Genomic DNA, 57,671 nt, shown 5'->3' with positions numbered 1-57,671 from the left:
AGTGCGCGATCCCAGGCGCCCGTCACCGCGAGCAACTGAAACAGAAAGACGCGATACGCGGCCTTCGACGGATCCTTGCGAACCTGATTTTGCAATTCGCGCAGACATCCGTCGAGATCGCCTTCGCGCAAATATTCTTCTGCGTTCATACCGGTTCGCTCCGGTCTGGATTGAGTCGTCCCACCCGCCGCCGCACTGCGACGGCAGCGCCGCCGCAGTGCAGTCGCCCTTTGCGCTCAGCCGATCAAGTATCCGCGTTGGCGGGGATGTTCCATTTCACTTCGACCACCCCGCCCTCCTTCGCGCCCTTGGCGTTTTGCGGCTGGTATTCGACATGGAATTTCTCGAAGTTGAGTGTGACGTTCTCGGTGAAACGCTCTTCGCCGCCCGAACCGCCCGTCGAATAGGAACTGATCAGCACACCCTCCAGGGTGATCTTGTAGTACTCGAGCGGATTGTCGCCGCCGGCCTTGCGCACGGTCAGCAAGGCCTTGTCGATGTGGGTGCCCTTGGTGCAGGCCGCCATGATCGGTGGACTCGCTTTATCGCTATATTTGGTGAACGACAGGTCCTGCACCGACACCTTGCCGGCGCCGCCGCCCGTGCCCATGTGCATGGTGCCGCTTTGGCTCAGGCCCCAGCTCCACGCGAGCACTTCGATTTCTTCCTTATGGGTCTTGTCCTGCGCTTCGCCCTTGATATCGCCCAGCTTCATGAACATGTCGATGGCCATCTTCTTCTCCACTCAAGCAATTCGTCACTGAATAGGGATTTCCGTCATGCCGCCTTGGCCGACGGAAGCTTCGAAACCAACCGTAGCGATACGGTCAGACCTTCCAACTGGTAATGCGGACGCAGGAAAAACTTCGACGTGTAATAGCCCGGATTGCCTTCGACTTCCTCGACGACCACCTCGGCGGCCGCGAGCGGCCGTCGCGCCTTGGACTCCTCCGTCGAGTGCGCCGGATCGCCGTCGACATACTGGAGGATCCAGTTCTGCAGCCAGCGCTGCATGTCGTCCCTCTCCTTGAAACTGCCGACCTTGTCGCGCACGATGCATTTCAGGTAATGAGCGAAGCGGCTGCAGGCGAACAGATAAGGCAGACGCGCGGCGAGGTTTGCGTTCGCGGTGGCGTCGGGGTCTTCGAACTCAGCGGGCTTATGCAGCGACTGCGCGCCGATGAAGGCCGCGAAATCGGAGTTCTTCTTGTGCACGAGCGGCATAAAGCCGTTCTTCGCGAGTTCAGCTTCGCGGCGATCGCTGATGGCGATCTCAGTCGGGCATTTCATGTCGATGCCGCCGTCGTCGGTAGGGAACGCGTGCACCGGCAGATTCTCGACGGCTCCCCCCGACTCGATGCCGCGAATCCGCGAACACCAGCCGTACATCTTGAAGGAGCGGTTGATATTGGTCGCCATCGCATAAGCGGCGTTGGCCCACGCGTATTTGCCGCTGTCCGCACCGGCGGTGTCTTCCTCGAAGTCGAATTCCTCGACCGGATTGGTTTTGGCGCCATACGGCGCGCGCGCCAGAAAACGCGGCATCGCGAGACCGACGTAGCGCGAATCCTCCGATTCACGCAGCGAGCGCCACGCGGCGTGCTCAGGCGTCTGAAAGATCTTCGTCAGATCACGCGGATTGGCCAGCTCCTGCCATGAATCCATCAGCATTACCGCGGGATCGGCGCCCGCGATGAACGGCGCATGCGCCGCGGCGGAAACCTTGGCGATCTGCGTCAGCAGATCGACGTCGGGTCCGCTGTTGTCGAAGTAATAATCGGCCACCAGCGCGCCATACGGCTCGCCGCCGAACTGACCGTATTCCTCTTCGTAGAGCTTCTTGAAGATCGGGCTTTGATCCCACGCAGTGCCCTTGTACTTCTTGAGCGTCTTGTACAGATCGGCCTTCGATACATTCATCACGCGGATCTTCAACGACTCGTCCGTCTCGGTGTTGTTGACCAGATAGTGCAAGCCGCGCCACGCGCTCTCGACTTTCTGAAACTCTTCAGAATGGATGATCTGGTTGATCTGGGCGGTCAGCTTCTCGTCGATCTGCGCGATCAGCGATTCGATCGTCGCGAGCACATCGCCCGAAATCACGTTCGTATCGCGCAGCGCCTGTTCGGCGAGCGTGCGCACCGCCGTCTCGACGGCTTCCTTCGCCTTCTCGCTCTTCGGTTTGAATTCCTTTTGCAGCAGATTCGCGAAATCGCTCGTTTCGAGCCCCGCTTCGCCGGGTTGCGCTTGCCCTTCTGTGCTAGGTTCGGCCATGGTCAGACTCCCCTGTAGATCACGCTCATTCCTGCGGCTTCGGTGCGGACGCCAACGACTGCAGCAAGGCAGGATCGTTGAGCAGTTTCGCGATCAGCTCCTCGGCGCCGGTCTTGCCGTCCATATAGGTCAGCAGGTTCTGCAACTGGCCGCGCGCCTCCAGCAGCTTCGACAAAGCGTCCACCTTGCGCGCGACCGCCGCGGGAGAAAAATCGTCCATGCTCTCGAAGGTCATATCGACCGCGAGGTTGCCTTGACCGGTCAATAGGTTCGGCACCTGCACGGCGACGCGCGGCTTCATCGACTTGAGTCGCTCGTCGAAGTTGTCGACGTCGATCTCGAGAAACTTCCGGTCCGCCACGGGCGCGAGCGGGTCCGCCGGTTGACCGGACAGATCGGCCAGCACGCCCATGACAAAGGGCAGATTGACCTTTTTCTCCGAACCGTAGACTTCCACCTCGTACTCGATCTGAACCCGCGGCGCTCGGTTGCGCGCGATGAACTTCTGGCTGCTTTCCTTGGCCACGACCATTCCCCTGGTTGACGCCGCACGGCCGCGAGCAGCGTGGCGCATGACTGGCGTTGCTAGAAGCAAAAAAGCACGTCCCCGCTTGACTGCCTACTCGTTTTCGATACCGCCCACTTGCCGGGCCTGGCTCATGCCTTCGGGCGCTAGGTCCTGCAGAATTTCCATGAAGTTCTTGTCGACCAGACGGCGCGCGCGCTGCAGCAGCAGCGGCACCGGGCTGGATGGTTCGTAACGTTCGTAGTACGCGCAGATCCTGTCGATCATCCGAATCACGTCCTGACGGTCCTTGATATCGCCCGACAGCGGCGCGGCCGCCGGCGCCACGCCGGCGCGCTCGCCTGTGGCCACGTCGCCGCTCGACAATGCGTCCGCGGTCGCCGCCGGGACCTCCAGACGTTCGCCGAGAAAGTCGGCGGCGCGCCGCAGCAACCTCGTGAGCGGCGACAAATCGATCGACCGTGCCGCGCCGACGCGCTCGGTCAATATCGTCTCGATACGCATGGCGCTATGCAGCGCGGCGAGCAAAGCCGCGTGCGCGGCGGCCGCGTCTTCGTGCGCATCGGCGATGACCGCGTCGATCGAGCTCAGCGACGGCGCCTCGACGCCCTTGGCGAGCGGCAGTTCGCCGGTCGCATATTCGATGTCGCGCAAACTGACGACACCGTGCGCGCGCGACGACGCAAGCGCTGCGTCGCGCACATCCGCCAGCATGCCGGACGGTTCGACGAGCGCGGCGAGCGCGTTGACGCGCGCGGTCGGATCGTTGTCGTCGCCGGGATCGAGCTGCGGATAGACGTGGTCCCAGCGTTGTTCGAGCAGCCCTTGCACGAGCGCGAGGCCCTCGGCGAAGCCGTCGAAGCGCCGGCGATTCAGCAGCGCGCGCGCGAGGTGCACCGCGACGCGCAAGTCGCGGCCTTTGGCGAGCAGACCGAGTGACAACGCTTCGGCCAGCTTCCAGTCGGGCAGCGTGGCGGCAACCATGGTTTCGCCGAACTGCACCTCCGGCTTGCCATTGACAACCTGCTCCAGCGCAAGGAAGTCAGGGTCGTACTCGAGGTCGGCCCCGCACGGACTGGCGGATGAGATGTCGGCAAGCATTTCGCCCGCAGCAAGCGTGGCCATGTCTGGTATCGGTCAGGGATGAGTAGTCTCGACGCACGTTAAATGACCAGTACGGGTTACCTTGCCCGCCCGGAATCAGCATTTCCGAAAATACGTGTAAACTCTAACCAGATTGCCAGCGCCAAATATTGCGTTGTTTTTAGCCAGGCTTGTACTTTCTCCTCGGCAATCCGATATGAGAATAGCACCCAGCCCGGCAAATCAAAGCCGCATATCAATGGGAACATTTTCATTAACTAAGCGAATGGTATATGTAATACCATTTAACTCCGTAATCGTTTAAAACGTACAAGGCGCTCGTTCCGGCACCATAATAAACCCGCGCTCGGCAGTCGTTTTAAGGACTTCGGCACTTCGCCCTTTGCGGACGGTCGATTGCGTGTTTCGCCCGACATATAAGTAAACGAATCAGGCGCTCCAGTTTTGCAAAAAATTTAGACTTTCCGGACGTCCGGTAAGCGCCCACATGGCGTTTAAGGGTTAGTCCCAATAGGAGAGAACATCCCGACGCAGCGGTGAATACGGTATTAGTTTTAGCTTGTAATAAATAAAACCGGCCAATAGACTAACTTTTGTTTTCAGATCATTGCGCCTGGTGGCACGGCGCGTTTGCCGGTATTGCATGCGTTTGGCGCGCGCGTCGCGGCGAAATGGGTAGCGTCAGCAGCCGGGCTTTGTCCCCAAGAAGCGGAGCCCACCACCTCGGGGTTAAACGTGGCCGATATCCAAAGCGCAGCAATAGTCCAGCACGCTGGAGAAAGCGCGCTGCCCGACCTGTGGCAACGGCGTACCTGCCTGAGCCGCGACGAAATGGCGTCGATCTATACGATCGTACGCCGCGCGCTGACCGCCTACCATCCGTCAGAACTGCAGGCGCTGGGCGAAGACAAAGAAGAACTCATCTCGCAGTTCCTCTATTTCAAGGTGTTCCGTCTCGATACCGCGCCGACGGCATTGGCCAACTTCCCGCTGCACAGCGCGCCTTCCACCAGTCATGCGGTGTGCGCCTACTTCCGCCGTTATCTGATCGACTGTCTGCGCAGCGCGAGCCATCAGCGCAATGTGTCGCTCGATCAAGACGACGTGATGCTCGAAATCGACCGGCAAACGGCCTTTCACCCGGATCCGATCGGCTCGGTGCTGCTGCAATACGGGCTGCACGAAGCCGAGGTGCGCGAATCCGCGTCGGAGTTCATCGCCTCGCTCGATGACTCGGACCGCATGCTGCTCGCAGGCAGTCTCGGCTGGCTCTCGAACGAAAAAGGGGGGCTGTCACAGGTCGCCGCGCGCTACGGTATCGCGTCGTATCACTACCGGGCGCGCAAGCTCGGCGTCACTCTGAAAAAAGGCTCGATACCCGCCGACTTCGCCCGCACGGAAATCGGCCGATGGATCGAGCAAGGCCTCGGCATCGACATCGCGCCGGGCAATCGCATTGTCATCCTGCTGGTTCTGGGCATTTTGTCCGCGCAATCGCACGAACAGGAATGAGTTCGACAGACCACGAGCATAGGAGAGGCCAACGGTGCAACTCGTCACCGCAAACCTGACCGACCGGGGCGGCCGCCCGCGCAATGAAGATTCGTTCGGCGACTGGTCGAGCGAACGGCTCTACTATTGCGTCGTCGCCGACGGCGCCGGCGGACACGGCGGCGGCGACACCGCCTCGCGCCTGGCCGTCGATTCCGTGCTGGCGGATTTACGCTACCTGACGGTTGCCGAATTGCCGCCGACGGGCGAACGGCTGATCAGCGCGCTGATGCATGCCAACGAGAACATCGTCGAAGAACAGGCGCGCGGCGGCGACACTGAAAAAGACATGCGCTCGACCGCCGTCGTCCTCGCCATCGATCGCGAATGCGCGACGGCCGCGTGGGCCCATTGCGGCGACACCCGCCTCTACTGTTTCCGCCACGGCGAATTCAGCGCGCGCACGCGCGATCACAGCATGGTCCAGGAGATGGTCGACGCGCAGTTGCTCGCCGAGGAAGAAATGCGCCACCACCCGCGCCGCAACGTGCTCTATGCGGCGCTCGGCACCCGGGATCCGCTGCCGATCGCGGGCCTGGACGGCACGTTCGCGCTGCGTGACGGCGACGCTTTCCTGATCTGCACGGACGGTCTTTGGGAGTATGCCGACGACGCCGGTATCGTCGACGCGCTGGCCCACGCCGCGACGCCTGGCGCCTGGCTCGATGCGCTCGCGCAACAGGTGCGCGCGAGCGGCAGCGCCAATCACGACAACTTTACGGCGCTGGCGGTGTGGGTCAGTGGCGATCCGGACGCAACCGAACTGAGGGTGGTGCCGGACCCGGGACAGCCGTAGCGCCGCAGATCAGCATCAGAACGGAATTCCCATCATGCCGATCTCGATCATCATTCCCTGCCTGCAGATGGCGGCCACGCTTGGGCGTGCGCTCGAAAGCTGCCTGATCCAGCCGGAGGCGGCGCAAATCATCGTCGTCGACGATGGTTCGACCGATGCGTCGATCGAGGTCGCGCAGCGTTACGGCCGCTCTGATGCGCGCGTGCAAGTGCTGCGCATGCACGTGAACGGCGGCGTTGCCGCCGCGCGCAACTGGGCCGCGATGCACGCGACTCAGGATCTGCTGGCGTTCATCGACGCCGACGACGAATATCTGCCGGGCGCGCTCGCCGCGGCCAGCGGCTATCTGCAGCGCAGTCCGGGGGAGGCATCGGTGCGGCTCGATGTCGAATACGCCGGCTTTCCGCAGGCGATCGTCGGCCATCCCGATTTCGAAAAATACGCGGCGATCCTCAGCAACACCGTGCCGAGCAGCCTCGTGATCCGGCGTGCGGTGTATCGCGCGCTGGGCGGGTTTCCGCTCGACGCGTTCTTTCGCTGCGTCGGCGGCGAAGACGGCGCGTTCTCATGGGCGTTGAGCAAACTGTTCGGCAACCGGCGGCTGATCGATGCGAAGCGCGTCCGCCAGCATTACCACCCGACCATCCACGCTGAACGATTCTTCAGAATCCATCTGGGCATGGAGCAGCCCATCCCTGAGGAGGTAGTCGAAGCCTTGCGGCTCTCGCTACAGTTCGTCGCGAGCGCCGAGGCCGCCATCGTGCAATTGCGCGCGCTGCATTCGCCGGACGGCACGGCGCGGCCCGCCGCCGCGCCCGCGCCGCTTTGCCCGCGCTAGAAGTCGCCGCAGCCGTGCTGCGCGTTGATCAGCATGCAACTGTTCAGGTTCGGCTGCGAACGTACCCGCTTCCATTCGACCGCGAGGATGGCCTCGTTCTCGCCCGGCGGCGTCGTGCTGAAGAGCGGCTGGTTCGAACCGATGCAGATGTTGGTCCCCTGCAGATTGTTTTCGTAGACGAACGTCTGCTCCTGATTGCTGAACAGCGTCTGCAGACCGCTTTGCGCGACCGGATTGGGGATCGGACTCGGCGGTGAGTTCGGCGGCAGCGGGCTCGGAAACGGGATCACCGACAGCGTCCCGGGCAGTTCGTTGACGATGTAGCCCACGCCAGACGTGAAGTTGGGGTTGATCGGATAGCTGCCCGCCGGTGAAGTCAGACCGGCCGTGGTCGTCTCCGAGCCGCTCAACGCGCCAGCGGCTGTATCGCCATTGATCAAACCGCTCGACGTGTACGTGAACGGCGGGTTCGGCGCGCCGACGTAGCGCGTCGCGCCGTTAGCGGTGACCGTGGCCGTCGGTCGCGCGACATAGACGAAGTGATTGCCGGTGGTGGGCACCGTGCCGCCCCAACTACAGCCCGAGCCAAACAGACAGCCGTAGAAATTGGGCTGCGTGGTGTTCGGCTGCACGCTGCCGCGTGTCTCGCCGTTCCAGGTGCTGGCCCAGATTCGCCAGGCGTTGCCGGCGCTGAGCGTGCCGGCGTTCGCATCGACGAACACGCCGTTCTCCATCACCAGATCGATCGCGCCGCCCGCGCTCAGATCGGCGTTCGGCGCCGTCGCGGAGGGCGTGCTTGCGCCCAGTCCGATATTGCCGGTCGTCGCGGTCGCGATCAGGTTGCCGGTCAGCGTGGAGTTCGTCACGTTGAGCGGACTTACCTGGCTCGCGGTGGAGTCGAACGTCCGGCTCGTCAGCGGACCGATCACGAAGCCATGCGAGTTCGAGAACGTGACGGTCCCCGCATTGGCCATCGCCAGCACGCCGACATCGTTTTGCGGATCGGTGAGCGTGAAGGTGCCGGGGCCGGCGAGCATCAGCCCCGCGGTCTGGATGCCGCCAGGGTCCGTAACAGGACCGGCCGACAACAGCATCAAGGTGTCGCCTGGCGTCGAGATGCCGTACGTCAGCGCGATCCCCTGACTGCCCGCGCCCGGGTTGGACAGCGTGAGGTTGTTCGCGAAGCCCGGACGAGTCGGCACGCACGGCGAGCCGCCCGATGCGCACTGCCCGTCGACCGTGATGAGCCCGGTTTGCGTGGTGGAACCGAGCACGATGTTCGGGATCGACGCGAAGGTCGAGAACGTCGGCGAAGAAATGCTGAGGCCACCGCCCGTGCCGAGCAGCGTGATCGGCGTCGCATTCTGCGCCGTGGTCGCGAAGCTCGACGGATCCACCGACGCCGGCATGATCGACAGCACGCCGCCCGGCGACGACAGCGTCGCTTGCGTGATGGCGAGGCTGCTCGCCGTGCCGTCGTTGAATGCGCCCAACACGATCGAACCGGGATTCGTGGTCGAGATCGTCGCGTTGCTGCCTGTTTCGCTCACGGTCGTGGCGTTGAGCCCGAACTCGCTCTGCTCGGTCGCGGGCACAGCGAGGCCAATCGCGACGCCCGGATCGGAGGTCGTAGTCGAACCGGCGATGCCGATGGTGGTGATGGGCGTTCCTTTCGCGCTGATCGTGCCATTGGCGATCAGCACGCCATAGTCGTTCTGCAGGTTCGGACTGCTGCGGGCCGGTCCGCTCACGGCGCCGCGAATATCGATCGCCCCGCCGTTGGTCGACGTGATCGTCGTTCCGTCGGTGATCAGTACGCCGTCGACGGACGAACCGGTGCCGCTGCCGAAAAGGCTCACCGTGCCGGTTCCGGTCGTCAACGATACGGGCGCGGTCTGTACGCATTCCGCGCATAGCGTGTTCTCGAACATCAGGCCGGCCACCGAGTCGCCGGCGACCGCCGGTCCCACACTCTGCCCAGTGAACTTGATGTTGCCGGTCGTCGACTGGACCGACGAGCCATGCATGTCGAGGCCGATACTGGCGTTCATGTTCGACGACACGCTGCCGGCGGCGGTCATATCGCCGCTGGTGCTGCTCAACGTGGTGCCATAAAAAAAGACGCCATCCACGAAGCTGCCGCCCGAGCCGGTGCCGCTGACGTTCCCCGTCACGCCGATCGAGCCGGTCGTGTTGGAGATCGTGGTGTTCTGAACCTCGACGCCAAAGCCCCCTTGCGCGCTTTGCGACACGCCACCGTTGACCGTAATCGCGCCGCCCGAACTGCTGAGCCCGGGCTGCAGCGCGGGCGCCCCCCCCACAGTGGCGCCGCCGTTCACGAACACGCCGGTCCCGGCGCTGCCCGCGACGCTTCCGTTCACGCTCAGTGCTCCGTTCGTCGTCCTGGCGGAACTGCCGGATAGAAGCACGCCGATGCCCTGGTCCCCGACATTCGAACTGCCGATGCCATTGATGGTGAGCGCGCCGCTGCCGGTTTGAATCAGGTTGTCACGCAGCACGAACACGCCGTCGTTGCCTCCGCCGCCGGCGCTCGCCGTGCCGGTGATGCCAAGAGAGCCACTCGTCGTCGAGAGCGTGCTGTTGTTCTCGATCGCCACTCCGTTGGCGTTCGGCCCCAGCGCGACGCCCGACAGCAAGAACGCGCCGCCCTCCGTGGATAGGGTCGAAGCGTTGATGAAGATGCCCGAAAACGAGGTGGTCTGGTAGCCAATCGCCACGCCATTGATCGGGAACGTGCCGGTGACCGCCAGATTGCCGCCGGCCGTGTCGATGGTCGACGTGTCGATCAGGACCGGGCTCGTGCCGCCGCTGCCCAAGGTGATGCTGCCGCCGTTGGTGTTCAGCGTGACGGACTGGAACGCGACCAGACTGGCCGGGCTCGAGCCGCCGACGTTCGCATCGAATACGAGGCCGAGCGGCCCCGCGCTCGATGTGATGTTGTTGTTGACCCGCACCGATCCCGACGCGCTCAGCTTCAGCGTGGCGGGAAGCGTGCCGGCCGTGAGGGTGAGCGGCGCGTCGACGACGATGTCGCCCGCGCCGTTGACCGAGTCCGTCCCTGTCTCTACCGTCACCGAGGTGCCGAGGCTCAGCGGACCGGTGAGCGTCGAGTTGAGGATGAATGTGGTGCCCGTGATCGGCCCGAACGTCACGGTGTTGGAATCGGCAGCGGTTTGCGTTGGAACCGGCGCGGCGCTGACAGCCGGTGTTTGCGTCACGATGTCGACCTCGAACGGATCGAGCAACCATCTGCCGCCCTGACCCTTCGGCGCCGATGCGTCGATCGTCACGCCGGTCATGTCGAGCGTGTGGCCGGACGTCTCGACCGAGCCGCCGTTGCCACCCTGCGCTCCCCCCTTCGCCGTCAACGTGCCATAGATCCGGCTGGCTGTGTCGCTGTAAGTTACGACGGTGCCGCCATTGCCGTCGACAAGCGCATCCGCGTGGATGGCGGCGCCCGGCGCTATCCAGATCGCATTTGCATTGCGAACGGTGGGGTCCGCGCCGGCCGAGCCACCGCCGAAGTGCACGGTACCGCCGCCCGCGGCGCTGCTCGCATCGACGTAGGCGCCGGGCAGCAGCGCCACGTCGTAGCCGCTTACGTCGATCCTGCCGCCGGTCTGCCCCGCGCCGCCCGTTGTGTCGAGCGTACCGCTCACGAGCGTCGCGCCGTTCGTGCCGCCGTCGAGCAGAATGTGCCCGTCGTGCTCGCTGAGGCTTTGCGCGCGCACGATGCCTTGCTGGTTGACGACCGTGCCGGCCAGCGCGTCGGCCGTCTGTGCGCTCATGACGACGGTGCCGCCGTCGGCGGCGAGCGTGCCGGTGTTGCCGATCAGCGCGTTGGCCGCCCCCTGGTTGATCTTCAAGGTCGTCAGGCCGTCGCCGGCAAAGTCGACGGTGATGTCGCTGCCCGCACCCAGCGCGACGGTGCCGAGCTTCGCGTTGACCGTGCCGCTATTGCTGACCGTGCCGCCGAGCAGCGCGATGGTGCCGCCTGCCGCCGCCGTCAGCGAACCGGCATTGCTGAGCGGCGCCGCGGACTTGCCCACGAAGTGGAAGTTGCCGGCGAGGAAATCGGCATTGGAGATGTTAAGTGTCGAGGCGATCATCGAACCGACGTTCACCGAGGACCCTGGCGCAAAGATCACCCCTGCGGGATTGACGAGAAACACCTTGCCGTTGGCCTGCAAGCGTCCGGCGATCACGCTCGGGTCGTTGCCCATCACGCGGTTGAGCAGCGCCGAGGAAGCCGACGGCTGGGAGATCCTGACCGCTTCGCCGCCGCCGATAGAAAACGTGTTCCAGTTGACGATCGCGTTGGACGAGCTCTGCGTGATGTTCATCCGTCCCACGCCCGGCGAATCGATGCTGACCGTGCCGGCCACCACCTGAGCGCCGGTCGGATTCGCGAGCACGAGCGGCATATACGACGCCGCGAACAACGCGGCGACCGCGCCGGTGATGGTGCTCGCATGCCCGGATCGCACACTGCATGGCTTGTTCATCGCACACCTCGGCACAGATTACTTTGCTGGCTAGAACGTCTTGGTCAGTTGCACATAAAAGCGCGGCAACCTGTCGTTGCCGGTCGTATCGGGTCCGGTCGTGCGCCATGCGACCGTGCCCTGCAGCGAGAAGCCGCCGGGTGCGGCCCAGAACGCGCCGAGACCTACCCCGCTGCGCGTGATCACGTTCGACCCCTGGTTTGGACGCGACGTGGCGTTGTACCAACCCGTACCGAAGTCGAAGAAGGTGAACACGGTCGCGCGCGCATCGATGGCAAAGCGCCCCTCCAGGGTGGCGACGAAACCTTCATCGACCAGTGCCTCGGACGGCGAATAAGCCCGCACCGCATGCGGGCCGCCGAGCAGGAAGCGCGATGAGCTGTCGAGCGTGGTGCCGGCCCACTGGCCGGACACGCCGGCAAAGACACTGAGCCGCTCGGTGACCGCGTTCAGCCGGTTGGCGAAAAAGGTGGCGCGCACTTCGGTGCCTTGCGTGTCGCGCCCCAGCGGCGAGGCATCGAGTGCCGCGGCCTGGGCGTCGCGAAAATGCAGACTGCCGATCAACAGCTCGACATCCGCGCTGTTGAAGCCGCCGCCGAACAGCGCGTCGCGGCTTTCGTAGGTCAGGCCGATGCTGCCCTCGACGAGCGATCTGGGATTGTGTTGATCGACGACGCCGACGTTGTCGATCAGGTCGCGATACTCGAAATTGACGCGGCCCAACAGACTCTGATTGCGGGTGCGCACGAGCGGATGCGTGAGCGTGAAGTCCACCACGGTCGCTTCGCCTTGCGCGTCGAGCGGCGCGAATTGCTGCCCCAGCGCATAGTTGAGCCGCGACACCGCCACGCCGAGGCGCGTGCCATACAAGTTGATCGGCGCTTCGTAGCCGAGGCGCCCGTAGAGCGTGTCGCCGCGTTCGCTGGCGAGCAGGCGCAGGTCCAGATTGTCGCCGATCATGAACGGCGAATTCAGGCGTGCGAGCGCGCCGAGCCGCCATGTTCCGCTCGACTCCGCGCCGAAGTTATCGACATCGAGCGCGAAGGTCCAGCGTTTTGCGGGCGCGACGTTGATGGTCAGATCGACCGTGCCGGGCTCCTCGCCCGCTTCGATTGCCGAGGACACCTGAATACCCGGCAAATCGGACAGCAGCAGCATGGTCCGCTCAAGTTCGTGTTGCTGCAGCGGCTTGCCCAGCGGAATCTGCGCGACCCGCTTCTGCAACAGGTCTTCGCGGATCGGCGTGCCGGCCGCGACGTCGAGGCGCACGTGGCCGACGCGTCCTTCGACCACGCTCAATTCGACGTTTCCGGAAGTGACGTCCTGCGGTGGGATCACCACCTGGGCGAGCAGATAGCCGTGAGCGCGGTAGATCTGCGTGATGCGCGCGGCAATCGCTTCGAGGCCGGCAAAACTGGTTTGCTTGCCGAGCTTGTCCTGCACGGGCGCGAGAAGCTCATCAGTGGCGATCGTATCGTTGCCCTTGAGCGCGATGCTCTTCAGCACGAAGGTCGGGCCGGCCGCCGTCACGGGTGGGGCCGGCTGCGGCACGGCCGGTAATGCCTGATTGCCGGCCGGCGGCGCCGGACGGGTCTCGCGCGGCGCCGTCTGGTTCAGAATGCTGCCCGCATTCGGCAGCGTCTGGCCCCACGCGAGCGCACTACCGCAGGACACCGCCGCGGCGATCAGTCGGAGTCTTTTCATGGGTATAGATATCGGTTCATTCCTGCTGCGCACGCGCGATGGTCAAACGCCAGCCCCCCATCAGATCGAATGGCGCCCAGAAGAAGGGATGCCCGAAATGCGGCGTATGCAGAACCTGCAGTTGCGCGGTGCGCATCGCGTCGATTGCTGGATGGCCTTGCGCGAGTTGCGCGTAGAACGTGCGCATCGTCAGCGTGCTCGACGCGTCCGCGACCGGCCACATCGACACGATCAGGCTCGTGGCGCCGGCATAGAAGAACGCGCGCGTAAAGCCGAGAATCTCGTCGCCGCGCGCGATCCGGCCAAGCCCGGTCTCGCAGGCCGACAACGTGACCAGCGAGACATCGTTGAGCTTGAGGTTGTAGATGTCTTTAGCGAGCAGCGAGTCGGGGCCGTCGGCCGGCTGCGTCGCGGGCGCGAGCAGGATGCTCGAGTGCAACGGATCGATCGTGTCGGCCTGGGCGTGCGTCGCCACGTGCAGCACGCGACCCGCGGGCGCCTTGTCGCGAAAGCTCAGGCGCGTGGCATCGCTATGCAGAAACACCTCGTTGCGCGCGAACAGCGGCGCAATGCCCTGCACTTCCGCCTCGGCGCCCGGCAGCGCATACGCCGGCGTGATGGTCGGATTGCCGAACGCGACCAGGTCGCTCGCGATCCGCTGCTGACGTTGCGCGAGTTGCACCGCGACACTCGCCGACGGCTCCAGCGCTATCGCATGGCGTTCGATCAGAAAGCCGTCGGCATTGTGCAAGGCCTGAAACGGCAGATAGTGCAGCGCGCCGTGTGGCACGAAGATCAGCCGCTCGTTCGGGCGCAAGCCGAGCGGCGCTATCAGCAACGCATCGAGCTTGTCGCCGTACGTCAGCGCTGCCGGACGCCGGCGCACGATCGCGTTGCGCAGATCGGTCACGGCGGCATCCATGTCCGCGCGCGCGATCGGCGAAGTGTGGCCGGTGAGGCCGTCGTTGCGCACCACCCAGACGATCAGCTCGTTCGCGAGACTGTGAAACTCGACGATCGCCTCGTTCGGCTGAAGCACGCCGCGCGTCGCGGCGAGGCTCGGCACCGGGCCGTTCAATTGTCGGTCGTCGACGCCGGCGTCGACACGGTTGCGCACGACATCGAGCAGCGCACGCGCGCGGCTGCGTTCGGACAGACTCCAGGCGCCCTCGTAGTCGCCGGTTTCGACTGTCAGCGCGATGGCCTCTTCGAATACCGTTTGCGTGTCGCCGAATAGCGCTGTCTTGAACTCGTCGCTGCGAAACCGCGCGCGGATCTTCTCAGAGTCGTCGACCGCCTGCAGGTAGGCTTCGCGCGCATGCGCCTTGTCGCCGAGCGCGAGATCGGCGCGGCCGATTCCTTCGTGAGCCCACAGGCGGTCATAGTTGGCGTCGCTGGAGCCGCCGCTTTCGCTCAACAGTGTCTCGAACGCGCGTCTCGCGTCTTCGGGCTTGCTTTCGGCCAGCAGCAGATTGCCTTCGATGCGCCGGTAAGCAGGCGCGAGCTCGGCCGTGGCCGGCGCCCCGATCGCGTCGAAGGATTTGCGCGCACCAGCCGTATCGTCCGCGGCAAGCTGCGCGTTGATGACCGACATCAGCAACAGTGGCTTGTAACGCGGCGAGGCTGTCGTGAGCGCGTCGTTGTAGGCGGCGAGCGCCTCCTGCGGTTGACGCCGGCGCAACGCCACATCGCCGAGCACCTTGCTGGCCGGTGCGTAGACCTGCTCGGGCGCCTTGGGCGTCGAAGCGAGCGCATCGCGGGCGTAGCGTTCGGCATTGTCGAGATCGCCGGCATAGCTGTAGGCGATCGCGAGGTCGCGTTTGGACAGAGCCGCCAGATCCTCATTGTTGGTCTGCCCGGCGATCACGAGCGCGCGCGCCGCGGCCTCGACGCTATCGCGGAAGTCGCCGCGTTCCGCGGCCGCGACCGACATGCTGCAATAGTCGTAGGCAGGCAGTTTGACGCGATCGCGCGACAGCAGCAGACGTCCTTCGGAGGTCAACGAATTGATCGTTTCGGCGTCGCGTTCGCGTTCCTCGGCCTGACGAAAGACGAACGATTCGGGCGCGAGCGCCGCGGCGCTTGCGGGCCGCGCCGCGCCAGCGGACGCGCCGGCGCCCAGCGCGCCGTCCGCTACGCCCAGCAGCATCGACCCAATCACGAGCGCGACGAGCGCGCGCCACGAGTCGCGCCGCACGACGCTGCGTGCCATCCCGCTCGATAAGCCTTGGCGCTCGTTCACTTCAACTTCCTGCAAGAAGGTAAAAGGAAACGGCTGGGACGGAGTGCGCGCCAGCCCGCAAGCTGCGCGCAGCGGTTGACTGACACCGTATAGACGAATCCGGCCTACCGATTTTGAAAGCGGCGGCCGCGCGCAGACTACGGTTCGAAGCCGCGCGCCCGCCTGTTTTTGAAAATGCGGCCGGCTCGTTCGTCTTAAAAGGTGGACGCGCCTGCGCGTGAGGGTAGCGCTCGCGTGAGCCGGGCTCTGCCGTCGTACCATCCAGGGAGCCATAGCCGATGAGCAGCCCCGACGACAAAACCGTGATCGTTCAACGGACGTCTGGACCGGCCGGCCATCAGAACTCCGCCGATGCGGCGCACGCCGATCGCACAGTCGTCGCCCGCCCCGCAGTGCAGGGTTCGAACGCGAAACACGCGCTGCCCGCCGGCACGCGGCTCGGCGAGTTCGAGATCGTCGACCTGATCGGCGAAGGCGGCTTCGGTATCGTCTATCTCACCTACGACACCCAGTTAGGACGCGACGTCGCGCTGAAGGAATATATTCCCGCCGCGCTGGCCTCGCGCGTCGGCGCCGCCGAAGTGTCCGTTCGCTCGGAACGTCATGAGGACACATTTCGCGCGGGTCTGAAAAGCTTCATCAACGAAGCGCGCCTGCTCGCCCGCTTCGATCATCCTTCGCTCGTCAAGGTGTACCGGTTCTGGGAGGCCAACGGCACGGCCTACATGGTGATGCCGTATTACGAGGGCATGACGCTGCGCGACGGCTTGCGCCGCATGTCCGCGCCTCCCGATGAAGCATGGCTGCGCGCCCTGCTCGCACCGCTGCTCGAAGCGCTCGCGGTGTTGCACGCGGGACAGTGCTACCACCGCGATATCGCGCCGGATAACATCATGCTGCTCAAAGGCAGCGGCCGCCCCGTGCTGCTGGACTTCGGCGCGGCGCGGCGGGTGATCGGTGACATGACCCAAGCCTTGACGGTAATTCTGAAGCCCGGCTATGCACCGGTGGAGCAATACGCCGAAGTGGCGGCCTTGAAACAGGGACCGTGGACCGATGTGTACGCACTCGCCGCGGTGGTCTATTTCGCGATTCAGGGCGAGACGCCACCGCCGTCGGTCGGCAGGCTCATGAGCGACACGTACGTGCCGCTCGCCACGACGGCGGCCGGCCGCTATAGCGAGCGCTTCCTGCGTGCGATCGACCATGCCCTCGCAGTGCGTCCCGAACAACGCCCGCAAAGCGTTCAGGCGCTCGCGAGCGAACTGGGCGTTGTCATCGATTCGCCCGATGACGGCAGCGAGGCGAACCAACCTACGCCCCGCGTTTCCGTCGAGGCAGCGAGTGCCGGTGCGCCGCGAATCGCGACGGTGGCGTCAGTCGAGGCGAAGCGCAAAGAGCCCGAGCCGGCGACCGTTCGCGCGGGAGTCCGCAGCCAGCGGAGACGGACAGGCGTGATCGCAGCTGTTGCCGTTTGCGTGGTGGCGCTCGCGGCGCTTGGCGCGTGGCTGGCCACGCGTCCACCATCGGCTGCGAGCACGGCCGTCACTGCAAGCACGCAGGGGCCTGGCACGGCCTCACCAAAACCGGCCGGCACCGCTGCGCCGACGCGGGGCAATGCCGCTCAAAGCCAGCCAGCCATTGCTCCGGTCGTCCCTGTTGCGCCCGCCTCGCCAGCCATGGCCGCAGCGCCTGCGACGCCGCCCGCATCGGCCGATACGCTCGCCCCGTACACGCCCGCCAGCGAGCTGGAGCGAATCGTGACACTGGCCGATCCGTCGATTCACGTCACCGCCACACCGCACAGCACGACCGCCACGATCGGCAAAGATCATCTGCAATTCAAACTCGACAGCAACCGCGCAGGCTACGTGTATCTGTTCATGGTCGATCCGGACGGTCAGTACCTGCTGCTGTTTCCAAACGGACTCGATCGCAACAACCGGATCGAAGCCGGCCAGACACTGTCGTTGCCGCGCGCCAGCTGGCCGATGATGGCGGGCGACCCGCCCGGTCCCAACCACTTCCTCACGCTGGTGTCGACGACGCCACGCGATTTTTCCGATGGTGGACTGAAACCCGCGGCACCGTTCCGGTCATTCCCCGCTGACGCACAGCAGCAAGCGGCCGCGCGGCGCAGCCCGAGCTATTCGCCGTTCGCGGGCAAGCCGCGTTGCCCGGGCGGCACAGCGGATTGCAGCGGCCCGTTCGGCGCCGCCACTTTCACCATCGATGCCGTCAGGCCGCCGCGCTAGCCGCGCGCGATGTGCGCGATGGTCCGCAAGGAGGCCGCATGCAAACGGCTCAGCTTCTCCTGCTTGCGCTGACAGCCACGCTCGCGGCGTGTGCGAGCAACCCGCCCGCAAACCGGTCCCAGCGCTTGAGGAACTCCGGCGTGAAGCGTTTGACTCAGCGCATGATCGTAGTGTGCGCGAGCGACAGCCCGCGCCCGGCCATTATTTCAACGAGGTCTCGAAAGCTGAGCTTGTCACGCAGGTACCAACGCACACACAGGACGATGACTTGCTCCTCCGATTTGTACCGGAGCCGTTTTTATAGGAAGGATAACTTATCGAATGGACAGTTCGATTCATAAAAATGCGAGTGCGGAATAGGTCGATTATTAAAATTGGCCGTATTAATTCGAATCAAAGCGACGCGAGTCGTAATGTCCAAGTTTGCGTAGGAGAGCGGCCCGGCGACGCTCGCGACGGTAGTGAGCAGCGACCCCAACACGAGCTGGAAGGCGGTCGACGCTCGTAGCTAAAGCACGTTCAACATCGCCAGCGCTGTCTCCTGCAAAGGCCGCAATACGCGGGCTATTGCGCTCTCGGTCTTTTCCTTGCCCATCGGCATGTTCGTGCTGAGCGCCGCGACGACCTCGCCGTGCCGGTTTTTCAACGGAACCGCGATACCACGCACACCGATCTGAAGCTGCTGCTCGATCACCGCGAAACCGTCTGCGTGCGCCTGACGGATCGTTTCCATCAGACGGGTCTTGTTCGTCAGTGTATGGGGCGTAAAAGGAAGCAGTTCAGTACCTTCGAGCCATTCGCGCACCGAGTCCATGTCGGAGCGATAGGCAAGCAATATGACGCCGGGCGACGCAAGCGGCGCCGGCACACGCGCGCCGAGCACGAAGCCCGTCGTCATCACGCGTGACGTACCATTGCGGGCGATGAACACCAGTTCCCATCCGTCGAGCACGCTAACGTAGACCGACTCGTTGATCACCGCGCTCAACTGCTGCAGGTAGGGCTGAACCAGCTTCGGCAAGCGCGCTGAGTCGAAGTATGACCACCCTACCCGTAAGACGCGCGGTGTCAGGCCGAACTGCTTGCCGTCGCTCTGAACGTAACCGAGATGCTCGAGAGTCAGCAGATAGCGGCGCGCCGCCGTGCGTGTCATGCCGGTCCGCTCCGCCGCCTCGCTAGGCGTCATGCGCGCATGCTCGCTGTCGAACGACTCGAGAATCCCCAGCCCTTTCTCCAGCCCCGCGATCCAGTCGCGCTTGTCCAACGGTGCTCTTGTCATAGAGAAACCCTCATTTTGCGCGCTCAACGCACGGGCCTGCGCGATTATCGCGCGAATCGTCAGCATGGTGCCTGGAACTTCGCCTATCCGGTCGATAAGCTTCAGCCATCGGAAACGCCAACACCCCGGAGCGGCGATGAGAGTTACCGGACATACGAGGATCTTCTACTGCATGGCGGACCCGATCGAGTAGGTGCGCGCACTGAGGTCTTCAGCCTCGCCTGGTGGAATCCCTAAAAATGAGCGTTAATCGCGCATCAGCGTTCGATCATCGATCCATAACCCATGTTGAAACGTTGCCCGTCCCCAGACAACCACCTAATCTGGAGTGAAGCTTGACGCAGCGAACACCTTTGCCGGCCAGCCACACGCCGAATCTGTGAAAACGAGACACATTCGAGACACGCCATGACCTTTGCTATTCGCTCCACCGACGCCCCGACCCCAGTCCGCTCCGACAAGAGCCGCGCGCGCCAAGCTGCGCTAGGCAGCTTTGTCGGCGCAGTCGTCGACTGGTACGACTTCCTGTTATACGGCATCGTTGCCGCGATCATCTTCAATCGCGAGTTCTTTCCGCAGATCAGTCCTGCAATGGGCACGCTTGCCGCATTCGGCACCTTCGGCGTGGGCTTCCTGTTTCGTCCGCTCGGCGGCTTCGTGTTCGGACATTACGGTGACCGGCTCGGGCGCAAGCGTATGCTGGTGCTGACCGTGATGATGATGGGCCTCTCCACCGCGCTGATCGGCCTGTTGCCGACCTTTGCGTCGATCGGATGGTGGGCGCCCGCACTTCTCGTGCTGCTGCGGGCGATCCAGGGGTTCGCCGTCGGCGGAGAATGGGGTGGCGCGGCGCTGATGGCCGTCGAAAGCGCTCCGGAGAAAAAGAAGGCCTTCTATAGCAGCGGCGTTCAGGTGGGTTATGGCGTCGGACTGATTCTTGCCACGGGCATCGTGTCGATCCTGAGTCAGACGATGGACAATGAAACCTTCAGGGTGTGGGGTTGGCGCATTCCCTTCGTCTTCAGCGTCGTGCTCGTCCTGATCGGCCTGTGGGTGCGATCGAGCATGGAAGAGTCGAAGGAATTCGTCGAGAAGGTGGAGAAGCCGCATCACCTTGCCCGTCTGCCGATCGTCGAAGCCCTGCGCCAACATCCGATGTCCTTCCTGCTGATCATCGCACTGCGCCTTGCCGAACTCTTCACGATGTATATCGTCACGGCTTTTGCGCTTAGCTACTCGACCACCAATCTCGGTATGCCGAGACAGTTCTTCCTGAACATTGGCTTGCTGGTCGGCGTGGTGAGCGTGGTGACCATTCCCTGCTTCGCGCTACTCGCGGACCGCTTTGGTCGCCGCCGCATCTACATGATTGGCGCGCTCGTCGGCATGCTGAGCGCCGTGCCGTTCTTTCTTGCTCTCGACGCGCGTTCGACGTTCTGGATCGTGGTTTTCGCAGTCATGCTGGCCAACATTGCGCACGACATGGTGGTAAGCGTCCAGCAGCCAATGTTCACCGAACTGTTCGGCACCGAGTATCGCTATAGCGGCGCGGGCGTCGGCTATCAGGTGGCGAGCGTCGTGGGTGGCGGCTTCACACCGTTCATCGCTGTCGGACTGGTGAGCCTCGCGGGCGGTTCATGGCATCCGGTGGCCGGCTATCTAGCGATCGGCTGCCTGTTGTCACTGGTCGTCGCCGCGCGAATGAAAAAGCGCTGACACGCGGTGCGGGTGGCCGCGGCATGTCCGGCCACAGTCGCGCCCTCCGCGCTCGGGGCCGCCAGTTTGTCAGCATCGCATTTGCCGCTCGGTTCGGGCTGGTAGCGTCCCTGCCGTCACAAGCACCCATGCGGTGGCGACATCTGGCGCCCCCTGCGCAAACACGGTGTCCGGCTGGCGAATCGCGATGTAGACGGTGTCGCGCACTTCCCGGGCTGGACGCTGCAAGCGCTGCGCGTCATCTTTGAAGAACGCGGCGCGACCGCCTGCGGACACGAGACGATGGGCACCGATCCGGGCGCCGCGGTCAGCCGCGGCGATGGCTCGCTAGAACGCTACGTGCTGGGACAGAACCGCTGGCAGATCGAACTGATGGCCAATCTCGCGGAACGGCCGCCGACCGGGGCACTGCTCGTCGCGACATGGCCCAAGCCCAAGCACGGCTCCGGATTTCCCGCGCGCGTGTTCGCGATAGTGGCTGCATAAGCGGCAACGCCTTGGCGCTTTTGCCTGGTTGACGCTATCCGAAATGCACGCGGCATTCGGATAGCACTCAGCCTGGCCGCCTGGTTCAGGCAATCCAGCCACCGTCGACCGTCAGGCTTTCGCCGGTCGTGTAGCCTGCTTCGGGGCTGGCGAGATAAGCTACGGCCGCCGCGATTTCTGCCGGTTTGCCGAAACGGCCCACGCTTGCGAGCTTTGTCATAGTCGCGTGGTCTTCCGTGCCGGGCTGCGGAGCGAGTTCTGTATCGATCGGGCCGGGCTGGACGGCATTCACGGTCACGCCGTATTTGCCGAGTTCGCGAGATAGCCCGCGAGTGAAGCCTCTGAGAGCGAACTTCGATGCTATGTAGAGCGTCACGCCAGGCAGCGGCGCGGCTTCGCCAAAGGCCGAGCCCACGTTGATAATGCGTCCCCAGCCCGCCGCCACCATTCGCGCCGCCGCGTCTTTTGCCAGTTCGATCGGTGCACGAACATTCAGGTTGAAGTGCGTGTCGTATGACGCCTCGGAAGAATCGAGGAACGGTCCATATTCGACCGTGCCCGCGTTGTTGACAAGGATGTCGAGCCGCCCCTCAAAGCGGCCGCCGAACGCACCGTTCAGCGAATCGATCAGGGTTCTGACGCCTTCCGGGTTCGACAGGTTGGCGCCCACAGCTTCAGCGTCGCCGCCGGCATCGCGGATCTCCTTGACGACGGCTTCGGCCCGCGCCTGACTCGACCCATAGTGAACGATCACCGATGCGCCGTCGTGCGCAAGACGTGCCGCAATAGCTGCACCGATTCCACGCGAAGCGCCCGTAACGAGGGCGAGTTTGCCTTTCAAAGCTTGGGTCATGGTTTTCCTCAACAGATAGGTTTCGAAGCGGTCCTCTCGCCTGGACGGCCGAAAGGTACTGCTGCATCGGAGCCAATGATTTCGTGCATTGGTTGATGCGTATCCTCCGCTTGGGCGACCTCAGTCGGAAGTCGCGGGCGGGGAATAACTCCTATTCCTGCTGCGAGGGGACAGCCCGGGGGCGTCGACGCGCCGATAAGAAGTGGCTACGCGATGGGTCGCTCGCTGGATTTGCGCTCGTTGAGAATGTGCTCGACAAACGCGACGAAGGTACGCGCTTTCGTGGTTGTCATGCGGCCGGACGGAAAAACTGCCCACAGATCGATTGACGGCAACGTCCAGTCAGTCAGGACAGCCTGAACTGTGCCGTTCGCGAGTTCGGGGGCGAACATCCATTCCGAAGCGACAGCAAGCCCGATGTGAGCGAGTACCGCCGTGCGCATGCCTTCCGCTGCGTTCACGCTTATTCGGCCGGACAAGGTCACGTTTGCGTCGGAGCCGTCACCGCGGCTGAACAACCACGATTCACCGCCACCTCGCACGGAATAAACGACCGCCTGATGTCGGTTAAGGTCGGCAGGTGTTTGCGGAAGTCCGGCTTCCGCGAAATATGACGGCGTGCCGATGACGAGCCGCCGCCCCGTGGAGATGCGACGCGCAGTCATGGTCGAATCGTCTAGAGCGCCCATACGCAATGCGACATCAACGCCTCCTTCGAGCAAATCGACGGACCGGTCATCAAGTACGATATCGATGCTCAGATCGGGGTGTTGATCCAGGAAAGACTTGAGTGCTGGCAAGACATGCAGCCGGGCGAATGTGACGGCTGCGCCTACGCGCAGTCGTCCGGACAGGCCATCCGACGACTCGCGCGCTGCCTGTTCGGCGAGCTCCGCCTCATCGATGGCCCTGCGTGCGTGATCGTAGAACCGCTGACCGGCATCCGTCGGCGCCAGGCCACGTGTCGATCTTAATAGCAAAAGGGCTCCCAGACGCTCCTCTAACTGTGCGACTGCCTTTGAGACGGCTGGTTGGCCCAGCTTCAACCGGCGAGCAGCGGCAGAAAATGAACCTGCATCGACAACTGTTATGAAAGTCTCCATCGCAACCATGCGGTCCATGTGCATCCTCCTGGCAGGTTGTCGGCGAAAGTGCGCAGTGTAGCGAAATAACGAGATTTATTAGCTGACTTTGGACGTTCAACCGAATGTCCCCGATGGTGCAAAGGCGGGATTTTCGGCGACAATTTTCAGCAGGAAGTCCATGACTGCGCGTATTGGCGGTGAACGGCGCAGGTCTCGATGAACAGCCATCCAGATATCTCGCGAGAACGCTTCGCCGACGTACGCGAGGCGCTGTAGCTTCGCATCCGTATCTGCCAGGAAATCAGGGAGACCCGCTACGCCCGCGCCTGCCCGCGCCGCTACCAGATGGCCATTGATATCGCTGATTTCGCAGGCGATAGGCCTTTTCCCTGCAACGCTCCTCAACCACTTCTGCTGTGGCACGCCCACGAAACCAGCGTCATAGGCGATGAACTCCCATGCAGATGGATCGTGCAGATGAGGATAGTCCTTGCTCGCGTACAGGCCAAACGACACGCGCCCCAGCTTCCGCACGACGCTCGTGAGTTCCTCAGGCCGAGTCAGTCTCAGGACAACATCTGCCTCTCTTTGGCTTAGGGACGGATTCAAAAAGACTGCTCCGTCCGTCTGAAGATGTTCCAGCAGACGAGAGAGCAACCGAGTTTGAGAAATGCTTCGTGAATGTCGGCGCGATGTTCGAACCGAATACGAAGACGACGGAAGTTGTGAAGCCACGCATGAGTACGTTCGACAACCCAGCGGAATTTTCCCAGACCACTGCCGTGTTGTGTCCGGCGCTTGGCAATCACCAGCTTGATGCCGCGCTCGCGAAGTTTCTGGCGATGCGCCTCGGAGTCATAGCCACGGTCTGCGTAGATGACTTTGGGCTTCTGAAGAGGTCGGCCACGTACGCCGCGAATCGGTGGAATGGCGTCGAAAGTCATATCAGTTTTTCGCCCGCCCCAACCGCTCCAACAGAAGTGGAATCGATGACGACGCGAGAAAAGCCGATGCGGTCGACGGCACGCAACTTCGCGAGCAGGATCTCGTGGAGCCGACCCCAGACGCCCGCCTTCTGCCAGTCGCGCAACCGTCACCAGCAGGTTGAGCCCGAGCCAAATCCCAATTTTGTCGACAGGTCTGGATGGCGTTCTGATTGCGCAACAGACGGCCGCGAACCTGCATGTGACCATCGGCGATACGGTGAGCATTCGTAATCCAGGCTTGGCTGCGGCCGATGTGCAGATCGCTGGCATCGTCGATCTGCCGAACGCCGACGTGATGTTTCAGGTGATCGGCGTCGCGCCTCGCGCAGCGCCGCAAGCGCCTCCGGACAATGTGCTTCTGCTCCCGATGGACGCGTGGCAACGCCTGTTCGGCGCAGAGGCGGCAGCCGGAGCGCGAGGATTGCACAGCCAGCTTCACGTCGCACTCGCGCATGACGATCTTCCGGGGGATCCTGGGGCCGCCGTTGTGCAGGTGGAGGGCGCCGCAAGAAATCTCGAGGCGCGCCTCGCGGGCAATGCGCTCGTTGCCGACAACCTTGCCGCGCGGCTCGAAGGCGTGCGTGCCGACGCGCTTTACGCAAAAGTCCTGTTTCTGTTTCTGGGCGCACCGGGCGCGCTTCTCGGCGCGTTCCTGACGATCGGAGTCGTTGCGGCGGGCTCCGGACGGCGACGCCGGGATCAGGCACTCCTGCGAATCCGTGGCGCATCGCGCGCGCAGATCATGGCGCTGGCGGCGGTCGAAGCGATGTGCGTTGGCGTCGGCGGTACGCTTGTCGGGTTGGTCCTTGCCGCGTTGTTGTCGCGGCTGTTTCTCGGCATGGGCTATTTTGCGACGGCGTCGATGGGCTGGGTCGCCTGCGCGGCCATAGCGGGAGTCGTACTGGCGAATGCGGCGATTCTCGTGACAGCATGGATCAGTGTAAGCACGACGTCCGTCACCAGCGCCCGCCGGATGACGGGTTGCGCGCGACCGCGCCTCTGGCAACGGATCTTCCTCGATCTCGTCCTGCTCGCACTGTCGGCCATCATCTTCTGGCGGACCTGGAGCACCGGGTATCAGGTCGTGCTGGCTCCCGAAGGCACGCCGTCATCGTCGATCGATTACTTCGCCTTTCTCGCGCCCGTCCTCGCGTGGGCAGGATGCGGACTGCTGACCATCAGGCTCGGTCTCGCGGGATTGCGGCGCGGGCGCGGCGCGCTCGCCATCTGGCTTCGTCCGCTTGCGCATTCGCTTGCCGGCGTCGCCGCTGCGGCGATGAGCCGGCAGCGCAACCGAATGACGCAGGGCATCGCGCTTATCGCGTTGGCGTTCGCGTTCGCGACGTCCACGGCCGTGTTCAACGCAACCTACAACGCACAGGCGCGCGTGGACGCGGAACTCACGAACGGCGCAGACGTGACGGCGACGGGGACTTCGCAGGCGCCCGCGTCAGCCAGATTCGCCGAACTTGCTACGTTGCCCGGGGTCAGCGCCGCCCAGCAGATGCAGCACCGTTTCGCCTACGTGGGCACCGACCTGCAAGACCTGTATGGCGTCGACGCCCGCCACATCGGACAAGCGACGCGCATGGCGGACGCCTATTTTGAAGGCGGCAATGCGCAAAAATCGCTCGACCTGCTCGCGCAATATCCGAACGGCATCCTCGTGTCCGAAGAGACCGTGAAGGACTATCAACTGCACCCGGGCGACGAGATCAACCTTCGCCTTCAGAATGCAAGCGACCATCAATATCATGTGGTGCCATTTCGTTTTGTTGGCGTCGTGCGCGAATTCCCGACTGCGCCACGCGACTCATTCCTCGTCGCGAATGCCGGCTACATCGCGCGGCAAACCGGCACGAGCGCGGCGGAGATCGTGTTGCTGAAGACAACGGCGCCGCCTGAGCAGGTGGCCGTGGCCGCGCGCGCCAGGGTTGCGCCGTTTGGCGCAGTCAGGGTCACCGACATCGGGCAGGCGCAGCGCATCATCAATTCGAGCCTGACGGCCGTCGATTTGCGCGGGCTCACGCAACTCGAACTAGGGGCCGCGGCGTTGATGGTCGCCGGCGCAACCGGGCTCATCATTGCGCTCGGCTTCTTCGATCGGCGGCGCACGTTTGCGATTCTGACCCGCGCTCGGTGCCAAGCCCCGTCAGCTCGGTGCGTTCTTGTGGAGCGAGGCGCTCGTGCTCCTGTTGGGCGGGGCGGCCATCGGAACGCTGACGGGCTTTGCACTGGCATGGATGCTGGTCAAGCTGCTGACCGGTGTGTTCGATCCTCCACCCGAGGGCCTCAAGGTGCCTTGGCACTATCTGGCTTTCCTCGCCGGCGTGGCGGCGCTGTCGGTGGTGATTGCGGTGATCGCGGCTTTTCGCGAGACGCGCCAGCCTGCTGTCCAGCGCATGCGTGAGCTTTGACACCAGTGAGCCTGCATGCCGGACGGCTCCCGCCCCCACGGCGCCGCCTCGATCCACGTTGCCGCGTAGCGTTGGCACGAGAGAGAGGGAAAGCACGTGTTCCCCTCGAAAACTTGTAGCTTCAGCAAGTATCGCAAGCGATCGCAGCGCTGGCGTTATGGCTTCCTCTACAATAAGCCGGTACACCTAACTGGACTGTGTTTTGACCGCCTAAGACGGGTCAGCCACGGAAATGAGGACAGCAACGCTCAAGCCGGTTTGCTTCGCGTCGTCGGTGAAGCCCAGGCGGATTTCTGCGCCGATAAGGTTTGCAATCGTCTGGACAATCGAGAGGCCGAGGCCCGAACCGATCTGCTCACTACCGAGCGTGCGGTAGAAGGGATCAAACACCCGGTCTCGCTCGGCCAGCGGGATACCGGGGCCGTTGTCTTGAATGTGCAGCACAGCGCACCCCTCCGCCGTACTCACCGAGAGATCGACCCGACCACCCTCCGGTGTGTAGCGGATGGCGTTATCAACCAGGTTCTTGACCATGGCGGTCATGTGCAGCTCGCTGACCCACACATGGGCGTCCTGCGTTCCCTCGATCCCGATGTCGATGTGCTTGGCTTCGGCCAGTGGCATGAGGTCCTCCAGCACGCGGCGGTAGGTGCCTTGGAGGGATACTGATGACTTTGGCGATTCGGTAGACGACTGTGCCTTGGCCAGTGTCAGGAGTTGATCCAGCAGGCTCCGGCCGCGCTCGATGCCCTGGCGCAGTACCGCCAGGCGTTCACGCGCCTGGCTGGACATTTCTGCTTCTGCCAGCCGCTCCGCTTGCAGCGACATGGCTGTCAGCGGCGAACGCAGCTCATGCGCGGCATCCGCGACGAAACGGCGCTGGGTGTCCATTGCCTTGTCCACCCGGCCAAGCAAGCGGTTAATCGCCACGGCAAATGGACGCACTTCGCTGGGCAGGTGGCTACCTTCAATGGGGTGCAATTCCTGTTCGGCACGCTGGTCGATTTCCTTGGAAAGCGCGGCAATCGGCCGGAACATCTTGCGCACCAGGTCGGCAACGATCAGGAGCAGAACCGGCAGGAGAATCAGGAAGGGCATCACGGTACGCAACGCACTGTCGCGGGCGATCTGATTGCGGAAACCGGACTCCTGGGCCACGGCAATACGCTCGCCGGCGGTGGTTGTCGCGACCAGCACGCGGAACGTCTCGCCGCCGATCTCGAGCGTGTGCAGACCATCGGCCAGCGTTGTCCGGAGGGGAAGCGCTCCCCCTGCATCGACGCTTACCACGGATGGACTGCCATCGCCCAGGCGCTGGACGATCACGCGCGATTCCTCGTTATGGCTTGGGGGTCAGCCTGTATGTCAGTACCTCCGTGTTCGCCGCAGCGCTCGCCGCCATCTTCTTCGTCTGGTATCGGGTCGAACGCACCCTGTCTATCCATGACATCGTGACACGCAGCCGGGAGCTGTTTTACTGGGCTGCCGTCCTGTGCACCTTCGCGCTGGGAACGGCGGCTGGCGATCTGGCGACCGAGGCGTTGGGCTTGGGCTTCACCTGGGGCGCAGTCATGTTCGGTTCGTTGATAGGCGCTACCTACGCCGCCCAACGTATGGGCGGCAGCGCCGTACTGACCTTCTGGATCGCCTACATCTTGACCCGCCCGTTTGGTGCCGCGCTCGGCGATCTGCTTACGCAGGCCAGAACTTACGGCGGCCTCGGCATGGGGGCCATGTGGACCAGCGCCCTGTTCCTCTCGGTGATCGTCATTCTGGTGGCCGTCGCGCAGTTCGGCATGAACGCAAGCCGGTCCGCCCAAGCCGCCGAGTAACCCTCTTTCCACTACTCAAGGAGATAGCATGCCCACGCAACACGCATTCGCCTGTCCCATGGTCGCCGTATCGGCCGTCTTGCTCCTGACTCTAGCGACTGGCTGTTCCAAGTCTGGCGACCACGGTGGCACGGGCACAGCGCCTGCAACATCTGTCCAGGCCGTCGCCTCGGCCTCGCAGACCAAAGGCACCTCCAGGCTCGGCGATCTTTGTTGAGCCAGTCGCCTGATCGAGTCACGGGCAATTTGTTCATGGTGTTCTCACTGCCGAAGTGAATGGGATTGCCGTCAGTCTGAACAGGCTGACTTAGCTCGGCCATAGGTTCACTTGCGGCCGCATCCCTGCGCCATCAGCTTCCCGGACAGCACGCGATGGATACGGGTGGCAAGCCGGTAGCTTGGCAGCAGATACCAGCCTGCGGCGCGCAATGTCAACCACACACTGAGCGCCGCCACCGCGACCGCCCCGGGCATGCGAAGGAAAAATGAACTCCCACATAAATGCGCGCGGACGCAGTGGGTGCGCCCAATAAAGCCACCCGATACCTTTGAACACTCACGGAAGCCCTTACGGGGCCGTCAGTTCGGGGGTTGCGCGCGCGCCGGCGCCACTTGGTTTGCGGTGAGGAAAGGCCGCGTTCACCGCCACAATCGCCGCGGCCTCGAACTCAGTTGGCGGAATGCACGGGAAGTCTAGGGCTTGACGAACTTGAGCGTCATGCGATCCGATTCTCCTATTGCGGCATAGCGTGACCGGTCGACGTCGCCGCCCTCGTATGTAGGCGGCAGCGACCACACGCCGTGCGGATGATCCTTCGTATCCTTCGCGTTCGCGTTGATCTCGCTGCGCGCAAGGAGCATGAAGCCGGCCGCTTGCGCGTGCTCGATGACGAATGCTTCAGTCACGTAGCCGGAATCGATCATTTGCTGCACAGTCGTGCCCGGCTGCGCGCGATGCTCCTCGACGCCGAGTTCGCCGCCATGCTTCAGCGCGCCGTAGAACGCGCGCAGGTTGGCATCGAGTTGTCCGTCCTTGATCCAGTTATGGATGTTCCGAAACGTGAACACGCGGTCGAACCTGTCATGCGCGTCGAAGCTGGTGAATTGACCTGCGTGCAATGTGCCGACGACAACGTTTGCATAAATCGCTGGCGCGTCCGCAAGCTTGCGCCGATAGACGGCATCGGTCGCGCTGTCCTCGGCGGCGAGATCGGCGGACGTGCTGACATATTGCGCCTCGTAAAGCTGACCCGCATCGTGCAGATAGGGCGCAAGAATGTCCGTGTACCATCCTCCACCCGGTGCAATCTCCAGCACTGCTTGCGTCGGACCAAGGTCGAAAAACAGCAGCGTTTCTTTCGGATGGCGATAGACGTCGCGCGCACGCGCCTTCTCGCTGCGTTGCGATCCAGCGATGGCGGCATTGAGCGACGTTATGCTGGCCCCTTGCGGTTGCGAATCATGCGGTGAATTCTGGGAATCCACCGATGAAGAAGCACATCCAGTCAGCATGAGCGCAAAGAAGGCGACGGCGCGCGTGACGGCACGCGCCCGGTCCAAGTGGGTAGTTTTCATGAATGCCAGTTTGAGATAGGGGACACCATGCGTTTCTTCGAAAATCTGCCCGAGGCAAGGTCGGCCTGCTAGACCAATTCCGCCACTCGCAAGAAAATCCGCGGCGCGTGCCCGAGCGTGATCGGCGCATTCGAGCTTGCGAGCACACACGCCGCCAGACCCCTCGTCACCGGACGCCGAAACTGATATCGCACGGGCAGGTCGCCTTTGCGTAATCTTACGCGAGCCGCGCGGGACCTTGTGCCCAAGGCACGTCGTCGGCGAATTGTTTGTACGATGCGCGACCGCCGCGTCGATGCACATCCGCTTACTGTCTCATGCAAACCGCATGAGCTCCACGAATCTCATACCGTCGCGACCGGCAGTACGCGACCCGTTGCCGAAATTCAGCTGTCGGCGCTGGCGAGGCGGCTATAGGGTGCTTTCCGGCCGTTCGCACTGCAGCCGCCCCGATTGTCCGGTTCATCGCAACGGAAGGTGAACTACTTTTCGTGTAGGGTTCGGACAGGTCACGTCCTCCATCACGTTCTTGTTCGTTCGGATCTCAAGCGATTTGCCAGATGATCGCCGGCCGGGACCGCAGCGACTCGGAGCGGCCGCTCTGGAAAAGCAAGGATCTGGTTACCGACGACGGTCCGCTGCCTGGGGAGGATACGCAGACGTTCGAATCTCTATGCGATCGCCCACGCCACCGTCCACGGATGACCGGTGGGTCTTGCCTGTTAGGGATCCGCAGGACACGACCCGTTCGGGTCAGTCCCGATTCGCAAAATCAGACCTCCGCTATAAGACAATCGCCTCAGAAAAAATGATTATTTTGAAGCCGGTCAGCCGGCCCACCGACGTTGCGGCGCCATCTGAACGGTAGCCGCGCCTGGCTTGGCCTGCTGAAGTTCTTCTTCAATCATCGGCGCTTCATGCGCACCCGGCGCGGCGAGCGGATCGGCAAAAGTCCGCGTGAGGCGATGACGGGTCACGGCCCTCCAAACTGCCTTACGCTGCTCGGACTCGGGCCGCTTCAGCCTCGGCAAATCTGATGCCGTGAGATCGTAGACCGTCCATTAATTTGCATTACTAACCGCTCCTGCCTTTATAGGCAGGGACGATTCAGCTCGCCTGTGTGACGCAAAAACTGCCACTTTTGAACCTCGCCTGGAAAAAGGGCCGTCCGGCATGTGCCGGACGGCCCTTTATCTTAAACGCAGCGCCTTGACCCAACCTTACATAGTACTCAAGCCCAGGCGAAAACTTAAAAGCGATGGCGGATGCCAACGGTTGCAGCGACTTGGCTGTTGGACGTCGACGGCGACAGCCCGTTGATCACCGCACCGGAAAACACCGAACCCACCGGGGCGCTCACACGCTGATAGACGCCTTCGAGGTACACGTCGGTACGCTTGCTGAACGAATAGTCGCTCTGCAACGTGACCTGGTGCCAATGCGGGTTGCCCGAACCTTTCGCGCTGTTGTACGCGCCTTCGGTGAAGGTATACGCGCCGTTCAGCGACAGTGCGGACGTCAATGCATAATGTCCGTTCACTTCGAAGTTGTCCAGATGCAGGTCCATGTTGCCGAGCGTATTCGGACCGCTGAACGCCGACAGCGCCCCGCCCCCGGTCGCGTTGTTGAACTGGGTATGCGTCCACAGCAGGCCGACGGTGGCCGGACCGAACGCGTAGTTGCCGCCCACGCCAAAGACGGTCTGGCGCCCCGAGGCGATGTTCGTGGAATTATCGGTGCTCGACAGAGCACCGGTCGCGTTGCTGCCCGCGTTCATCAGCTGCATGTACGCCGCCGCAAGGTTGAGCGGGCCGTTGCTATACGACGCGCCAAAGCTATACGCGCGGTTGTTCGAGAATCCGCCAGCCTGGTTGCTGAAACCGTACAAGCCGCCAAACGTCAGACCCGCATACGTCGGGCTCGTATACTTGACCGCGTTGTTGATGGAGAAGAAATCGTCCAGATTGTCGTTATCGAACGGGTGAGCCGCGAGGTTGTTGCCGTCACCAAAATTGGCCAGGGAGATCGGGCCGAGATAATCGACGACGGAATCGTATTGGCGTCCCAGTGTCACCTGGCCGTACTGGTTGCTTTGCAAACCGACATACGCCTGGCGACCGAACATCCCGTTCGAGAAGTAGTTCGAGCCGTTGTTGATGTTGAAGCCGTTCTCGAGCCTGAAGATTGCATGCAGACCGCCGCCGAGATCCTCGGATCCTTTCAAACCGAATACGGTATTCGACACCAAGCCACTCGATTGCTGGAAATTGTTGTGGCCGCCCTGGTTGCTCGAGTAGGTCATTCCGGCGTCGATGAGGCCGTACAGTGTCACGCTGCTTTGCGCATGCGCCGAGGCGGCAAAAGCGCCTATCAGGGCGGCGCCTAGGAGGGTTTTCTTCATGCTTCGATACTCCGAAAGTTGCGGATTGCCGGCAACCCGGGCCGCAATTACGCGGACGGTTTGCCGAAACTAACCGGAGTCTAGAGGACTACCTTATGAGACGACGTGACTGTTTCTGAAAACACTCAGTTGCACATTGTCAAATAATGAGGCGCAAGTACAAATGCTTGAAATCAAATGGATTTAACGGCCAGGGTCCGTTCTCCCGTGGCATGTCAAGCAACGAGTGTGGCGTGGGCGCCACCGCGAACGATTCCAGCAAACTATTGCGTCCACCGGTTGTATCCGCCTTCAACAGCGGCTGCGACCCCTGGTCGCAATGCAGAGGGCTTTGGGTTAGCGATCGCGACTACGGACGACCCATCTCGGGATCAGTCCGTGCGCGGGATCGGGTCTGAGCGCCGCTCGCGCTCCAGAAACCCACTACGAGCGCCAGGGTCACGATTATCAATAGCGTCATCAGCGCGTACAGCGTGGGCGACAGCCCGACCTGCTTATAGGTCGACCAGATATAGGTCTGCACCGTGTTGTTGGCGCCCTGGACTAGAGAAGTCCGCGCCGTCTCATTGAATGACAGGATCATTGAGAAGGTGGATGCGCCGACAATGCCCGGGCGGATCGACGGGAACTCGACATTCCAGAACGCGTTCCAGTGGTTGCTTCCCAGCATCCACGCGGCCTCCAGCTGAACCGTGTCGAAGTTGCTCATCACCGTCAGCACGACGAGGAAGGAAAACGGCAGAGCCCACAGCACGTTGACGATGCACATGCTCAGCAGCGACGGTTCCAGTCCTATGCGTTGGAACAAAAAGGCGGTGGCCAGACCCATGCTTACCCCCGGGATGAACAGGGGCAGCAGGGTGAGCAGCAGCACCACGCGCGGGATGCGCAGTTCGCGCACCCCCATGGCGGCCAAAACCGCCAGCGTCGGCGTGACCAGCCCGACGACCAGCGCCACGCTCAGCGAGTTCCAGATCGCCTGCAGCAGCACCGGCTGGCTCCAGATCTCGCCATAGGCAGCCAGGGACGGATGCCTCAGCGCGTAGGCCGCGCCCTTGTCGCCGAGCGAGAATATCGGCGGCGGCACCATTGGCAGGTACAGGAGGATCAGGGCGACTGCCGTCCATGCCCACATGAAATACCGCATCGCGGTGCTTTGGTGGTGGCGGGAATGCTTCACTTCTTTAACGCCTTGCCCAGGAAGGATCGAAGGTCGAACAGGCCGAACCACAGGCCCAGCAGCACCAGCATCGCCATGAGGACCACTGTAGACATCGCGGCGGCCAGCGGATAGTTCAGCACGTCCAGCGTACTGGTGATCTCGTTGCCGATGAGCTGGTAACCCGTACCGCCGAGGATGACCGGCACCGCGCTGTCACCGAACGAGCCGACGAAGCCGAAGATGATCGCGGCGAACACACCAGGCATCGACAGCGGCAGCGTGATTCGCAGAAAGGTGCGCGTGGGCTTCGCTCCCAGCAGCCAGCTTGCCTGGATCAGGCGACGATCGATACCGCTGATTGACAGCCACAGCGGAAAGATCATAAATGGGACGTACGAGGTCAGCAGCCCGATCAGGACCGCAAAGTCGCTGTACAGCAACCAGTCCAGTGGCGCGGCGGTGATGCCGCTCGCCATCAGCACTGCATTGACAGGGCCGGTGCGGCCGAGAAGATACGACCAGGAAAACGTGCGGATGACGTAGTTCACCAGGAAAGGAATGGTGAACAGCATCAGCACGACGCGCGTGGCCCGTGGCGACGCCTTCATTGCGAGGAACCACGCGATGGGGTAAGCAACCAGAACGCCGATCACCGTAACCTCAGTCGCAACGATCAGGCTGCGCTCGAGAATTTCGAGGCGCAGTCCGCGCAAAAAGGAAGCGTATGCCGCCAATGAGACGTCGGGCCTGATGCCGAAGCCGACCCGCTTCCAGAAGCTGATGACCACGGTGAGCCCGAGCGGCACCACGAGGAACGCCGTGACGAATGCCAGCGGGATGCCCAGCAGAGCGTTCCGCAGCGTCAGGTGCCGAGTGCGCATTTCTCAGCGGCCCGGAGCGGCCTTGAAACGCGCCCACTCGCTCTCGTACGCTTCGACGTCGGTCGGCCAGCGGTTCTGCCACACGCCGCCGCTCTTGAACTTGGCCTTCACGCCCTCGTCAATGCGAGCGATCTTGCGCGCCTCCTCCGGCTTGAATTCGGTCGGCGTGGCGTTAGCGTAGGCAACAGCCTGCGAGTTCGTCATGTAACTGCGGGTGAGCGTGATCCGGGCACCGTACCAGGGACCCAGCAGGAAGTCGAGCAGGGCGTAGATCGCCTTGGTCTGCTCCGGCGAGCGGCGCGGGTTGTGCACGATGTAAGCGGCCATCGCCCACAGGAGGTAGCCCTCCTTCGGCTGTGCGTAGACTGCCTTCACCCCCTTGGCTTCGGCGGCCGAGACCATGGGTTCCCAGCAGTCGATGACGTGCACTTCCTTGCTGACGATCAGGTTCACGGCCTGCTCGAAGCTTGACCACAGCGTGCGGAACTGCCCGCTTCGCTTCTTCTCGATCAGGAAATCGACCACGGTCTTGAACTCCGATGCGGTCATGTCGCTGGGGTTCCCGATGCTCGCCAGCCTGTTCGCTTTCAGGTAGAGCGCCGTCTTCTGGCCCGCAGTGGTGTAGTTGTCCTCCAGCGCGACGAAGCCCTTGAACTTCGGGTCGAACAGCGCGCCGTAGGAATCGAGCGCGCCGGTGGCTTCCGGCAGGTAGGCGAAGCTGTCACCCTGCAGCACCGTCGGCACGCCGTAGACCTTGCCCTTGTAGCCGATGAAATTGAAGCCCGGCTTGCCCTGCACCAGGAACTCCTGGATGTAAGTATCCCTGTTCCAGTTGGGGATGCGCGCGACGTCGATCGGATCGATCAGCCCATTTTCCACCAGAGGCTGCTGCATGCCACCGACGATGTTGATTACGTCATACGTGGACTTGCCGCCGCCGGCGATCAGCACGTTGACGACCGCAGAGGGGGCGTTGCCGATGGCGATTAGATTCACCCCCGCGCCACTGGCCACACTGAACTTTGACCAGTCACCTGGATCACCGACGCCGATGTCGGCGAAATTAATCTTCAGCGACTGCGCGCGCGCCAATATGGGCAGGCCGCCCGCAAGCAGCGCGGCGCCTGCCGCGCCGGCGCCCGAAATGAAAGTTCTGCGATCGAAAAGACTGTTCAATTTGACTCCCCGCATGCCGCAAGTGAATAAACGATCGTTCATGGTCCGCTTGAGACCGGCCCGCCGTTGAGCGAGGCCAGTCTCCGACGAGACCCCCTTATGGACAACCATGCAATGCATCCCGCTCGTACCTTTGTGAGGGCGCGCAGCGGACCTTCACCGACATTGGTCGCGCGGCGCCCCATTGCTGCTGGCCGGGTCTCGAATTTTTGCGACGCGCTCTCGCATCGCCTCGCAGGACCGGCTGGTTCAGTCTTCCAGAAACACCACGCGCGACGGATCCAGGCCGACGTGGACCACCTGCCCAAGCGTGTCGGCCTCTCGCTGCGTCGCGGTTGCGACGATGCGCTGGCCATCCAGCAGGCGTAGGCAGTGGTCGACGGTCGTCCCCTTGTAAACCACTTCCTCCAGTGTGGCGGACAGTTTGAGCGGAAGGCCGGAAGCCTGCGCGCCAACCCGTAGATCTTCTGAGCGAATTGCCAGGCCCCGAATCTTCGAAGGAACTGACGACGTAGGTCCGGCGAACGGGAGCTGGACGCCACCAAACCGCACGGCGGCATTCGGCCCCGGGTTCTCCACCGTCGCATCGACCACGTTGCAGCCACGGAAGAAGTGGGCGACGAACCGCGTGCGTGGGCGTGTAAAGATGAGCTCTGGCGCATCGCACTGCACGCACCGTCCGCCGTTCAGCACGGCGACCCGGTCGCTCATCGTTAGCGCTTCTTCCTGGTCGTGGGTGACGTAGAAGAAGGTGGTGCCGGTGTGCCGCTGGATGTGCTTCAACTCGAGTTGCATCTCGCGGCGGATCTTCTCGTCCAGCGCCGACAACGGTTCGTCCAGCAACAGCATGTCCGGCGAGGGCGCCAGCGCGCGCGCCAATGCGACCCGTTGCTGCTCGCCGCCGCTCAGCAGCGTCGCGTTCTTGTCGCCCTTGCCGGCCATTCCGATCAGTTCAAGCATCTGTTTGACGCGCGTGAGTTGCGCGTCGGGCGGCATGCGATGCGCCTTCAGGCCGTAGGCCACGTTTTGAGCTACGGTCATGTGGGGAAAAATAGCGTACTGCTGGAACATCATCCCGAGATCGCGCTTCCACGGCGGCACGCCGACCAAATCGCGGCCGCCGTACCGGATGCGGCCGGAGTCGGGCTGCTCCAGCCCCGCCACCATGCGTAGAATGGTCGACTTGCCCGAGCCCGACGGTCCCAGGAAAGTGAAGAACTCGCCCTTTTCGATCGTAAGCGAGAAGTTGTCGGCTGTGACCGTGGAGCCGAAACGCTTGTTGATGTCGATCAGTTCGAGCTGCGGCGTGCTCTTCATGCGCCTGCCCTTTGTGCAGCGCTCACGGTGAGGGTGGTGCGGACCGCGGCTACCATGGTCTGCAAATCCATGCTCGCGAGGTCGGCCCGCTGGTGCAGTTCGAGGCTTTGCATACCGCGGAGGTCTTCCAGCAGGGCCGCAACCTGAGACGGGAGGTAGGGCAGGTGCATGAAGCCGGCGAGCATCTTCGGCCGATGAGATTGCGCGTGCCGGAGGACCCGATACAGGGTCGCGTTGCACAGGTAGGTGCCCGCCGTTCCCGAAAGGCGCGCCGGAATGCCCTGGCGCCACAATGCAGTCAGGGCATCATGCAGCGGCAGTGTGGCGCACAGGCCGTCCGGGCCACCGGGCTCCAGCGGCGTGTCCCGAACCAGGGAGCCGGCTCGGTCGGGGATCTCGAAGTCGGCACAGTTAAGGGCGATCCGCTCCAGGCGGATCATCGGCTCGCCCGGCCACAGTCCGAGGCAGAGCGTTATGTCGGGCGCCAGTTCCTCGATGTGCGCCACAACGCGCTGCGGCGCCTCCGCCAAAGTCACAGGCAAGCACATCCCTGTCACCTGCAGCGTCCCCCAGCTTGCGCCGTCGAGTATGCGCGCAACCTCAGCAGCAGGATTGACGGTGCGACTGCCGTACGCCTCAAAGCCGGTCACAAGAGCCTTCACGGACGTTTCCCTCGCTGAGTACAATGCCGCCGACCCCGCCGCATGCGCACGGCCGGATTGAGCTTAACCTGCATCCAATTGCCGGGTAATGCTAATTTATCGAATATAAGTTAGCAACTGCGGCAATTACCCAATCGATCATACGTCGTCATTACCTCCCTCACCGGACAATGCGTCACTCCTGCAGCCACTAGAGCTGCGGGAGCGCTCCAAGCGGTGAGTCATGAGGTTGCCGCGAGCGCGTTGCCGATACTGGATAGTCCGCAGGTTGCCTTACAAAGTATTTCGTGAATTTATCGGGCCGCAGGGCGTCGTAGGTGATTCTTTCATTTTTACGTCCCCATGCGCCAACTTCCAGCCGTCCCTGTTCCCCTCGTAGACCCATTCCGTCCCGGCTCCGCCGGCACGCGTCAGGCAACACTTCGGCGCCTGCCGTCCCTACTCGCGTGGCTGTTCGCGGGTCTGCTCGGCTTGCTTCTGGCAATCAGCGTGAGTCACCCTGCTTTCGGCGCGACCTCGACGACGCCGCCGAGCGCATCGAGCGCCCTGCCACCGCCGGCGTCCCCACCCCTGACGTTGACACCCGAGCAGGCCCGCGCCGCGCTCACCGTGTTGACCGACCCGAACCGCCTTGCCCAGGTCGACGATACGCTGCGTGCGGTCGCAGCCGGCAGTGCGCTCGCGGCGTCCACAGCACCCGGTAGCGGCCCGCCCGCCCCGAGCGGCCGTGCCGGTGGGCTCGCCCATACGCTCAACGCGAACGGCCTCACGTCGCAGTTGTCACGGCAAGCTGCCCATGCGTTGCTGACGGTCGGATCGGAGGTGAAACACTCAGTGGCGATTCTGCTCAACTTTCGAGCCGCGCGTGCGTGGTGGACACACTATGCGAGATCGCCACAGGGCCATGCGGTATTGGTCAGCGCCGCCTGGATGCTCGCGGCAACTTTGCTGCCGGCGTTCGTGCTCGAATGGCTAGTCGGCCTCGCCTGGGCTAGGCCTCGCCACGCGCTCGCGGCTCGCGATGTCGGCGATGCCAGCGCGCCGCTGGCGACGTCCGGACAAGCCGCGCCGCGCACGCTCGAAGCAGCCCGTGCCGCGCAGGGAAAGCGTCGCGCCGCGCAAAACTGGACGCTGCTGCAGCGCTTGCCGGGGGCCTTGCTTTACGCGGTGGTCAACGTCATTCCATTAGCCGGCTTCGCGCTGTGCGCGACCGCGATGATGTCGATCCTGACCGACGATGGCTCACCGCAAGACCAGGCGATCGGCGCGCTGATCGACGCCTATGTGATCTGCCGCGCGGTGCTAAGCGTCTGCGGATTCTTCTTCGCGCCAGATGCGCCGAATCTGCGTATGCTGCGCATCAGCGATCGCTGGGCCGCGTTCGCGCAGCGCTGGGCGCGACGCATCGTGGCCACCGTCGGCGTGGGCACCGGGTTCGTTCAAGCGGCCCTCGCATTTGGCTTGGCCGTACAGGCGCACAGTACGATCACGAAGCTCATCGCACTGGTCGTGCATGGGCTGGTCATCGCCCTGATCGTGCAAGTCCGGCGACCGGTCGCCGATGCAATCCGCGCCGCCACGTCGAAGCGCGGTTCGATCGTGCACCTGGGAAACTGGCTCGCCGACGTTTGGGCCGGCCTGACGATATTTTGCGTCATTGCGCTCTGGGTTGCCTGGGCGCTGGGCGTGCACGACGGTTTTGCGAGAGTGCTGCAGATGGCAGGTCTGTCGATCGTCGTGCTGGCCGTCGCGCGAGTCGTCGGGATCGTAACCTTTGGCGCGCTCGGGCGGGTTTTCCGTCATGCCGAGGACAACGCCCGCACGTCGATCGCCCGTCGCCGTGCATACCGTTACTATCCGATGCTGCGCCGCCTCGTCTCGTGGCTGCTCTGGCTCCTAACGCTGGTGGCGTTGCTTGAAGTTTGGGGACTCGGCGTCACGCGCTTTTTTACGCAGAACGCGGTCGGCCATCGGTTAGGCATGGCGCTCATGACGATCGCCATCGCGGTCGCCATCGCCATGCTGGTATGGGAACTGGCCAATGTGGCCGCCGAGCGCCGCCTCGACGCGTGGCGCAGCGGCGGCGACCTGGTCCGCGCGGCACGCCTGGATACGCTGCTGCCAATGCTACGCACGGCGCTTTTCGTCGCGATCCTGTTGGTCGTGGGCCTGACCGTGCTCAGCGAAATCGGCGTGAATACGACACCATTGCTAGCGAGTGCCAGCATCTTCGGCGTCGCGCTCGGATTCGGTTCACAGAAGCTGGTGCAGGACTTTATCACCGGCATCTTCCTGCTGATGGAAAACGCCATGCAGGTCGGCGACTGGATCACGGTGTCCGGCGTGTCGGGGACGGTTGAGTATCTGTCCATCCGAACGGTGCGGCTGCGCGGCTTGGACGGCTCGCTGTATACGGTGCCGTTCAGCTCCGTGACCACCGTCAACAATTCAAATCGTGGCATCGGCAATGCAGCCGTCAAGGTGGCGGTCGCCTATGGCGCGGACGTTGACCGCGCCATCGAAACGCTGGCCGAAATAGGCGCCGAATTGCGCGCCGACGACAGGTTCAAAAACGGGATACTGGGCGACTTCAGTTTCTGGGGCGTCGACCAGCTCGATGGCGCGAGCGTGACACTAGTCGGCCAGATTCAGTGCAGCGATGCGCAGCGCTGGACGGTGCAACGGGAATTCAATCGGCGCATTGTCGATCGCTTCATTGAACGCGGCATCGAAATCGCCAATCCGCAGCGCACCTTCGTGACGGGCGAGCCATTACCGGCGGACGACGCGAGGCGCGACGGCAATGGCGCAGGCCGCAGTACGCGATTATTCAGCGAGGCGTGCACCTGATCCATCGGACGCCCTCAGCGGCGTTCAATGCAAAGGTGCACTGGCGGCTGTGCGCGGTGAGGGCACGCTGGGCGGACCAACCGAATGGAAGCGTCCGAGCGCAGCCGATGTCTTTGGCACTGCGAGCCCACGGCATCGAGCCGCCCGTTTTTGACCTGAAACGCCAAAGCACCTGGCGTGGTGCGACAACTCTCGATCTTCTCGTAGGAGCGGGCGTCCGAAAAGCGGACGCTCGGCAAACGTCGCGAACTCACAGTTCTGAAGGGCCGCAAGGGCCGCAAGGGCCGATGACGCGACGCAGGCACACGGCGATTTTGGGGCGATGCCATCGCCTCGCATTTGTCCTTTTCGGATCATATGTATGACTTCTATGCCAGCCAGGATAATGCGGGCACAGCGAAAATCCTTGAAACCCATCATCGGCCTGACAATGCGTTTGACGGCACGGTGAACCTGTTCGACGATGTTGTTCGAATACTTGACCTGCCGGACCTTGATGGGCGTTTCCCGTTCAGCGTTGATGGCCTGCAGGGCCGCCAGATTGGCCCCGCTTTTATCCATGGTCACGGTCTCAGGCGCGCCGTTGCGATCGATGGCCTTCTCGAAGTAGCGGCGCGCGGCAACCTTGTCGCGATGCGCCCGCAACAGGAAATCGACCGTATTACCAGCCTCGTCCACTGCGCGGTACAAGTACTTCCACTGGCCGCGCACCTTGACGTAGGTTTCATCCATCCTCCAGCTCTTACCCACCGGACGTTTGTGCTTGCGAAAGGTTTTCTCGAACAACGGTACGAGCTTGATGACCCACCGATGCACGCTCAAATGGTCTACCGCAAAGCCGCGCTCAGTCATCATCTCTTCGAGATTGCGAAGGCTTAGCGAGTAGGCCACGTACCACCGCACACACAGGAGGATCACATCCAGCGGATAGTGCAGTCGCTTTAGCACCTTCGCGATCCCTAGCGGTAATGTCTTTCGCGGCGTCTTGCCCGTCATGGCCATCGTGATCGTCTCAATTTCGGTTGCCGAATTTTACCTGGTCGCCTTAGCGCGACAGAGCCCTGATAGTTGGGGTGGGAAACCGCCTCTAAGAAGATTCCCGGACCGATCGTGCTGCGCGGTTCAGGGCTGCTCCGGCTGGCAAAAACCCCGATGGCGAAATCTATAAGTCGATCGTTCATTGACACCTATTACGGTATCGTGATCCAATCGTGTCGTTCCACACTCGTGTACGAAGTTCCTCATAGAAGAACGCCTGAATCAGTCTTTGCCTGAAAGATCGCCCCATACAAGGAGAGTTAGCGATGCCGCATGAAAAAGACCTTGCTCACTGGCATGAACCCGCGGGCCACAAGAAAGCCGGTTTTGGCGAGTTCAAGAAGCAACCTACGTCCTACGACCTTTTCATGGAAAGCGAAGGCGTACCGGTCTTCCGTGACATCGGTATCAAGGACGTGCGCGATCTGCCGATGGTGGAATGGAAGCGTAAAGGCGGCCGTGGCCACTACATCCAGCTCCTGGGCACCGAAACAAAGTGGGGTTGCTATGTGGTTGAAGTGCCCGCCGGCGGAGCACTGAACCCCGAAAAGCACATGTTCGAAGAAATCTACTGGGTGGTCGAAGGCCGTGGCACCACCGAGGTTTGGCTTGAAGGCGAAGGGCGCAAGCACGTTTTCGAATGGCAAGCCGGTTCGATGTTCTCGATTCCAATGAACGCATGGTTCCGTATCGTTGACGGGTCGAACTCGGGCGCGATCCTGCTCGCAGGCAACACGGCACCGAACGTGATGAACCAGATCAACAACGTCGAAGCGGTGTTTAACAACCCGTTCGTGTTCCGTGATCGCTTCAGTGCAGACGAAGACTTCTACAAGCCGCGTGATGAGATCGAAACCGATCCGGTTCGCGGTCTTGCTCGCCGTCGTACCAACCTGATCACCGATGCGGTCAACTGCGACTTGCCGCTGGACAACCGTCGTTCACCGGGCTATCGCCGCGTTGAGCCGTTCATGACGGAAAACTGCTTTTACTTCTGGATCGGCCAGCACGAACAAGGCCGCTACTCGAAGGCCCACGCTCACACCTCGGCAGCAATCCTCATCTGCCTGAAGGGCGAAGGTTATACGTACACGTGGCCGGAAGAATGCGGCGAAAACCCGTGGGCCGACGGTCACGCGGACAAGGTTCGTCGCCTCGACTACGGTTACGGCGGCATGGTTACCGCAGCACCGGGCGGCGCACGTTGGTACCACCAGCACTTCAGCACGTCCAAAGACCCGTTCCGTCTGACGGCATGGTTTGGCCCGCACAACCCGGGTCGTGATCCGGGTGCCCCCGGTTCGAAGCACAACGACTACACGGCTCAGGACGTCGGGTCTGGCGGCACTGCTATCCCCTACTGGATGGAAGATCCGTACATCCGTAAAGAGTACGAAGCACGCCTGGCGCAGAACGGAATCCAAAGCCGTATGGACCCATCGTGGTACGTCAGGCCGGAAAAGAATGTCGGTGACTCGGTGGTCTAGCGCGTTCGCGTAGTCGCCCATAGGTAAGTTATTCCATAGGGCTGTGTTCTTTTGGGGACACAGCCCTATCTTGTATGTATTGGAGACAAGCATGAGCAGCGAGCCGCAAGAAGGCCGCATCTTCTTTACCGACACTGGTCGGAGTCTGGAGGAAGAAGACGAAATCCAACTGATCAGCGTGGGCATCGACGTCGGGTCCTCCACTTCCCACATGGTCGTCTCGCGCATCGTTCTCGAACGCACGACCACCCGTTACATCGTTGCAGAACGCACGATTCTTCACGAATCCGATATCTTGCTTACCCCCTACACTGACGATCTGACGATCGATCAGGCTCGGCTTGGTGCGTTCATTGATCAGCAATACCAAAACGCGGGGATCACACCGGAACACATTGATACCGGCGCGCTGATTCTCACTGGGTTGGCGGTCCGCCGACGCAACGCACGCGCAATCGCGGATCTGTTTGCAGCGCAGGCGGGAAAATTCGTCTCGGTCTCGGCCGGTGATGGCCTCGAATCCATGTTGGCCGCATTCGGTTCCGGCGCCGTCTTGCGTGCATTGCGTCAAGGTACCCGTCTGCTCCATCTGGACATTGGCGGCGGGACCACGAAGATCGCTATCTGTGAAGAAGGCGAGGTCAAAAGCGTTACTGCTATCGACATCGGCGCCCGCATCATTACTCTTGACGAGGAAGGCCGCGTTACCCGTGTCGAAGCCGCAGGCGAACGTTTTGCCCAAGAGGTTGGCGCTACGCTTTCCGTGGGTTATGCCCCGCTCCCCGGTGTGCTGGAGGCCATCGTTGACCGCATGGCCGAGCGCCTGTGTGAAGCGTCGATGAAGAACGGCGCGGAACTCCATCCGGTAACTGCTTCGCTGCTGCGTCTCGCGCCACTGGAAGGCGCCCGGGTCCCCGACCTCGTCACGTTCTCCGGTGGTGTTTCGGAATACGTTTACGGCCGCGAAACGCGGGTATTCGGTGACTTGGGCTTGATGTTGGCCGCCGCTGTTCGCAAGCGCATCGAAGCCTCCGGAGCCGAAATCGAGGAAACGGACGAGGGTATCCGGGCCACGGTGGTCGGCGCCTCGCAATACACGGTTCAAGTGAGTGGGAGCACGGTTTACGTTGAACCGCAGTCGGTTCTTCCGCTGCGCAATCTCCCGGTGGTGGTCCTCGATTTCGATCTTGAGCCGGATCAACTCGACCCTAAGGGCATCGAAAAGGCAGTCACGACAGCGCTTGAGAGGATGGGCCTGCAGGACGACACGAAGGGCGTTGCCCTCTTCTACCGGTTTGCCGGCACGGCATTCTATCGCCGCATGGACGCGTTTGTTGTTGGTGTCATGAACGCCATGCGCATGCGGATCGAAGCCGGACAACCGATTGTCCTGATCGGTGAGGGCGATGTCGGCGGCTTGATCGGCATCCACTTTAAGCAGGAACGCGGTCTTCCCGTGCCTATCGTCTCCATTGACGGTATCTCGCTCAAGGAATTCGATTTCGTTGACATCGGCGAACTGCTTCCCACGGCCTCAGCGGCACCCGTGGTGATCAAATCCTTGGTGTTCCCGACGTCAGGCGGATTGGGTCAATCCGCATTTGAACCCGTGACCGAAATCGCAGCCGAATAAGGGACTGGCGATGACCTATCTGCGCGATCTTTATCCCCCGAGCACTGCACGCGAATCCGGTTGGATGGATGTAAGTGGAGGTCATCGCGTGTTCTGGGAGGCCCATGGCAACGCCATGGGTATTCCCTTGCTGCATCTATGCGGGGGCCCTGGTGGTTCCCCTGGCCGCCAGGATCCCCGATTCTTTAACCCTATGGGTTATCGAATCCTGCTCATTCACCCACGCGGGGCCGGTCGTTCTATGCCTGCGGCCAGCGTAGAACACAACACCATGAGCGATCTGATCTCCGATATTGAGCAACTACGCATACTGCTTGGTATTGAACGTTGGATTGTTTCCGGCGCATCCTGGGGGACTACCGTGGCCCTGGCCTATGCGCAAACACACCGACCAAGAGTCCGCGCCCTGCTACTGCGGGGCGTTTTCCTTTGCAGCGGAACCGAACTAGAGTGGCTTTATGGAGGAGGCGCCGGTCGCCTGCATCCTGAGGACTGGGCGCAGTTCTCCGGATGGACCAGGGCCGTTGGGCGTCAGGGTCTGCTACAGGCCTACGGACAGGCATTGAATTGCGGCATTCCCGAAGACGAATACGAAGCGGCTTATAAGTGGTGCGCCTGGGAAAATCATTTGGCTGGATTCCGAGACCAGGAACGCGACACGGACCCACAAACGAAGGCGCAGGAATTGGCGATGGCTCGCATCTCCGCACACTACTTCCAGAATCAAGGATTTCTATCCTCTGATCAGCTAGTCAGTAATGCAAGCCAATTGCACGACGTTCCCGGCGCGCTAATTCACGGCACAAATGACGAGGTTACTCCTATGGGCGTATACCCTTTAATTCAGGCATGGAAAAAGCCAGCGTTTTACCCAATTGATGGCGGAACCCATGTAAGCACTCACCATCCTGCAATGATAGATTGCATTATTCGCATCTCAGCGGAGCTGATGAGTTCGAAATAGGTGGTATGTAAACCCCCCATTCCTCAAGTATCGTTTGCATCCGATACTCCGTCACCTGTATAGACACTGTGCGGGCAGCCGCTGGAGATTAGCGATAATGAGCTACGAAGTAAATTCGCAAACGATTCGCATCACGGAGTTTGTTGACGAACAAAAGATTGGCCCGTTCATCTGGACAGTCGTATTCATGGGCTTTCTATGTCAACTCTGTGACGGCTATGATCTTTCGGCCGCCGCATTTGCGTCAATCGGTATCGCCAGCGAGTTCGGGATGGAGAAACACGCCTTGGCCCCCCTGTTCAGTGTCGGCCTCTTCGGTATGCTGTTTGGCGCCCTCGGTTTCGGCTACATCGGTGACCGCTGGGGCCGGCGTGTGGCCGTTCTCTCTGCCGCACTGCTTTGTAGTGCGTTCACCCTGCTTAGCGCGACTGCCGAATCTTTTTCTATACTGCTGGTTTATCGCTTCTTTACCGGCATTGCTCTCGGGGGCCTGCCGGCAAATACAGTGGCTCTGACAGCCGAATACGCGCCGCAGCGTAAGCGCTCGTTATTGATCACGATGATGTTTGTGGGTCTGACTTTTGGCGGTGCTCTGCCGGGCCAGCTCGGAAGCATCATTCACCCCACGCAATGGCGCCTGATTTTCACCATCGGTGGCCTCGCTCCGCTAGTGACCGCAGTCTTGGCGTACTTCTTCCTGCCTGAGTCCATCAAGTTCCTGGCCGTGCGGAACCCGCACGATCCGCAGATCGTGAAGCTTGCGCGCCGGATCCGTCCAGAGTTGTGCATTCCGGTCGATCCGAGGTTTGAGATCCATCACCTTGCGGAAAAGAAATTCCACGTCAGCCAGCTTTTTGAAGGCAGTCTGCGCATCATTACTCCACTCATTTGGGTGATGTCGATCACGAACCTGTTCGCGAACTTCTTCATGAACAGTTGGATGCCGACCCTCCTGCATTCGGTGGGCTTGAACCCGCACCAGGCCGAACACGACGCCTCCATGTACTACCTGGGTGGCGTTTTCGGGGGCCTTCTGATGTCGTTGATGCTTGATCGAGGGCGTCTCTGGGTCGTGCCACTGTATATGGCGCTCGGAGCCGTGGCGGCCCTGTTCCTGGGGCACCAAACGAACTCCACGACGCTCGCCCTTGGCGTGTTCGGCGTCGGCCTCTTCATCCTGGGTACGCAGTCGGGTACAAATGCTCTGATGGCCATTTGCTACCCCACTCAGATCCGCGCCTCGGGTACGGGTTGGGCACACGGTCTGGGACGCCTCGGCGCAATTGCAGGCCCAATGACTGGCGGTCAACTGATCCGCATGCAGATGCACATGGCACAGATCTTCTGGGCGCCGGCAATCATGTCGGTCATCGGTTGCCTCGCCACGATCTGGCTCTCACGCGCGGCCCGGGATCGCTTCCCGAAGAAGTAACCGCCAGATTTTAGTAGTTCGCCGGGGCTTTGTTCGGAGCGTTAAAAATCGATAGTCGGTTCTACAACAAACGGACGCGCGGCCTTCCGAACAAGGCTGTAGGCCACGGGTTCGGCGTTGGGGATTTTCATTGACGTCACCACCTCATCCTCAAGGCCTCCAATGATCTGTATGAGAGACCGCAAGGTTGTCCCGTGGCCGCATACCAATACGCGGTTGCCTGCCCCTATGCGCGGCAATATCAGGTCGGACCACGCCGCACGCACACGGATTGCCGCATCGCCAATTGACTCACCACGGGGCAATGAACGGGGAGCGAATTGCAAATAGCGGGGATCCGACTCCGGACTGTATTGATGATCTAAAGGCACGGGCGCCGGACGGGCATCCCTGTTAAAGCGGAAATTCGTCAACTGAAGAGCACCGTAGTGGGCCGAAACTTCCGCTTTGGTCATGCCGGTCAGAATACCGTAATGGCGTTCATTGAGACGCCAATCGGTGACCGGCGGCCGTTCCTGGTCCGGATGGAGGTGCTTGGCTACCACCCAATACGTGCGCAGTGCCCGGGTCAACATCGAAGAAAACCCATATTCAAAAGTCCATTGCGCACGCCTTAACATCTCGGCCGCTGTCTGCGCCTGAATCACGCCCTGTGGCGTCAGATCAATATCCGCCCATCCGGTGAACCTGGAACTGGCATTCCATTCGGATTCGCCGTGTCGGAGTAGCACCAGTTTTGTGTCGGCTCCGAGTGGGGCGGGGGTGAGCATCATCGAGCTTTCCACTTCTCTATTTGCTGTCCGTGGTCTGGCGTCAGCCGTGGATACAGGCTTCGAAACCGGCTCTCAGGGCCTCACGATCCAGGTTCCGGCCAATCAGCACGTACCGACTATAGCGGGCCTCCCCTTCTGACCAGGGGCGTTGCAAGTCGCCCTCCATGAGCATGTGGACCGACTGGAATAGGTACCGGCGCCCGCATCCCAAGATGTAGAAAATCCCCTTGGTACGCAAGATATCGGCGCCTTGTACTGTTACCAGGTTCCCAAGCCATTCTTCAAGCCTGGTGAGATCCAAGGCCTTGTCCGTTGCCAACGAGACGCTACGGATGCCACCGGCTTTGATGTGGTTATCTTCGTAGTGCGCGTGGGCGTGATGGTCATGACCATGATCGCAGTTTTCTTTGTCGTGACCGTGGTCGTGATCGCCGTGAGCACCGTGACCGCAATGCTCGTCGTGGACGTGCTCTGGAGCCGGAGCCTCCGCCATCATGGCCAAGGCTTCAACCCGGGACAGGTCAAATGATCCACGGCCGATCACCGCATCGAGCTTGACCTGACAACGTGATGTCTTGTAAATCCTTGCGAACGGGTTGAGCGCCCGAAGTGCGGTCTCGATGCCATGCAACCGCTTTTCGTCTACGTGTTCAACCTTGTTGATAATCAGCTGATCCGCGAACGCGATTTGCTCCACGGCTTCCAGACTATCTTCAAGTCTCTGGTGGATGTGCACAGCATCCACCAGGGTGATAACCGAATCGAGTTTAAAGTGACCCTGCAAATGTGGATCGACCAGGAACGTCTGGATCACGGGCCCTGGGGCCGCCAAACCGGTAGTTTCGATTACCACCGCGTCAAAGGTCTGAGCATTCGCCACAAGCTTATAAAGCACCTGGATCAAATCGCCCCGGACCGTGCAACAGATGCATCCGTTGTTCATTTCGAACAACTCGTCGTTCGATGACACAACCAGGTCATTATCGATCCCGATCTCACCGAATTCGTTGACGATCACGGCGTACCTTTTGCCATGATCTTCCGACAGGATACGGTTAAGCAGCGTAGTTTTACCCGCTCCCAAATAACCCGTGAGAACCGTCACCGGGATTGGTTTCTGCACTCTTGTCTCCAACAACCCCGAAAGCCAGCCCGCCTCGGGGTCTAAAACATCACAGGATCCGGCGTCTGGGACCCGGATTCGCTTTTGCTTTACATCCAGGGCATGATCGAGACGTGGATCGCGTCCTCGGCGCCGCCCACGGCCTTGATAGCCACGTCTGCGTCCTTGAGCGAAAAACGGTGCGTGGTGATCTTTTCGAGTGGGAACCGCTTCGAAGCCAATTGCTTCAATGCGAGTTCGCAGGCCTTGTACGAGTGGCCGCGAGCCGACTTGATCGTGATCGCCTTGACGGTAACCTTGCCAATCGGAAAGTTCGGGAAGTCGGCCATCTCACCTTGAATCAGCAGCGTGCCGCACTTGCGCTTCAGTGCTTCAATGCCGAGCAGAATCGCCTTCGTGCCCGCGCCCGCCGTGCAGTCCAGAGCGACGTCGACACCGCGGCCGTTGGTTGCTTCCAGGATCTTTTCCAGGGGGTCTTCCTTCGTCACGTCGATAACGACATCCGCGCCAAGTTCCTTCGCGATTTGCAGGCGTTTCGAGTCCTTTGCCGTGCCGGTGACGATGATCATGGAGGCACCCGCTTGCTTACACGCAACGACTTGCGACAGACCTTGCTGGCCAGGGCCCTGGATCAGGACCGACGTGTCATAGCCGACGTTACAATCGAACAGTGCCCATTCGATGCCGTTGGCCATTGGGGTCACGACGCCCGCCAGTTCCGGGTCCAGACCTTCCGGAACCTTGTGGATGACTGCATTTGACGGCAGATAGATGTATTGCGACAGACCGCCCAGCAGCGGCGAGTGGTCATTGTCGATTGCCGTATAACCGAGGCGGATGCCCTTCGGGTTGAAACGCCAGTCGGTGCCGATGCAGTGACGGTATTGGCCCGAGTGGCAGTGTTCGCATTGGCCGCACGTGGTGTAGTGTTCCGGGAAAATGCGATCACCGATTCTGAGACCCGTGCGCTTGAGGAACTCCGGGCCTGCCTTTTCGAGGATACCGATGTTTTCGTGACCCATGATGATCGGAGCGCCCTTCAGTTGCTCCTTGTACATCTTGACGTCGGTGCCGCAGATACCGGCTATTTCAACGCGCATCAGCGCGCAATCGTCGGCCACTTCCGGCATGTCGAATTCGCGCAATTGCAGTTCGCTCGGGCCGACACGAACCTGTGCAAGAACCTTATCCACCATCTCTAATACTCCTTGGAAAAGTTTGACCAGCAGCAATTCGGTTTACCGTCTGGCGCCTATGTATTTAGGTAAACTGGCGCAGACGGATTAACCGGTTAACGGTTTAACGGCCTACTTGGGCGCGAACTGTATTCACGGTATCGAAGCTCCGCGGTGCCGCTGCCATGAGGAAACGATAGCCTTCATCGATCACGCGTTGTGCGTTGGTCTTCGTAACGTGAGGATGGCCAACGATGACGTTGTGTTCCTTGCACGTGGCAACGACCCGGGCCATTGCGGCCAAGACTTCCGGGTGCTCGGTCTGGCGGGGAACGCCCAATTCCTGACTCAGGTCGCCCTCTCCGATCAGGATGGCGCCGATCCCAGGGACGTTTTTCAGCATGTCCGGGAGGTTTGTAATCCCTGCCAGGTCTTCAATCTGAAGAACGGCAAAAATCTCGCCTTCGGTGGCCAGGGGCCATACGTCGGCTTTCGCGTAGTATTCGGCCATCGACAGACCCCAGTAACGCGCAGCCTGCATCGGGCCATCACCACGGATGCCCGCCGGTTCGTAAAGGGGCTTGTCCTTCAAGCGTGCGTAACGACATGCGGCAATCGCGTTGTATGCCTCTTCGACGGTCGAGATGTGCGGGAACACAATACCGTAGCAACCGATGTCCAGAGCCTGTTTGGCCAGGAACTGATTCATCTCGCAACCGTTCGCCGGAACGCGGGCAAACGGGGTCACCGCCGGAGCCAAGCCGTCCTTTGCGATTTGGCCTCGATTCATCATGTATTGCAGGCTGTTGCGCAGACTCTTGATATCCCAGCCACGGTGCTCGCCTTCGAACACCACCGAATCATAGGGTGATGCCTGGAGTTCGGTTGCGGTTTCGATTTCGCACGGTGCAAACAGGGAGAATGCGTGGCCGCCCGTTTCGAGGGTGCGGATAACACCATTAAGACGCGACATGTTTTTACCTTTTGTTGTTGACCGGGGCTTGCATGGACTCCCCTTCGTTGCTAACTGGCGGCCACGGGCTGCGTCTGGGCTTCACGGGCCGTCAACAGGGCGTCGAGGCGCGGGTAGACGCGGCGGGCATTGCCTTCGAAGATCTTGAACTTCGTCTCTTCGCTCAAGCCTTGAATCTGGTCGATATAGCGCTTGGTATCGTCGAACGCGTGACCCGTTTCCGGATCGATCCCGGGCACTGCGCCCAGCATTTCCGACGCAAACAGGATGTTGTCTTCAGGAACGACACGGGTCAGGAGCTCGATCCCGGGGAGGTGGTAGACGCACGTATCAAAGAACACGTTCTGCATCACGTGTTCAACCAGTCGACGGTTTTGCATTGCCAAGCTCATGCCACGGTAACGGCCCCAGTGATAGGGAACGGCGCCGCCGCCGTGCGGGATCACGAAACGCAGGGTCGGGAAATCCTTGAACAGGTTGCCCTGGATCAACTGCATAAACACGGCCGTATCCGCGTTGATGTAGTGGGCGCCCGTGTGGTGGAAGTTCGGATTGCAACACGAACTGACATGGATCATTGCCGGCACGTCGAGTTCCACCAACTTTTCGTAAATCGGGTACCAGTGGCGGTCCGTCATCGGAGGCCCACTCCAGTTACCACCGCTCGGATCCGGGTTCAGGTTCACGCCCACGAAACCGAGTTCGTTAACCGCGCGCTCAAGTTCCGGGATGCAATTCGCTGGGCTGACACCCGGGCTCTGCGGTAGTTGCGCGACACCGACAAAGTTGCTGGGCAGCAGCGTCGCAATCCGGTGGATCAGATCATTGGACACACGCGTCCATTCGACCGACGCTGCTTCGTCGCCTATGTGATGCGCCATACCGGCGGCACGGGGGCTGAAGATCGTGAGATCGGAACCGCGTTCGCGCTGGAGTTTAAGTTGCGCCTGAACGCTGGCGATGATCTCCTCATCGCTGACACCAAGGTTCGTGCTCTTGGGCTTGCGTGCCGGGTCTAACAACCCTGCAAGCTGCTTGTCGCGGAATACATGCAAGGCCAGCGGTTCGGTCGTGTAATGGCAGTGGGTATCAATAATCATAGTGGGGACCGCCGTATGTAAAATCGTTTTCGGCGTCGGATTGTTAAGCCGAGACCAGGCCCTGCTTTTCGAATGCGGACTTGAAGAACGCATGCAGACGTTCTGTCGTATTGGCCGCCTGCTGATCTACCGCGTTCACTGCCCAGTACTCTGAATTCGGAATGCACTCGTGCAGGTACATAGCGGCTGAAGTCGCATGCGATGCGTCTTGCCCAGGAATGATCAGCGTGGGGACGTTGAGCCCCAAAAGATCTTCGGGCTTGGCTCCCGGTGCGGTATCGCGGTCAAACAGCGTCCAACCCATGCCGGTCACGATTGCGCGGTACTTCGCGACGTCGAACGATGCAAATTCCTTCGCGAATTCCTGGTTCGTCTGGATCACAGATGCCCAGGGGCCGCCACGGGGATCCGCACCGAACGGCTTGCCGCTCGCCAACGCGAGTTCCACCACTGCGGCCATGCCGTTTTGGCTCACATAGGCCAGGTGCTCGGAGAAGCGCTGATGACTGCTCATCCGGTAGCGGGCACCACCGACAGGCCAGTAGAGAACTTGGCCTAAAACGCGTTCGGGGTGCTGCACCGCGAATGCAATGACCGGCGAAACACCCATACAACCGCCCATCAGAAATGCGCGGTCGATACCCAGATGATCGAGCAGGCCAAGACCCTGGGCAACCATGCCTCGCCAGGTCACGCGCTCAATACGGCCGCCCGACTGACCGGTTTCGCGACGGTCAAAGACAATGCACTTAAAGTGCTTGCTCAGATAGTCGAGAGGATTCACCCGGGCATAGACACCTAGCGTGGTCCACGTTTCGATAGTGGCATTGAAACCGCCCGGGCTGTACATCAGAAGCGCAGGCCCGTCACCGATCACATCGTAACGCGTGGAAATTTTATCAACAGTAACGAAAGGCATGGTTGACTCGCTGGAGATCAGATTGCGGCTTTCGCTTTCGGGGTACCCTTGATCTGCTTACCGGCGCGGACATCGGCAAACAGTTCGGTGAACGCGTCCAACGTGGTACGAGCTACGTTTGCGTATTGCTCCAGTTCGGAGTCAATGTTGCCCGCACCGTAGCCGATTGCAGCATGGGCCATGCGCACACGACCATCGAGCCAGGGACCGCCGCCGAAACCACCGATCACGGGTATATCCACGGCCTTGCACACTGCCTCTCCCGCAACGGGACCCGAGTTCGTAAAGTCGATCATCGAGGCCCCAACGGCTTCCATGATCTTTGCATCCTTGACCAATTGGGCAACCATGGCATCGGATACCAGCACACCGTCTGCCTTGTTGTACTGAATGCCGTATTTCAGTGCCGTTTGCGGCGTAATGCCGAACTGGGCCATCACCGGGATACCGGCCTTGACCAGGGCGGCAACGGCTTCCGGATAGTCTGCGGCGCCGTCCAACTTGATCATGTCGGCCGCTGCTTCCTTAACCAGACGAATACCGGCTTCCACCGCCGACTGGACACCACTCTGGAGCGAGCCGAAAGGCATATCGGCGCAAACCAGTGCACGCCTGGCGCCACGGCGAACCGCCTTCGATACGATAATCATTTCGTCCAAAGTGATTTCGAGCGGGTTTGCGTGGCCCCAGAGGTTGACGCCCACCGAGTCACCGACGATGAGCATATCGACGCCCGCACGTTCGGCAATGCGAGCCATCTGCACATCCCACGCAACGACGCCCATGATCTTCTGTCCATCCCGCTTCATCTGTTGAAGCGCCGGGATCGTGACTTGTTTATCGTTAGCTTGCATATATGTTTCGATTTTCGATTTCGATTTCGATTTTGGATCTATGGCCGAGGGGCTCAGCCCACGAGGTCAAGCGTACCGGCGGCAAACATGTCTTCGAGCGCGTATTGCTGGGGCAAGATGCCCTGCTCCCACGCGATACGGATAACGCTTTGGAGCGCCTGACGGTTGGGCTCGATACCGTACGGGAGCGGATCACCGCCAAGCGTGTCCATGACGCGGCCATAGAACTTGTCACCGGATTGCCGTTCCGGGGCTGGCGTTTTCTCAAGGCGCTCGAGCCACTGACGCTTCGAATCCACGAATGCGTTGAAGAGCGTCGGCGCCAGATCCGGGTTCTGTTCAAGTAGTTCGTTGCGAACTACGACCGTATGGTTGATTGGGTAGTAACCCGATTCGCGCATGGCCGAGAAAGCCACGTTCTGTGCATCAGGGATCAGGGGTACCAGATTTGGATTTTCGACCTTCAGACCCACGGCCGCCGCCACTTCACCGGAAATCAACAGATCTTCGACCTTTTGGCCGGGCTCCACGGGCACCACATTTCTGGGTGCCTCGTACTCCGCCACGTGCTCATCGCCCGAGAGAACCCAGGTGATTTTCGAAAGATCAACGCCGTATTGATGTTGGAGCACCGCACGGGCCCACACACCGGCCGTAACCGTATAGCCACGATTGACACCGACCTTGCGGCCTTCCAGTTGGCGCGGGTGCTCGATGCCGAGATTGCGATTGACCAGAATACCGCCATGATGGAACGCGCGAACGATGAAAACGGGAAGAGCCGTAAACGGCTTACCGTATGCCCGGGCACACAGATAGGTCGTCATAGCCATCTCCGAGACATCGAATTCAGTAGCACGAACCATCCGCCGAAACGCCTGGATAATCGCTGGCACTTCTTCGAATTCGAACGACCATGGACCAGTGTCAACCTTGCTGGTTTTCAGGGCCTCAGTATGCCCAAGGGTCTGGACGCATGTCTTCAGAATGGCCATTCAAAAAGTCTCCTATCTTCGGCGTTTAGCAACAACCATCAACATAATCTTCAGGGACCATTAGCGAGCGCCTCAACCATTTCCAGGGCAAGTCGTCGTCATCGAACGCCGACATCGGTTTGAAGACCTTGAAGCGATGACGACCCTCTCCGGTCCAAAACGCAACCACGGTCTCCAGCGGAGGACACCCGGGCGCCTGACACTCGACCTCGGACACCATGATCACGATATCGGTCCCGAGTTCGAAGTTCGCCCGCACTGCTTCGCGAATGCGGTCGGCGTGGGACTGCGATAGAGGATCGGGCTTCCCGAAATTGCTTAGCATCACAGGTCCTGCAACTTGGATCGTGAATCGATACCGAACGGCATGAGTTCTTATATACGGAACGCTGTTCTCGTTTAAAGTCAACGATATCACTTGGGGCGCCCAGCGTCAATTAAACGGGACGCGTAAATCAAGGCGTAACTTTTCCTGAACCACGCGACTGTCCGGGTCGCAAGACGCGCGGCTCACTGGCAGGGACAACGAATGCGAGCCGTTGACAAACGTTGTTGTATGCGAGGTGCCAAAGTTGCAGATAGGCATCAACCAAAGCGGTGCGGAGACAGTCGCTCCGCTCGCAGTTGGGAGCACGTCGTCGGTGAGTCCACCGGCGAAACGACAGGTTGTAAACCGGTCGTGTGATGGAACGGGAACGTGGTAAACCCGTACGGTTGCCCATGAGGCAGATGAACCGCAAGGCGAACTGTCGACTGTGCGGTATGAGAAAAACGGAGAAAGTGTGCCGGCGCCCGCACTGCGCGCTCAACATCGCTGCCGGGGACGACCGTTGAAGACGGTCTGTGAAGTGCTGTGTGTCGCGCTCCAATCTCGCAGTCAAATCGAAGCGGTCCGCTGACCGGGTCAACCGGCGCAAGATGCCGGTGCTCGACGACATAGCGCTTGTCGCCGAACTTCAGGAGCGGCGTCCGGTTTCCTTTCTTCGGCCTTGTAGACTAGATAGTCCGTCGCAGTACAACAGGCTTTCCACCCATTGTCTGTTTCGTCATCCACGCCGCCAATGCGGAATCCAGATAATCTGCATGGCCCGGAAACCACTCGAACAGACGGATACCAAAGTCATGCACAGTGTGCGCGTTGATCTTTCCCGATTCGAACGCCGCCCTCACCTCGCACACCGATTTCAGAACAGCCGCATGCTCTTCGATATGGCAATCGCGCGGGGGGAAATTCGTCGTGCGCATCCATTGGTCTTCCTGGTCGAAATGGCTGACGGCGTGCTTCTCAAATTCCTCGATCGCCGTCAACGCATTTGTATCGGTACACGTCACGAGCCGAAGCACGACCTCGTAGAATTCCTGGTGCACCTCGTCCATCGGCGTGAAACCAAGCAGCCGTGCATCTGACCAGACCATGCTATTGTCACTTTTCGGCACCGGCGCTTCGACGTCCATCCCTGCGGATGCATATTTAAAATTTTTTGCGTTCATCAATTTCTCTCAAAGCAACCCCATCGACAATAGAACAAGATAAGGTGTTAAAAGGCAGCCCAAAGCGTGTCAATAGTGCTTCTATAGCATTTTAGCTACATCAAACGAGTCAGACTGACGCATGCTGCGACTGCAGCCAAACCTGCGCTTGTGGTCAGCGCAACCACGCCAGCATCATGAGGCCTGGTCAGCAATATAAACGCCGTTAGCACAGCACCAAACGTTTGTCCCAGAACGCGTGCGAGACTGATCATACCGCTCGCGTTGCCGGTGCGCCCAGGCGGTGCAAGGGAGAGAAGCGACCTGTTATTAGGCGACTGGAATAGCCCGAAACCGATCCCACACACAGCCATGCGCCAGCCGATATTGAACGAATCGGGATGCGCGGGCATTAGCGCGAGTAACGCCAGGCCAGTTGCAAGGATAGTCAGTCCGACGCCACCGAGCGCGCCCGCATTAAAGCGGTTCGACAATGAACCTGCCAAAGGTGCGATACAGAGGACCGCAATCGGCCACGGTGTAATGAGCGCGCCCGTTTCCATCGCGCTGCGTCCGAACGCGTCCTGTAGCATGAACGGCAGCGATACGAACGCGAGCATTTGCGCAGTGAACGAACAGATGGATGTAAGAACGGCCAGCAGAAATACCGGTTTAAGCAGCAAGTCTATCGGCAATAGCGGCTTTGGCCGATGTCGCTCGCGACGCACCAACAACCACGCACAGATTGCGGCTGTAGACAGCTGAATCACGACGCTTGCGCTAATGGCGTCACTGTGGCCCATTCGATCGACACCGGTCACGAGCAGTCCGAACGTCGCTGCACTCAGCAGTGCACTGAAATAGTCATAGGATGCTTTCGAGACAGGCGGGCGCGGCAGGGCCTTGAATCCGACGAAGAGCGTGATAATGCCGAGGGGCAAGTTGATCGCAAACAGCCACGGCCATGCCGCAACAGAAAGGATCGCCGCCGCAATCGTCGGCCCGGCAGCGGTCGAAACAGAGACGACCGACGCATGAATACTGACACCACGGCCGAGGAGCCGCGATGGATAAATCATTTTGAGGATGGCGGTGTTTACGCTACCAATGCCGGCTGCCCCTAGCAGGCTGTTGAAAATCGCCTCGTTGTGACAACCGGGGCGCTGTTTAAAGGGATTTCGTATGCAATTCGTCCCAGAGTTGCAGCTTGATCGTTCCGATTGCGCCGCAGGCGAGCGCGC

43 protein-coding genes and 6 pseudogenes (1 of these 49 running past the window's edge) are annotated in these 57,671 nt (G+C 61.5%); 14 read left to right on the top strand and 35 right to left on the bottom strand.

Annotated elements, in window-relative coordinates; genetic code table 11:
• From ABQJ48_RS28125 to tssA, 5 genes are all read right to left on the bottom strand, one after another.
• A protein-coding gene (locus ABQJ48_RS28125; protein ID WP_367841229.1) for a type VI secretion system accessory protein TagJ crosses the window boundary here: on the bottom strand, positions 1-149 show its start. The gene continues 688 nt to the left of window position 1, outside the view; 149 of the gene's 837 nt are visible here — the first part of the coding sequence; the start codon lies at positions 147-149; the stop codon falls past the left edge of the window.
• A gap of 95 nt (positions 150-244) precedes the next feature.
• On the bottom strand, positions 245-733 hold the full coding sequence (locus ABQJ48_RS28120) for an Hcp family type VI secretion system effector (protein WP_367841228.1): 489 nt from the start codon (positions 731-733) through the stop codon (positions 245-247).
• A gap of 44 nt (positions 734-777) precedes the next feature.
• Positions 778-2,274, bottom strand: coding sequence for a type VI secretion system contractile sheath large subunit (gene tssC, locus ABQJ48_RS28115; RefSeq protein ID WP_367841227.1), 1,497 nt, complete (start codon positions 2,272-2,274; stop codon positions 778-780).
• A 25-nt stretch (positions 2,275-2,299) separates the two neighbouring features.
• On the bottom strand, positions 2,300-2,806 hold the full coding sequence (gene tssB / locus ABQJ48_RS28110; RefSeq protein ID WP_473094201.1) for a type VI secretion system contractile sheath small subunit: 507 nt from the start codon (positions 2,804-2,806) through the stop codon (positions 2,300-2,302).
• Positions 2,807-2,893: 87 nt separating this feature from the next.
• Positions 2,894-3,925: a type VI secretion system protein TssA gene (tssA, locus tag ABQJ48_RS28105; protein ID WP_367841225.1), complete on the bottom strand. Its 1,032-nt coding sequence runs from the start codon at positions 3,923-3,925 to the stop codon at positions 2,894-2,896.
• 714 nt (positions 3,926-4,639) lie between these two features.
• On the opposite strand from tssA, the gene ABQJ48_RS28100 reads away from it, so the two are divergent.
• From ABQJ48_RS28100 to ABQJ48_RS28090, 3 genes are read left to right on the top strand one after another with little or no spacing between them, the layout of a single operon-like run.
• Positions 4,640-5,416 (top strand): hypothetical protein, encoded by a 777-nt coding sequence (locus tag ABQJ48_RS28100; RefSeq protein ID WP_473094198.1) that lies wholly within the window; start codon positions 4,640-4,642, stop codon positions 5,414-5,416.
• A gap of 34 nt (positions 5,417-5,450) precedes the next feature.
• Positions 5,451-6,251, top strand: a complete 801-nt coding sequence (locus tag ABQJ48_RS28095) for a PP2C family protein-serine/threonine phosphatase (RefSeq protein ID WP_367841224.1) — start codon at positions 5,451-5,453, stop codon at positions 6,249-6,251.
• Positions 6,252-6,285: 34 nt separating this feature from the next.
• A complete protein-coding gene (locus ABQJ48_RS28090) occupies positions 6,286-7,089 on the top strand; it encodes a glycosyltransferase family 2 protein (RefSeq protein ID WP_367841223.1) in 804 nt (267 codons plus the stop codon).
• Here the strand turns inward: ABQJ48_RS28090 and ABQJ48_RS28085 are convergent.
• From ABQJ48_RS28085 to ABQJ48_RS28075, 3 genes are read right to left on the bottom strand one after another with little or no spacing between them, the layout of a single operon-like run.
• Positions 7,086-11,615, bottom strand: a complete 4,530-nt coding sequence (locus ABQJ48_RS28085) for a beta strand repeat-containing protein (RefSeq protein ID WP_367841222.1) — start codon at positions 11,613-11,615, stop codon at positions 7,086-7,088. The two genes, ABQJ48_RS28090 and ABQJ48_RS28085, sit on opposite strands and share 4 nt — an antisense overlap.
• Before the next feature lie 30 nt (positions 11,616-11,645).
• Positions 11,646-13,319: a ShlB/FhaC/HecB family hemolysin secretion/activation protein gene (locus ABQJ48_RS28080; RefSeq protein WP_367841221.1), complete on the bottom strand. Its 1,674-nt coding sequence runs from the start codon at positions 13,317-13,319 to the stop codon at positions 11,646-11,648.
• Positions 13,320-13,335: 16 nt separating this feature from the next.
• The gene (locus ABQJ48_RS28075) at positions 13,336-15,561 is read right to left on the bottom strand and encodes a CHAT domain-containing protein (RefSeq protein WP_367841220.1); all 2,226 of its coding nucleotides are present in this window, start codon (positions 15,559-15,561) and stop codon (positions 13,336-13,338) included.
• Between the two features lie 278 nt (positions 15,562-15,839).
• Between ABQJ48_RS28075 and ABQJ48_RS28070 the strand changes: the two genes are divergently transcribed.
• Positions 15,840-17,816: a protein kinase domain-containing protein gene (locus tag ABQJ48_RS28070; protein ID WP_367841219.1), complete on the top strand. Its 1,977-nt coding sequence runs from the start codon at positions 15,840-15,842 to the stop codon at positions 17,814-17,816.
• A 157-nt stretch (positions 17,817-17,973) separates the two neighbouring features.
• Here ABQJ48_RS28070 and ABQJ48_RS28065 read toward each other — a convergent pair.
• Positions 17,974-18,081: pseudogene (locus ABQJ48_RS28065) on the bottom strand (IS6 family transposase); the annotation flags it as partial.
• 243 nt (positions 18,082-18,324) lie between these two features.
• On the bottom strand, positions 18,325-19,095 hold the full coding sequence (locus ABQJ48_RS28060) for an IclR family transcriptional regulator domain-containing protein (protein WP_367841218.1): 771 nt from the start codon (positions 19,093-19,095) through the stop codon (positions 18,325-18,327).
• Between the two features lie 408 nt (positions 19,096-19,503).
• Here ABQJ48_RS28060 and shiA point away from each other — a divergent pair, with 408 nt between their 5' ends.
• Complete coding sequence (shiA, locus tag ABQJ48_RS28055; protein WP_367841217.1) at positions 19,504-20,811, top strand: shikimate transporter; 1,308 nt, start codon at positions 19,504-19,506, stop codon at positions 20,809-20,811.
• Between the two features lie 282 nt (positions 20,812-21,093).
• On the top strand, positions 21,094-21,297 hold the full coding sequence (locus ABQJ48_RS28050; protein ID WP_367841216.1) for a cyclase family protein: 204 nt from the start codon (positions 21,094-21,096) through the stop codon (positions 21,295-21,297).
• Positions 21,298-21,382: 85 nt separating this feature from the next.
• Here the strand turns inward: ABQJ48_RS28050 and ABQJ48_RS28045 are convergent, their stop codons facing one another.
• From ABQJ48_RS28045 to ABQJ48_RS28030, 4 genes and pseudogenes are all read right to left on the bottom strand, one after another.
• Positions 21,383-22,150, bottom strand: coding sequence for an SDR family NAD(P)-dependent oxidoreductase (locus tag ABQJ48_RS28045; RefSeq protein WP_367841215.1), 768 nt, complete (start codon positions 22,148-22,150; stop codon positions 21,383-21,385).
• A gap of 206 nt (positions 22,151-22,356) precedes the next feature.
• A complete protein-coding gene (locus ABQJ48_RS28040) occupies positions 22,357-23,271 on the bottom strand; it encodes a LysR family transcriptional regulator (protein ID WP_367841214.1) in 915 nt (304 codons plus the stop codon).
• 78 nt (positions 23,272-23,349) lie between these two features.
• A complete protein-coding gene (locus ABQJ48_RS28035; protein WP_367841213.1) occupies positions 23,350-23,844 on the bottom strand; it encodes a LysR substrate-binding domain-containing protein in 495 nt (164 codons plus the stop codon).
• Positions 23,841-24,373, bottom strand: a pseudogene (locus ABQJ48_RS28030) (transposase); the annotation flags it as partial. The pseudogene ABQJ48_RS28030 and the gene ABQJ48_RS28035, both read right to left, overlap by 4 nt.
• A 143-nt stretch (positions 24,374-24,516) precedes the next feature.
• Here ABQJ48_RS28030 and ABQJ48_RS28025 point away from each other — a divergent pair.
• Both ABQJ48_RS28025 and ABQJ48_RS28020 read left to right on the top strand, forming a co-directional pair.
• Positions 24,517-26,133: pseudogene (locus ABQJ48_RS28025) on the top strand (FtsX-like permease family protein); the annotation flags it as partial.
• A 274-nt stretch (positions 26,134-26,407) separates the two neighbouring features.
• A complete protein-coding gene (locus ABQJ48_RS28020) occupies positions 26,408-26,638 on the top strand; it encodes a hypothetical protein (RefSeq protein WP_367841212.1) in 231 nt (76 codons plus the stop codon).
• A gap of 210 nt (positions 26,639-26,848) precedes the next feature.
• On the opposite strand, the pseudogene ABQJ48_RS28015 reads toward ABQJ48_RS28020, so the two are convergent.
• Positions 26,849-27,979: pseudogene (locus ABQJ48_RS28015) on the bottom strand (ATP-binding protein); the annotation flags it as partial.
• A gap of 2 nt (positions 27,980-27,981) precedes the next feature.
• Between ABQJ48_RS28015 and ABQJ48_RS28010 the strand changes: the two are divergent.
• Positions 27,982-28,470: pseudogene (locus ABQJ48_RS28010) on the top strand (COG4705 family protein); the annotation flags it as partial.
• Positions 28,471-29,163: 693 nt separating this feature from the next.
• On the opposite strand, the gene ABQJ48_RS28005 reads toward ABQJ48_RS28010, so the two are convergent.
• The 8 genes from ABQJ48_RS28005 to ABQJ48_RS27970 form a co-directional block, all read right to left on the bottom strand.
• Positions 29,164-30,045 (bottom strand): class I SAM-dependent methyltransferase, encoded by an 882-nt coding sequence (locus tag ABQJ48_RS28005; RefSeq protein WP_367841211.1) that lies wholly within the window; start codon positions 30,043-30,045, stop codon positions 29,164-29,166.
• 827 nt (positions 30,046-30,872) lie between these two features.
• Complete coding sequence (locus tag ABQJ48_RS28000; protein ID WP_367841210.1) at positions 30,873-31,022, bottom strand: hypothetical protein; 150 nt, start codon at positions 31,020-31,022, stop codon at positions 30,873-30,875.
• Positions 31,023-31,294: 272 nt separating this feature from the next.
• A complete protein-coding gene (locus tag ABQJ48_RS27995; RefSeq protein WP_367841209.1) occupies positions 31,295-32,446 on the bottom strand; it encodes a porin in 1,152 nt (383 codons plus the stop codon).
• A 349-nt stretch (positions 32,447-32,795) separates the two neighbouring features.
• On the bottom strand, positions 32,796-33,626 hold the full coding sequence (locus ABQJ48_RS27990; protein WP_367841208.1) for an ABC transporter permease: 831 nt from the start codon (positions 33,624-33,626) through the stop codon (positions 32,796-32,798).
• A complete protein-coding gene (locus ABQJ48_RS27985) occupies positions 33,623-34,417 on the bottom strand; it encodes an ABC transporter permease (protein WP_367841207.1) in 795 nt (264 codons plus the stop codon). The genes ABQJ48_RS27990 and ABQJ48_RS27985 overlap by 4 nt, the downstream gene beginning before the upstream one ends.
• A 75-nt stretch (positions 34,418-34,492) precedes the next feature.
• Positions 34,493-35,707, bottom strand: a complete 1,215-nt coding sequence (locus tag ABQJ48_RS27980; protein WP_367841206.1) for an ABC transporter substrate-binding protein — start codon at positions 35,705-35,707, stop codon at positions 34,493-34,495.
• A 207-nt stretch (positions 35,708-35,914) separates the two neighbouring features.
• Positions 35,915-36,982 carry an ABC transporter ATP-binding protein gene (locus tag ABQJ48_RS27975; protein WP_367841205.1) on the bottom strand — a complete coding sequence of 356 codons (1,068 nt, stop codon included), beginning with the start codon at positions 36,980-36,982 and terminating at the stop codon, positions 35,915-35,917.
• Positions 36,979-37,644: a pyroglutamyl-peptidase I gene (locus tag ABQJ48_RS27970; RefSeq protein ID WP_367841204.1), complete on the bottom strand. Its 666-nt coding sequence runs from the start codon at positions 37,642-37,644 to the stop codon at positions 36,979-36,981. Before ABQJ48_RS27970 ends, ABQJ48_RS27975 begins: the two co-directional genes overlap by 4 nt.
• A 489-nt stretch (positions 37,645-38,133) precedes the next feature.
• Here ABQJ48_RS27970 and ABQJ48_RS27965 point away from each other — a divergent pair, with 489 nt between their 5' ends.
• Positions 38,134-40,494 (top strand): mechanosensitive ion channel domain-containing protein, encoded by a 2,361-nt coding sequence (locus ABQJ48_RS27965; protein ID WP_367841203.1) that lies wholly within the window; start codon positions 38,134-38,136, stop codon positions 40,492-40,494.
• Between the two features lie 318 nt (positions 40,495-40,812).
• Here ABQJ48_RS27965 and ABQJ48_RS27960 read toward each other — a convergent pair.
• Positions 40,813-41,496: pseudogene (locus tag ABQJ48_RS27960) on the bottom strand (IS6 family transposase); the annotation flags it as partial.
• A gap of 302 nt (positions 41,497-41,798) precedes the next feature.
• Between ABQJ48_RS27960 and ABQJ48_RS27955 the strand changes: the two are divergent.
• From ABQJ48_RS27955 to ABQJ48_RS27940, 4 genes are all read left to right on the top strand, one after another.
• Positions 41,799-43,019 (top strand): cupin domain-containing protein, encoded by a 1,221-nt coding sequence (locus ABQJ48_RS27955; RefSeq protein ID WP_367841202.1) that lies wholly within the window; start codon positions 41,799-41,801, stop codon positions 43,017-43,019.
• A gap of 91 nt (positions 43,020-43,110) precedes the next feature.
• The gene (locus ABQJ48_RS27950) at positions 43,111-44,652 is read left to right on the top strand and encodes an ethanolamine ammonia-lyase reactivating factor EutA (protein ID WP_367841201.1); all 1,542 of its coding nucleotides are present in this window, start codon (positions 43,111-43,113) and stop codon (positions 44,650-44,652) included.
• Positions 44,653-44,662: 10 nt separating this feature from the next.
• Positions 44,663-45,616: an alpha/beta fold hydrolase gene (locus tag ABQJ48_RS27945; protein WP_367841200.1), complete on the top strand. Its 954-nt coding sequence runs from the start codon at positions 44,663-44,665 to the stop codon at positions 45,614-45,616.
• Positions 45,617-45,713: 97 nt separating this feature from the next.
• On the top strand, positions 45,714-47,048 hold the full coding sequence (locus ABQJ48_RS27940) for an MFS transporter (RefSeq protein ID WP_367841199.1): 1,335 nt from the start codon (positions 45,714-45,716) through the stop codon (positions 47,046-47,048).
• A gap of 41 nt (positions 47,049-47,089) precedes the next feature.
• Here the strand turns inward: ABQJ48_RS27940 and ABQJ48_RS27935 are convergent, their stop codons facing one another.
• The 11 genes from ABQJ48_RS27935 to ABQJ48_RS27885 all read right to left on the bottom strand — a co-directional run.
• Complete coding sequence (locus tag ABQJ48_RS27935; protein ID WP_367841198.1) at positions 47,090-47,821, bottom strand: 2,3-bisphosphoglycerate-dependent phosphoglycerate mutase; 732 nt, start codon at positions 47,819-47,821, stop codon at positions 47,090-47,092.
• Between the two features lie 40 nt (positions 47,822-47,861).
• Complete coding sequence (locus tag ABQJ48_RS27930; protein ID WP_367841197.1) at positions 47,862-48,944, bottom strand: CobW family GTP-binding protein; 1,083 nt, start codon at positions 48,942-48,944, stop codon at positions 47,862-47,864.
• 89 nt (positions 48,945-49,033) lie between these two features.
• Positions 49,034-50,140 (bottom strand): zinc-dependent alcohol dehydrogenase, encoded by a 1,107-nt coding sequence (locus ABQJ48_RS27925; protein ID WP_367841196.1) that lies wholly within the window; start codon positions 50,138-50,140, stop codon positions 49,034-49,036.
• A gap of 103 nt (positions 50,141-50,243) precedes the next feature.
• Complete coding sequence (locus ABQJ48_RS27920; protein ID WP_367841195.1) at positions 50,244-51,092, bottom strand: HpcH/HpaI aldolase family protein; 849 nt, start codon at positions 51,090-51,092, stop codon at positions 50,244-50,246.
• A gap of 50 nt (positions 51,093-51,142) precedes the next feature.
• Positions 51,143-52,192: an amidohydrolase family protein gene (locus ABQJ48_RS27915; protein ID WP_367841194.1), complete on the bottom strand. Its 1,050-nt coding sequence runs from the start codon at positions 52,190-52,192 to the stop codon at positions 51,143-51,145.
• Between the two features lie 43 nt (positions 52,193-52,235).
• A complete protein-coding gene (locus ABQJ48_RS27910; protein ID WP_367841193.1) occupies positions 52,236-53,111 on the bottom strand; it encodes an alpha/beta fold hydrolase in 876 nt (291 codons plus the stop codon).
• 17 nt (positions 53,112-53,128) lie between these two features.
• Positions 53,129-53,965: a 3-methyl-2-oxobutanoate hydroxymethyltransferase gene (locus ABQJ48_RS27905; protein ID WP_367841192.1), complete on the bottom strand. Its 837-nt coding sequence runs from the start codon at positions 53,963-53,965 to the stop codon at positions 53,129-53,131.
• A 53-nt stretch (positions 53,966-54,018) separates the two neighbouring features.
• The gene (locus tag ABQJ48_RS27900; RefSeq protein ID WP_367841191.1) at positions 54,019-54,960 is read right to left on the bottom strand and encodes a substrate-binding domain-containing protein; all 942 of its coding nucleotides are present in this window, start codon (positions 54,958-54,960) and stop codon (positions 54,019-54,021) included.
• 25 nt (positions 54,961-54,985) lie between these two features.
• A complete protein-coding gene (locus tag ABQJ48_RS27895; RefSeq protein ID WP_367841190.1) occupies positions 54,986-55,285 on the bottom strand; it encodes a hypothetical protein in 300 nt (99 codons plus the stop codon).
• Positions 55,286-55,956: 671 nt separating this feature from the next.
• A complete protein-coding gene (locus tag ABQJ48_RS27890; protein ID WP_367841189.1) occupies positions 55,957-56,451 on the bottom strand; it encodes a bacteriohemerythrin in 495 nt (164 codons plus the stop codon).
• 95 nt (positions 56,452-56,546) lie between these two features.
• Positions 56,547-57,671, bottom strand: a 1,125-nt coding sequence (locus ABQJ48_RS27885) for an MFS transporter (RefSeq protein ID WP_367841188.1), incomplete at its 5' end; no start/stop codon positions are given.

It is taken from the genome of Paraburkholderia suaedae, assembly GCF_040812055.1.
Classification (GTDB): domain Bacteria; phylum Pseudomonadota; class Gammaproteobacteria; order Burkholderiales; family Burkholderiaceae; genus Paraburkholderia.
This window is presented reverse-complemented; position numbering and strand designations above follow the sequence as displayed.

Bases quoted from the DNA above. Each gene is read 5' to 3' on its own strand.
- ABQJ48_RS27975 (WP_367841205.1), bottom strand. From the start codon at position 36,982: ATGAAGAGCACGCCGCAGCTCGAACTGATCGACATCAACAAGCGTTTC.
- ABQJ48_RS27955 (WP_367841202.1), top strand. From the start codon at position 41,799: ATGCCGCATGAAAAAGACCTTGCTCACTGGCATGAACCCGCGGGCCAC.
- ABQJ48_RS27890 (WP_367841189.1), bottom strand. From the start codon at position 56,451: ATGAACGCAAAAAATTTTAAATATGCATCCGCAGGGATGGACGTCGAA.
- shiA (WP_367841217.1), top strand. From the start codon at position 19,504: ATGACCTTTGCTATTCGCTCCACCGACGCCCCGACCCCAGTCCGCTCC.
- ABQJ48_RS28005 (WP_367841211.1), bottom strand. From the start codon at position 30,045: ATGAAAACTACCCACTTGGACCGGGCGCGTGCCGTCACGCGCGCCGTC.
- tssB (WP_473094201.1), bottom strand. From the start codon at position 2,806: ATGGTCGTGGCCAAGGAAAGCAGCCAGAAGTTCATCGCGCGCAACCGA.
- ABQJ48_RS27980 (WP_367841206.1), bottom strand. From the start codon at position 35,707: ATGAACGATCGTTTATTCACTTGCGGCATGCGGGGAGTCAAATTGAAC.
- ABQJ48_RS28120 (WP_367841228.1), bottom strand. From the start codon at position 733: ATGGCCATCGACATGTTCATGAAGCTGGGCGATATCAAGGGCGAAGCG.
- ABQJ48_RS28085 (WP_367841222.1), bottom strand. From the start codon at position 11,615: ATGAACAAGCCATGCAGTGTGCGATCCGGGCATGCGAGCACCATCACC.
- ABQJ48_RS27895 (WP_367841190.1), bottom strand. From the start codon at position 55,285: ATGCTAAGCAATTTCGGGAAGCCCGATCCTCTATCGCAGTCCCACGCC.
- ABQJ48_RS27925 (WP_367841196.1), bottom strand. From the start codon at position 50,140: ATGGTGGATAAGGTTCTTGCACAGGTTCGTGTCGGCCCGAGCGAACTG.
- ABQJ48_RS27950 (WP_367841201.1), top strand. From the start codon at position 43,111: ATGAGCAGCGAGCCGCAAGAAGGCCGCATCTTCTTTACCGACACTGGT.
- ABQJ48_RS27920 (WP_367841195.1), bottom strand. From the start codon at position 51,092: ATGTCGCGTCTTAATGGTGTTATCCGCACCCTCGAAACGGGCGGCCAC.
- ABQJ48_RS28080 (WP_367841221.1), bottom strand. From the start codon at position 13,319: ATGAAAAGACTCCGACTGATCGCCGCGGCGGTGTCCTGCGGTAGTGCG.
- ABQJ48_RS28060 (WP_367841218.1), bottom strand. From the start codon at position 19,095: ATGACAAGAGCACCGTTGGACAAGCGCGACTGGATCGCGGGGCTGGAG.
- ABQJ48_RS27995 (WP_367841209.1), bottom strand. From the start codon at position 32,446: ATGAAGAAAACCCTCCTAGGCGCCGCCCTGATAGGCGCTTTTGCCGCC.
- ABQJ48_RS27940 (WP_367841199.1), top strand. From the start codon at position 45,714: ATGAGCTACGAAGTAAATTCGCAAACGATTCGCATCACGGAGTTTGTT.
- ABQJ48_RS27915 (WP_367841194.1), bottom strand. From the start codon at position 52,192: ATGATTATTGATACCCACTGCCATTACACGACCGAACCGCTGGCCTTG.
- ABQJ48_RS27935 (WP_367841198.1), bottom strand. From the start codon at position 47,821: ATGATGCTCACCCCCGCCCCACTCGGAGCCGACACAAAACTGGTGCTA.
- ABQJ48_RS28040 (WP_367841214.1), bottom strand. From the start codon at position 23,271: ATGGACCGCATGGTTGCGATGGAGACTTTCATAACAGTTGTCGATGCA.
- ABQJ48_RS28070 (WP_367841219.1), top strand. From the start codon at position 15,840: ATGAGCAGCCCCGACGACAAAACCGTGATCGTTCAACGGACGTCTGGA.
- ABQJ48_RS27910 (WP_367841193.1), bottom strand. From the start codon at position 53,111: ATGCCTTTCGTTACTGTTGATAAAATTTCCACGCGTTACGATGTGATC.
- ABQJ48_RS27905 (WP_367841192.1), bottom strand. From the start codon at position 53,965: ATGCAAGCTAACGATAAACAAGTCACGATCCCGGCGCTTCAACAGATG.
- ABQJ48_RS28090 (WP_367841223.1), top strand. From the start codon at position 6,286: ATGCCGATCTCGATCATCATTCCCTGCCTGCAGATGGCGGCCACGCTT.
- ABQJ48_RS28045 (WP_367841215.1), bottom strand. From the start codon at position 22,150: ATGACCCAAGCTTTGAAAGGCAAACTCGCCCTCGTTACGGGCGCTTCG.
- tssC (WP_367841227.1), bottom strand. From the start codon at position 2,274: ATGGCCGAACCTAGCACAGAAGGGCAAGCGCAACCCGGCGAAGCGGGG.
- tssA (WP_367841225.1), bottom strand. From the start codon at position 3,925: ATGGCCACGCTTGCTGCGGGCGAAATGCTTGCCGACATCTCATCCGCC.
- ABQJ48_RS28050 (WP_367841216.1), top strand. From the start codon at position 21,094: ATGGGCACCGATCCGGGCGCCGCGGTCAGCCGCGGCGATGGCTCGCTA.
- ABQJ48_RS27945 (WP_367841200.1), top strand. From the start codon at position 44,663: ATGACCTATCTGCGCGATCTTTATCCCCCGAGCACTGCACGCGAATCC.
- ABQJ48_RS27900 (WP_367841191.1), bottom strand. From the start codon at position 54,960: ATGGCCATTCTGAAGACATGCGTCCAGACCCTTGGGCATACTGAGGCC.